Genomic DNA, 54,587 nt, shown 5'->3' with positions numbered 1-54,587 from the left:
CCTTATCGTCGGCAGCGTCAGATGTGTATAAGAGACAGCCCCCACCCCACGCCATGTGCAACTCACCCGCCTGATGGCGGTGGCCAGCTTGCTGGGCTTGATCGTGCTGGGGCTGGCCTGGGAGTTGTGGCTGGCCCCGGTTCGTCCGGGCGGCACCTTGCTGGCGCTCAAAGTATTGCCTCTGTGCATTCCGCTGACGGGCTTGTTGAAAAACCGCATGTACACCTACCGCTGGCTCAGCCTGTTGATCTGGTTGTACTTCACCGAGGGCGTGGTGCGCGCCTGGGGTGACCGCGCGCCCAGCAATTACTTGGCCATGCTGGAGGTGGTGTTGTGTGTGGTGCTGTTTGTGGCCTGTGCGCTGCATGTGCGCCTGCGCTTGCAACATGCCAAATTGGCAGCCCAGCTCGACCCACCGGCTGCAACCGTCCACCCTTGAGCCTCAAACACCCCCATGACCACCTTGTCCTTGCCCCAATTGCTGACCACCCTGCGCCAAGTGGTGGGGGAACCCCACGTGTTGACCGAGGGCGATTTGTCGGCCTTTGAACAAGACTGGCGCAAACGTTCTCGGGGCAAAGCACTGGCGGTGGTTCGCCCCGGCAGCACCGCCGAAGTGGCGGCTGTCGTGAAGGCCTGCGCCCAAGCGGGCGCTGGAATCGTGCCGCAAGGTGGCAACACGGGCTTGGTGGTGGGCTCGATCCCCGACGCCTCGGGCACCCAGGTCTTGCTCAGCCTGCAGCGCATGAACGCGGTCCGACACATCGACGCTGCCAATTTGGCCATCACCGTCGAGGCGGGCTGTGTGTTGCAAAACCTGCAACAAGCGGCTGAGCAAGCGGGTTTTCTGTTTCCTTTGAGCCTGGGGTCTGAGGGCAGTTGCACCATTGGCGGCAACTTGGGCACCAATGCGGGCGGCACGCAGGTGGTTCGATACGGCAACACGCGTGAGCTGTGTTTGGGCCTGGAAGTGGTCAATGCACAGGGTGAAATCTGGCATGGCTTGACGGGGCTACGCAAAGACAACACCGGTTACGACTTGCGCCACCTGATGATTGGCAGCGAAGGCACGCTCGGCATCATCACCGCCGCCACCATGAAGCTGTACCCCTTGCCCGCGGCCAAGCTGACAGCGTGGGCCGCTGTGCCTTCGGTGGCGCATGCCGTCGAACTCCTGGGCTTGGCGCACCTTCACTTGGGTGCAGGGTTGACTGGCTTTGAAATGATGGGCCAATTTGCGCTGAGCCTAGTAGACAAGCATTACCCGCAGTTGCGCGTGCCGTTGTGGCAAGACACGCCGTATTGCGTGTTGCTGGAGAACTCAGACACCGAGTCTGAAGCGCACGCACGTGAACGCTTTGAGCATGTGCTGGAAGTGGCGTTTGAACAGGGTTGTGTGAGCGACGCCGTGGTGGCCGAAAGCCTGTCGCAGGCGCGCAACTTGTGGCACATCCGCGAGAGCATCACGCTGGCGCAAGCCGAAGAGGGCCTGAACATCAAGCATGACATTTCACTGCCGGTGTCTGCCATTCCTGCATTTGTGGCTCAAACCGATGCCATGCTGGCCCGCGAGATTGAGGGCGTGCGTTTGGTGAACTTTGGGCATTTGGGTGATGGCAATTTGCACTACAACGTCCAAGCGCCTGCGGGCAGCGACAACGCCGAGTTTTTAAGAACCCAAGAAGACCGCGTGAACATCCTGGTGTACGACGCCGTGCGCGGCTTTGGCGGATCGATCTCAGCGGAACACGGGGTGGGCAGCTTGAAAGTGGACACCCTGCCCGACTACAAAGACCCCACGGCTTTGGCCATGATGCGACAGCTCAAGCAGGCCTTGGATCCCCAAGGCATCTTGAACCCTGGACGTGTGGTGCGACAGCCCTGAAAAAACGGGTGCTCGCATTGGCGTGCTGATCAGCGTGCGAGCGGAATTTCGACCAAGTTGACACGCAGAGGCTTGCCTGCAGGCAACGCCAAACGCCGCCCTTGGAAATAAATTTGCGCCTGAGACAGTTGAGGGCCAGCGATCTGCCAAGGCGACTTGCCTGAGACGCTGCGGCCCTCGGATGGCTTGAGCTCCAACAGGGTGGCTTGTTGGGCTCCATCGACCACGCACACGGTCATGGCAAGCTCGCTGACCACGTAGACGTAGTTGCCTGCTTTAGAGGCTTGCTCAACCGACACATCTGGCCAAGCCTCTGCGCTGAATGCACAGGCCGACATGTTGCTCTTGACGGGTGTGGCAGCGGCAAGCTGAGATGCGTTCGCAACGACCTGGCCATCGGGCACGGGAGGCACAGGAGCGACAACTTCAACCTGCGCAACCGCAAGTGACGGCGACGCCTCACCTGACTCGGGTGGCATGGCATCGGCAACCACAGGGGCTGGTGCGGGGCTGAACAAGGCGCTTGCACTCTGCCATGTCCAAGGCTCGGGCACAAACTCACTTGCCAGGTAAACGCCCCCCAACACCCCAGCGACCGATGCCATCCAAGCCAGTGCCTTTGGCCAAACCGAGAAATTGGCCAGCCAAGAGCGCGGGGCGCTCGACGCGGATTGCAAGGGTTCGGTGTGCTCGGCCAAGGCCACGATGCGGTTCACGGCGTCATGGCTGTCTTTGTCGAGGCCGTGTTGTGCGGCTTGAACGGCTTCTTCTGGACGGGCCATCGGTGGCTCGGCGCCCAAAATCATCAACAAGCGCTTGTAGGACTGGCGTTTGATACTCGGGGAATAAAACAACCCCTCGCCACCATCACCCTCTAAATGGCGCACCTGCGCCACCGACAAACAAGCGGTTCGCGCCAGAGAAGCAACCGCCAGACCAGCAGCTTCACGCAGTTGGCGCAAGTAGACGGGGTCACAGTCCTCGTAGACACGGTGCATGTCTGTCGGTGATTCAGGTGCAGTCATGGAATGGTGTGAGAAAAATCAGGAAAGGTAAAACTTAATAACCTAGTGTTCTAGTTTATCCATGTGACGTCAATAAGAAACATCCCGAGTCATACAGAAGTGCGTCATGCCTCCATCCAGTCAAACGGCTGCCTTTAAACTTGACGTTTTGTGACCCACACGAGTTGTCCCCGCCATGCGCCCCATACGCCGCCAATACGAAGACTTCATGCAACACGTCAACCAACATGGCGTGGCTAAAACCGACCGCACAGGCACAGGCACGAAGAGCGTGTTCGGCTACCAGATGCGCTTTGATTTGAACGAGGGTTTTCCGCTCGTCACCACCAAAAAAGTCCATTTGCGTTCGATCATTCAAGAGTTGTTGTGGTTCCTGACGGGCTCGAGCAACAACAACTGGCTCAAAGAACGTGGCGTGACGATTTGGGACGAATGGGCCCGAGAAGATGGTGACCTTGGACCGGTGTATGGCGTTCAGTGGCGCAGTTGGCCCACACCCGATGGCGGTCACATCGACCAGATCTCCGAGGTGATCCAGACCCTCAAACGCAACCCCGATTCGCGCCGCATCATCGTGAGCGCGTGGAACGTGGCCGAGCTCAACCAAATGGCCCTGATGCCCTGCCATGCGTTTTTTCAGTTTTATGTGGCCCCCCCCCAAGCACCGGGCGAGCGTGGGCGCTTGAGCTGCCAGTTGTACCAACGCAGCGCCGATATCTTTTTGGGCGTACCGTTCAACATTGCCAGCTATGCCTTGCTCACCCACATGGTGGCGCAGCAGTGTGATTTGGATGTGGGGGACTTCATCTGGACCGGCGGCGATTGCCACATTTACAGCAACCACCATGAACAGGTGGCCTTGCAACTCAGCAGGGAACCCTTTGCCTACCCCACCCTGAACATCGTGCGTCGCCCCGCATCGATCTTTGATTACCAGTTTGAAGACTTCCAAGTCCAAGACTACCAATGCCACGGTGCCATCAAAGCACCGGTGGCGGTGTGAAGCTTGGGTGTTGACATGGGCTTGAACCTGATTTTTGCGCGCGCCAGAAACGGCGTGATTGGCCGTGACAACATGCTGCCTTGGCACTTGCCCGAAGACTTGGCGCACTTCAAACAGACCACGCTGGGTCAGCCCGTGATCATGGGGCGCAAAACCTGGGAGTCGCTGCCGCAGAAGTTTCGTCCGCTGCCGGGGCGTACCAACATCGTGGTGACACGCCAGCGCGACTGGCAGGCCGATGGCGCATGGGTGGCCCACAGCCTGGCACAGGCGGTCGAACTTTGCCCACCCGGCACACCCGCCTGGGTGATCGGCGGCGCCGAGGTGTATGCGCAGGCGCTGCCCCTGGCCACCACTGCGGTGGTGACCGAAATTGAGGCCGACTTTGAAGGCGATGCCTTTGCCCCCCGCTTTGACAGCAGCTGGCAAGAAACCTCTCGCGTGTCCGGCCTCGCGGCCAACGGCTTGCACTACCACTTTGTCACGCTCAAGCGTGTCGTCTGACGCCTTACACCATGCAACTCGCCACCTGGAATGTGAACTCGCTGACCATTCGACTGCCCCAAGTTCTGGATTGGTTGGCCGCCAACCCGGTGGACGCCTTGGTGTTGCAAGAAACCAAAACCACGGACGACAAATTTCCTCGCGAAGCGATTGAGGCCACGGGTTACCACGTGGCTTATTTCGGGCAAAAAACCTACAACGGTGTGGCCTTGATCTCGCGTGCGCCTGCCGATGAGGTGGTGAAAAACATCCCCGACTTTGCAGACGACATGGCCCGTGTGATTGCCGGTACCGTCGACGGCGTGCGGGTGATTGGTGCTTATTTCCCCAACGGACAAGCCCCTGAGAGCGACAAGTTCGCCTACAAAATGCGTTGGCTTGACGCACTGCACGCGTGGGTCGGGCGCGAGCTCGAACAGCATCCCCGCTTGGTGTTGATGGGCGACTTCAACATCACCGTCGATGACCGGGACGTGTGGGACCCGGTGGGACTGAAAGACACCATCCATTGCACCGTGCAAGAACGTGACCATTTTCAGAACTTGATTCAACTGGGATTACACGACGCCTATCGCTTGTTTGACCAAGCCGAAAAAAGCTTCAGTTGGTGGGACTACCGAGAGTTTGCGTTTCGACGCAACCGGGGTTTGCGCATTGACCACATCTTGGTCAGCGATGCGCTCAAGCCATTGGCGCAGGGTTGCACCATTGACAAAGCGCCTCGTAAAAACGAACGCCCCAGCGACCACGCTCCGGTGGTGGTCACGTTGAACTGAACACCCCGCAACGCCTGCGAGGTGTTGGTGTTCAGTCTTCCAAACCGAGTTCTTGGATTTTTCGGGTGATGGTGTTGCGACCAATGCCCAGCTTGTGTGCGGCCTCAATGCGACGACCGCGGGTATTGGCCAAAGCCGTTTGAATCAAGCGTGCCTCAAACCGGTGGGTCAAGACGTCCCACACATCGGTTCGACCCGCCACCAACAAGTTCATGGCCTCTGCCTCTAGGCCTTGCTCCCAATCGGCACCCGGCATGTTCAGCACCACCGGGCTGCCGTGCGCGAGGTCCGCACCGTTCACGCTGATGTGCGTCACTGAGGCCGTGGGCATCTGGTCTGAGGGACGATCGGTGATGCGATCCGCCACCTCGTGCATGCCAACGCCCGCAGGTTCGTGCTGTGGGGCGCTCAATTGAACTTCAGGCGGCAAGTCTTTGGGCTCAATCACTTGCGCGGGTGCCATCACGGACAACCAATGGCAGATGTTTTCCAATTGGCGCACATTGCCTGGAAAAGCAAAGTGGTTCAACACGGCTTGCGCGGACTCTGCGATGCGTTTGGGCTCTACGCCCAATTGTTGTGCGCTCTGCTGCAAAAAGTGGCGCGTGAGCACTGGAATATCTTCACGCCGCTCACGCAATGCGGGCAGGCGCAGTCGAATGACATTCAAACGGTGAAACAAGTCTTCGCGGAACACACCGTCTTTGACCCTTTTTTCCAAATCTTGGTGGGTGGCCGCAATCACGCGAACGTTGGCCTTGATGGCGCTGTGGCCGCCGACCCGGTAGTAATTGCCGTCGCTCAGGACCCGCAACAAACGCGTCTGCAGATCAAACGGCATGTCGCCAATTTCATCCAAGAACAGGGTGCCGCCCTCGGCTTGTTCAAACCGCCCACGCCGCGTGGTCTGGGCGCCAGTGAAGGCGCCGCGCTCATGCCCAAACAGTTCGCTCTCGAGCAAGTCCTTGGGAATGGCGGCTGTGTTGATCGCCACAAAAGGCCCTTTGCTGCCCGCATCGCCTCGGGGCGAGTGTTTGTGCAGCGCTCGCGCCACCAACTCTTTGCCGCTGCCGCTTTCACCGGTGATCATGACGGTGACGTTGCTTTGGCTGAGTCGTCCAATCGCACGAAACACATCTTGCATGGCCGGCGCCTGACCCAGCATTTCGGGGGTGGCGTCTTGCAGCTCGCTTTGCGCTTGCTCGCGCTGGCTTTCGTTGACCGCGCGGCGGATCAACTCAACGGCTTTGGGCAAATCAAACGGTTTGGGCAAATACTCAAAGGCGCCGCCTTGAAACGCGGAGACCGCGCTGTCAAGGTCTGAAAACGCGGTCATGATGATCACAGGCAACGCTGGCAAACGCTCCTTGACTTTGGTCAACAAGTCCAGGCCTGAGCCGCCTGGCATGCGAATGTCGCTGACCAAGATTTGCGGACCCTCTTCTTCACTGGCCGCATCGAGCGCTTGCAAGACCTCGCGTGGGTTGGTGAAACTGCGTGTGGGCAGGTTTTCGCGCTGGAGCGCTTTTTCAAGCACGAAGCGAATTGACTGGTCGTCGTCAACAATCCAAATCGGTTTCATTTCGATACTTTCATGGCAACACTTTCATTTCAACAACAGAGGTAGGCAGAAGGTGTCATGGCAAGGGAATCAAGATTTTGAAATCTGTGCGCCCCGGCACACTGTCACATTCAATCAGGCCATGGTGTTGTTGTACAAAAGTTTGCGCCAAATTCAACCCCAAGCCCGAACCGCCATCCCGTCCAGAAACCAAAGGAAAAAACAATCTGTCTTTGATCTCTTCCGGAATACCAGGCCCGTTGTCAATGACATGCAATTCCAATGCCAACCGATAGCGTTGTTTGCCAAAGGTGACTTGTCGGTTGATGCGGGTGCGCAAAATGATTTCTGCATCCCCTGCTTGCGTGCGCTCCACCAAAGCTTGGGCCGCGTTGTGCACGATGTTGAGGACCGCTTGAATGAGCTGTTCGCGGTCGCCTCGGAATTCTGGAATAGAAGCGTCATAGTCTCGAACCACGCGCAAACCTTTGGAGAACTCGGCCAGCACCAAGCTGCGCACGCGCTCACAGACCTCATGGATGTTGACGTCCCCCACCATGTGCGGACGCCGATGCGGTGCCAGCAAGCGATCAACCAAGACCTGCAAACGGTCGGCCTCGTGGATGATGACCTGGGTGTACTCCACCAAGTCACGGCTTTCAACCTCCATTTGCAGCAGCTGCGCTGCCCCCCGGATACCTCCTAGAGGGTTTTTGATCTCGTGGGCCAAGTTGCGGATCAACTCTTTGTTGGCCTGCGCTTGGTCGATGAGGCGCTCTTCCCGGTCTTGCCGCGCTTGCTGCTCCAAGGGCAGCAGCTCGACCAAGACCTCGGTGGGGCGATCTGTGGGTGCCACGATCACATGGACGGGCAAAGCGTCTTGCTGCGGACGGCGCAGATGGGCGTCATACCGCAAGGCTGCAAAAGCATTGCTTTGAGCGCCTTGCAAGGCGCTTTCCAAGGACTGCGCCTGCGTGAAGTACTGCGACAAAGTGGAGCCTTGGATGTGGCGACGCGACACGCCCATCACATCTTCCAGAGCAGCGTTGGCGAACACGACCGTGCCATCGATGTGCACCACGGCCACCAACGTAGCCAACAAATCGAAAGCATGGAAACGGTCCGCGTGTGTGTCTGGACTTGCAGACAGGGGGGGCTTTTGAATCAAGGGTTGACTCCAGAGGACAGAGAAGGCTGACGAGAGAGTTCACGCTGCAGCCCCGCCATGTCAGCTTGGCTGCGCTCCAGGGCGGCGCGCAATTGCGCGATCCGTTCTTGGTATTTTCCGGGTTGGCGGTGTTCATCTGCACGTCGCTCGGGCTCGCCTTGGTTCCACTCTTGCAATAAGCGTTGGTGGCGCGCCTGGGCACGCTGCAACTCGGCTTGCAACACGAGGCGCGCTTGGGCGTCCCGTGCACGCTGCTCAGCGCCATCCACTTTGGCGTCACCAGAAGCTGCGCCTTGCGGCGTTGCCGGGTTGAGCGGTGGAGATGGAATGTGCGTGCCTTCGATCACGGTGACCGATGCATTGCGCAACAAGGTGCAATGGCGCTTGGGATCGGGTTGGTTGGTGTATTCGCTGCCACACCGGTACACCTGCTGTGCATCAGCACCCGCCACATGTGTGACAGCTAAGGCATGGAGCAGCCACAGTCCACAAAGCATCCACCCACGGTTCATGGCAAGTCCTCAAAATAAATGAACGGCACCAACAAAAAAGGACGGCTCACGCCGTCCTTTTTCTTGAAACGCCGCGATGAATTACAGCGAGTAGTACATGTCGTACTCAACAGGGTGCACAGCCTGACGGAAGCGTGTGACTTCGGTCATTTTGAGCTCAATGTATGCGTCGATCATGCTGTCGGTGAACACGCCACCTTTGGTCAAGAAGGCACGGTCTTTGTCCAAATACTCCAAGGCTTGGTCCAAGCTGTGGCACACGGTAGGAACCAATGCGTCCTCTTCGGGTGGCAAATGGTACAAGTCTTTGGTGGCAGCTTCGCCTGGGTGGATCTTGTTTTCGATACCGTCCAAACCCGCCATCAACAAGGCCGAGAAGCACAGGTAGGGGTTGGCCATTGGATCTGGGAAACGTGCCTCAATGCGACGGCCCTTGTCAGACGCCACGTGGGGGATACGGATCGATGCAGACCGGTTGCGGCTGGAGTAAGCCAACTTCACAGGGGCTTCAAAACCAGGCACCAAACGCTTGTAGCTGTTGGTCGACGGGTTGGTGATGGCGTTCAATGCACGGGCGTGCTTGATGATGCCACCGATGTAGAACAAAGCGGTGTCGCTCAAACCGGCGTAGCCGTTGCCAGCGAACAGGTTTTTGCCATCTTTCCAGATCGACTGGTGCACGTGCATGCCAGAACCGTTGTCGCCCACGATGGGCTTGGGCATGAAGGTGGCAGTCTTGCCATAGGCATTGGCCACGTTCCAGACCACATACTTCAGCTTCTGAGTCCAGTCAGCGCGTTCGACCAAGGTGGAGAACTTGGTGCCGAGTTCGTTTTGACCAGCGCCAGCCACTTCGTGGTGGAACACTTCAACGGGGATGCCCATTTCTTCCAAGATCATGGACATTTCGGCGCGCATGTCTTGGGTGCTGTCAACAGGAGGCACTGGGAAGTAGCCGCCTTTGACGGTGGGACGGTGGCCTTTGTTGCCGCCTTCGATGACTTTGCCGGTGTTCCAAGGTGCTTCGTAGTCGTCGACCTTGAAGAAAGAACCCGACATTTCATTGCCCCAACGCACGTCGTCGAACAAGAAGAATTCGGGTTCTGGTCCGAAGTAAGCGGTATCGCCCAAGCCAGAGGCCTTCAGGTAGGCTTCTGCGCGCTTGGCAATCGAACGTGGGTCACGGTCGTATGACTTGCCGTCACCTGGCTCCAACACGTCACAAGACAACACCAAAGTGGACTCTTGGAAGAAAGGGTCGATGAAAGCAGACATCGAATCGGGCATGAGCAACATGTCCGAGGCTTCAATGCCTTTCCAACCGGCGATTGAAGAACCGTCAAAGGCGTGGCCTTCGGTGAATTTGTCTTCGTTGAAGTGAGAAATTGGCACGCTCACGTGCTGCTCTTTGCCACGGGTATCGGTAAAACGGAAGTCAACGAACTTGACTTCGTTGTCTTTCACCATCTTCATCACGTCTGCGACGGTCTTGGCCATCAGGTTCTCCTGCAAGGGTAGGTTGGTTTATAAAAGTTTCGAGGTAAGAGGATGCAGATTCTGTGCCAAGCAATTGGCACCAAAAGTCGACATCTCAATGACCCTCTAGGTTCTTATTTTGCCTTGACTTCACACCACGCACCCCAGAACGAGGCATCTGGACATGAAAAAAGACAGAGAGATCAATTTTCCTATTTTGGTGCAATTCTAGAAAACGCACCAAAGTAGGGCCTCGTCAAGGCCGCACCAATTCGGGGCCAAATTGGGGGTTGAAGGTTTTCAAGCCCTCCAACAACGCCGCATAGGCTGGATCTACCTTGGCGGGATCGCCTTTCACCCCGAGTTCAATGTGACGACCCCATTGGGGGTGGTCCACGCTGGGAAGGCTGAACACCTTGATGCCCGGGTGGTCCTGCTCAATGGTTTCCATCAATGGGGTGAGAGACGCCTCCATGGCGCCAAACACAATGATGGACTTCTCGATCCAGGCATTCGTCAGAAAAAGATGGGGATAGTAGGTGTCCAGCACCCACGCGATCATGGGCCACGCCATGACAGGGAACCCTGGCACGAAATGCACCGCCCCCCCTTGTGAACCAAAACAGCTGAACCCAGGAATTTTGTTGTAGGGGTTGGGGATGATCGCTGCGCCCTGAGGAAACACCCCCATGTTCAAGCGATGTTTGTTGTCGTCGCGGTCGGGCTCGTAGGGAACGCCCTGCTCTTTGGCCACGTCTTGCATGCGTGAACGGATCAACACTTCGGCCTCGGGATGCAGAACTAAATCCACGCCCAAAGCACGGCCTGCGCATTGACGGGTGTGGTCATCGGGCGTGGCCCCAATGCCACCGCATGAAAACACAATGCTGTGGCTGTCAAAAGCGCGCTTCAAGGTGTGCGTGATTCGCTGAGGCGAATCGCCCACGTAGTCGGCCCAATCGAGGGACAGACCACGTTCGGCCAGCAGTTCTATGGTTTTCGGCATGTGCTTGTCCGCACGCTTGCCAGACAAGATTTCGTCACCGACGATGATCAGCCCAAACTCAGGGCGCGGGGGGTGGGAGGTGTTGCTCATCCCCAGATGCTAGCGCGGGTAGAGCCACCGAGGCGCCAACCACCACAGAGTCCGACTGCGCGCGCAGACTTTCGAGGGCGGCCAAGCTGTAGTGGGTGAACCACAAGGCCGTGAATGCAAACACCACGGCATAGATCCAGATGGCCAAGGGAACAAGCACCACAAAGGCCGCCGCAAATAAAGCGCCGGAGGCCCACACCACACTGGGCAATGCGCCCATGTAGCCCGTGATCACCCCCATCAAGAGTAACCAACCGCGGTGGCTACGCCCCAAGGCAATCCGCTCATCGCGACTGGCATGCACAGCCAATGCATCAAACACCATGACGCGGTAACTCAACCAACCCCAGATCAAGGGTGGAATCACAAACATCAGCGGGGGCACCAACCACAGGGGCAAGGTGATCAGCATGGCCAGCAGGGCGGCCAAGGTCGACCCCACCGTCCAGACCAAACTGCTGAGTGCCGAGCCACCATGCTTGAGTGCCAAGTGCTGAAAACGCCGTTGCACCACCAGGTCCACCAAGGCGGGCCCCATCATCAACGACACAGCCAACAAGGTCATCACCACCAACAAGGGCGTGACTGAAAAAATCACCACCAAGGGCACCATCACACTTTGCAAGTCTGAGGCGCCATGCGCTTGCATCCAATCCAACATGCCCTGCAACAACTGCCAACTGGCCAGTACCTCACGCACCCAGTCTTGCGTGGGTTGCCAAAAAAAATAGCCCCAACTCAATGCCACCACCAGCAACATCAGCAGGGGCAACAAGGACAGCAGCATGACGCGTGGCATCAAACAGTAGGCCACGGCGCGCCAAAAGGAATCGAACAACAAACGCATCGCCACAGGATAACCTAGGCGTATGGCTTTGGCGTGATGCTCAAGCTGGCGGGCGCCAGGCGCCCACCAGACGTTTGAAACCCAGCTTTTGCTGCGCCCAGAAACCCTCGCCGTAATCCCGACCGAGTTCAACTTGGTCACGGATGCCCGTGGGCTCAAAACGTTTGGAAAAATCAGCCGTGCCAAAGCAGATGTCCCACCATGGCAGCAGCACGCCAAAGTTATGGCCGCCCAACACGGTGGCCGCCACGGACGGCGTGCCAGGCACATCGGACGTCTGGGCTTGGTTTTTGACCGGGCTTTCATGTCCAATCCCCACACCGTGGTGCAAGCGGTGGAAACGCGGGCTGACCCACAAACGCTCGCCCCAATACCCCAAGCTCACACGCAAATTGGCGTGCTGGAAGTTTTCTGTCAATTGCGTGATGGCCACCACCGCCACAAATTGACTGGGCGCAATGCCAATCAGTTGGGCCACCAGCACCCAAATCACCGCCCCCATCAGGTCATCGAGCAAGTGGTTGCGGTTGTCGGTCCATTGCGTCATCTGCCGCTGAGAATGGTGCACCGCGTGCAAAGCCCACCACCAACCCCATTGGTGTTGGGCGCGGTGCAACCAGTAACCCACAAAGTCAAACACCACCAAGTAAATCAAAAAACTGGTCCAGGGACCATCGGTCACACCCGGCCAGAGTTCCTCCAGGTGAAAGGTTGCCAAGCCAGCCACACGCAGGTGCCCCATCAGGTCGTCCATCACAGGGTCGATGGTGAAAAACAGCGCAATTCGAAACAGCCCCAAACGATGGATCAAGGTGTAGATCACATCGGTCCGCACAGCGCTTGTATTTGCCACAGGCTCGACCGGGCGCCAGCGCTGCAAAGGTTCAATCACCAACAGCATCACGGCCATCTGAAGCAAGCCCACCAACAACCAGCCCGTACCGGTGTAGACCTCTTCCAGTCGGTTCCCCAATCCCAGGGCAAAAGCCCAAGGTTGCAACCAGTTTTCGTACAACGCAGCTTGCGCGTTGGCAAAGGCATCGATCAATGTGTCCATGCGCGGTATTGTGGGTGGTCTTTGAGGGTGACAAAGCAAAACCCTTGGGCCTTGAGGCCTTCTACCAGGGGCTCTAACACCGCAGGGGCCCACGCGTCTTGACGCGACCAAATGCCCAAGTGGGCCATCAAAATGTCACCCGAGCGGATGTTCTTCAAGGCCTTGTTGAGCAGCAACGCATTGGGGTATTTGTCGCTGGGCAGCTCGTCGCCCAAGAACCCCGCATCGGCCCAGCCGACATGGGCAAAGCCACATGCTTTGGCAGCCGCCAACAACGAGGGCGAGGTCTTGCCGCCCGGCGCGCGGAACAAGGACAAAGGCTTTTGCCCTGTGAGCTGCTGCAACCGGGTGTTGGCACGCTGCAACTCTTGACAGTATTGAGCAGCATCCCATATCTGGACTTGGCCCTTGTGAGGCCCGGCACTGGCACGCATCAGCCAACGACCCTGAGGTTGGTCCGCACGCCAATAGACATGGTCATAGGTGTGAGAAGCAAAAGCATGGCCTTCCGAACCCCGGGCGCGCCACCATGAGGCCCAGTGCTCACCCAAGGTGCCGTCTCCCTCTTGGGTCGGCTCATGGGCGGCAAAGAATGTGACCTTGACCTGCTGGCGGTTGAGCACGTCCGCCATCAAGGGCGCCACCCCCATGTGGCCGGTGTCCAGCGTCAGATACAGCGGTTTGCTGCAGGGAGCCGCCGCTTGGGCCATCGAGCCCAAGGTCGCCCAACACACCGCCGCCCACATCCAACGCCGCATAGTCAAAACCGCTTGGCGTGGTCCAAGGTCCAAATACCGTGGGGTGACTTGCCCACCTTGACCTGACGCACCAGCTGGCCGGTGGCGAGGTCAATCACGCTGACCTTTTTGATCCACCGAGAGGACACCATCAGCAACTTGCCATCGGCCGAGACCTCCATGCAGTCAGGGCCACCCGGTGCTTTGAATTGCGCCACCGACTCAAGGGTGGTGTAGTCGATTTTGTTGATGGTGTTGGCCACACGGTTGCCAACAAACACATGGCGACCATCGCCCAAGGCACGGAATGCGTGAGCGCCCTCGCCTGTGGGAATGGTTTTGAACAACTTGGCTTGAGGCCCTGTGACGTCATACACCTCCACCCGGTCACCCCCCGTCAAACCCACCAGCAGGTACTTGTCATCCGGCGTGCCAAACACGTCGGCAGGCAGCGAGCCGGTCTTGACACGCCATTTCAAAGTTTGTGTGGCCAAGTCAACCGCGACCAACTCGTCGCTGTCTTGCATGGAAGCATAGGCCGTGGTGCTTTTGGTGTCGATCCAAATGTGGCTGGGTGTTTTGCCCGACGGAATGCGTTTGGCCAAGGTGAGGTCTTTGCCATCCCAACGGTAAATGTCAATGTGGTTGAGTCGGTTGGCCACCGTCACAAACCATTTCATGTCGGGAGAGAAACGCAACTGGTAGGGGTCGAGCGTGCCACGCACCACACGTTGAACTTCGGCGGTGCGGGGGTCAAGGAAGGTCAAGGAGTCACCCCCGGCATTGGCCACGATGACCGATTTTTCATCCGGGGTCAAATACAAATGGTGGGGTTCTTTGCCCGTCGGAATGCGCCGCGTTTCTTTCCACGTCACCGGGTCAATCACGCTGACGTTGGCGTCTTGCGAATTGAGCACAAAGATGGGGTTGGCAGCCTGGACAGCAGGCACAGAACACAGCAGCAAGCCAGCGATGGCCAGCGTCATTCGTTGAAACAAGAACACGGTGGATGCACCTTCAATAAGTCAGCCCACAGTGTAACGAGCGGCTCTTCGACTTGAATCGCCATGGGCTTTAATATTCGGCCATGACCATGATCCAGCTCAAACAAACGCGCCTTGAGGTTGAACGGATCAACGTGTCCCCCTCCGCCCACGCGTCCAAGCGCTCCCCGATCGTGTTTTTGCACGAAGGCCTGGGATCGGTCGCCATGTGGCGCAGCCGGCAAGGCTTTTGGCCCGAACAGGTGTGCCACGCCACTGGCCGCCATGGCGTGGTGTATTCGCGTCGAGGCTACGGCCAATCAGACAGCGTGCCCGATGTGCGCGGACTCAACCGCTTACCACCCGACTACATGCACCGCGAAGCCTGGGACGTGTTGCCTGAGTTGTTGAAATTACTGGGCATCGAACAACCCGTCTTGCTCGGTCACTCGGACGGCGGCACCATTGCCCTGCTGCATGCCGCACGCCACCCCTTGAGCGCCTGCCTGGTGATGGCGCCGCATGTGATGGTGGAAGAGGTGTCTATCCATGCCATCGAAGCCGCACGCGAGGCGTATGTGAGCGGTGATTTGCGTGGGCGCTTGTCCAAGTTTCACCGAGATGTCGACGCTGCGTTTTGGCAATGGAACGACGTGTGGCTCTCAGAAGGGTTTCGCAGCTTTGACATTCGCAACGTGTGCCACGACATCCGCTCCCCTGTGTTGGCACTGCATGGCGTGGACGATGCTTACGGCACGCTGCGGCAAATTGAAGACATTGCCCCGCAGCATGGGCACATCACACGCCATGCCTTGGCCGATTGCGGGCATTCACCGCACAAAGACCAAGCGCAAACCACGCTGGCACTGGTGGCGAATTTTTTAGCTGACATGCCCTGAACCAGCCCCCCCGATGGCGTGCACACGGTGCCTCACTTGCCCGTCAAGAGTTGCATCTCGTCGCCGGTGATCCAACGCCATTGGCCCGGTTTCAACGCTTCGGGCAAGGGCATCTCACCGATTTGCGATCGGTGCAAACCCACCACTTTGTTGCCCACCGCAGCCAACATGCGTTTGACTTGGTGGTATTTGCCTTCGGTCAGCGTCAAGCGCAGGTGATGCTCGGCCACCGCCTCGCAAGCAGCGGCACGCACAGGCTTGGGCGAATCGTCCAGCACCACGCCATCCAGCAGTCGCTGCACCTGCTTGGCGTCCAGCGGGTCGTCGGTGGTCACCTCGTACACCTTGGGCACATGGTGGCGCGGCGAACTCATGCGGTGAATCAAGGGTCCGTCGTCGGTCAACACCAGCATGCCGGTGGTGTCTTGGTCCAGACGCCCAACAGCTTGCACACCTTGCACCGCACTTTTTTGAGGCCTCTGGCGCAGCGCGGCTGGCAGCAGTGTGTACAGACTGGGCCAGGCTGAAGGCTTGTGCGAACACTCATAGCCCGCCGGTTTGTGCAACAGCACATAGGCTTTGGCGTGGTAGGGCCACAGCACGCCTTGCACTGAATACATCCGGCCCTCATGCGTGTCCACCTCTTGCAGTGGGTCATCGCAGTCCACCAGGCCGTTGCCCAGATCGACTTGCACATAGCCTTGCTGAATCAAACCCGCACAAATACGGCGGGTGCCAAAGCCTTGGGAATACAAAATATCTTGCAGTTGCATGGGCACCATCGTAAACGCTGGCCCCTGTTGCGATCGTGGTGCAACCGAAGTGCAGGCCTAGGCAAAATAGAACGCCTGCACAGACACCCGTGTTCGCCACTCTGAAAGCCACCATGTCCCCCAGCTCCCACTACCTGCAATGCGGCCACTTCAACCTGCACTACACCGCTTGGGGACCCCAAGACGCGCCCGTGGTGATCGCCTGGCATGGCCTGGCGCGCACCGGGCGTGACTTTGACAGCCTGGCCCAACAGCTGGCACCGAACTACCGCGTCATTTGCCCGGACACCATTGGCCGTGGTTTGAGCCAGTGGAGCCATGACCCCGACAACGACTACTGCCTGGCTCGCTACGCACGTTTGGCTTTGAACCTGATGGAAGGCTTGCACATCGAGCGCGCCCACTGGGTTGGCACCTCCATGGGTGGCGCCATCGGCATGGTGTGCGCGGCAGGCTTGGATTTGCCTGAGTTCAAAGGGCGCATCCAAAGCCTGGTGCTCAATGACATGGCGCCGGAGTTGGCGCAAGCGGCGATTGAACGCATCAAAGCCTACGCTGGCACGCCACAGGCGTTTGACACCGTGCCCGAGTTGGAGGCTTTTTTTCGCCAAGCCTATGCGCCGTTTGGGTTTCAGACCGATGCGCAATGGCGGCATTTGACAGAAACATCCACCCGGCGATTGCCCGATGGCCGTGTGACACCCCATTACGACCCTGCCATCGTGCGGCAGTTTTTCCGCCCCGTCCCTGAGTACGACATGTGGGCCCAGTACGACGCACTGGCCATGCCCGTGATGGTGCTGCGCGGGGCCAACTCCGACTTGGTGCTGCCTCCTACCTTGCACACCATGCAAAGCCGTGGACCGGGCGCCCAAGGTCGCTTGCAAGTGCATGAGATTGAGGGCTGCGGTCACGCCCCTGCGTTGAATGTGCCTGCGCAGTGGGCTTTGGTCACCGACTTTTTGAAATCAGCGGCCTGACGTTGGCCGCGCCAGAGGCACAAACGCGGCACGCGCCTCTTCACCCAAACCATCGGTGAGTTGCTGCAACAAGGCGATGAATTGTTCGCGCTGTGTCGCATTCAAAGGGGCCATGAGCCTGTTGTAGGCCTCATGCACCGACACCTCAGACTTCTTCAGCAACCGCCCCCCCGCGGGTGTGAGACGCACGGCCATGTGTCGACGGCTGGTGGTTGAGACTTCGCGCGCGATCAAGCCACGCTCCTCCAAGCCCCGCACCACACGCAACACGGTGACTTTGTCAAACGCCAAGGCTTTGGCCAAACGGGTTTGGTCGATGCCCGGCTCCGAACTCACCACCGTCAATGCACCGTATTGCGCCTGGGTCAGGCTCAACTCAGCGCAGCTGCTTTCAAAAATAGCGGCCGATATTTGATGCGCGCGGCGCAGCAAAAAACCAGGGCGTTCGTACATCTCGATCAAAGGCATGTATTGGGGTTTCTATCTAGAGGCGGTCAATTCAGAACAAGACACAATAATCGTTTGCATGCTAACGAACAATCATTCTCATATGTATCGGGGTAAACGATGAAAGTAGCGATCTTAGGTGGGGGCATTGTCGGTTTGGGCTTTGCATTGGGCTTGCACGCGCGCGGCATCGACTGCGAAGTGTTCGAAGCTGTGGCGGACATCAAAGAGATCGGCGTTGGCATCACCCTGCTGCCGCACACCAACAAAGAACTCGCCGCGCTGGGCCTGTTGCCCCAACTAGAAGCTGTAGGCATTGAAAACCTCGAAAGCGTGTTCTACAACCGCTTTGGCCAATACATTTACAAAGAACTGCGTGGCCGCCACGCGGGTTATGCCACGCCCGAGTTGGGCATTCACCGCGGCAAGTTGCACCGCATCATGTTTGATGCGGCCATGGCGCGGCTGGGTGCAGACCGGATCCACACCGGCTACCGCTGCATCCGTGTGGACCAGACGGAGCAACACGCCATCGCCACCTTTCAGCTGGCCAACGGCGACACACGCCAAGTGCAAGCCGACGTGGCCGTGGCCTGCGACGGCGTCAATTCGGCGGTGCGCAAACAACTCTTCCCCGACGACAAGGTGTGCTTCGCTGGCATCAACACCTGGCGTGGTGTGACGGTGCACAAGCCCATTCTGTCGGGCAAAAGTTACTTGCGAATTGGCTCCATCGACACAGGCAAGATGGTGATCTACCCCATCGTCGACAACGTGGACGGCAAGGGCAACCAGCTGATCAACTGGACTTCTGAGATTCGCCTCGATGGCGCACGCATGAACGACTGGAACAAACCCGGCAACCCGGCCGACACCTTGGAATACTTCAAGGACTGGAAGTTCCCATGGCTGGATGTGCCCAACCTGATCATGTCGTCCGAGCGCGTGTTCGAGTACCCCATGGTCGACAAAGACGCCCTGCCCCAGTGGAGTTTTGGCCGTGTCACCCTGATGGGCGATGCCGCGCACCCCATGTACCCACGTGGCTCCAACGGTTCAGCCCAAGGGCTGATCGACGCCCGCACCTTGGCCGACCTGCTGGCCCAGAGCACCGACCCGGTGGCCACCCTGAAGGCCTACCAAGACCTGCGCCTGCCAGCCACCGCCAAAGTGGTGGAGACCAACCGTTCGCAACCGCCAGACTTCATCATCATGAAAGCCGATGAGCTCAGTGGCGACAAACCCTTCAACAACATTGACGACTTGATCAGCCAAGATGAGTTGCGCAAAATCTCGGACCACTACAAAGAGATCGCAGGCTTCGCGCTCAAGTCTTGAACTTTCAAACCCAGGAGATACGTATGGACCGCCGTCACTTCTTCCAGAACTCAGCCTTGGTCACCACCGGTGCCTTGGTCGGGTGTGCCACCCCTGGCATCGCGCAGCAACACCCCAAAACACCGTTTGCCGTGCCTGCGGTGTACATCCCCATCGTCGGTTCCGACGAGATGTTCCCGGTGCGTCGCATCTACTGCATTGGCCGCAACTACGCCGCCCATGCGCGTGAAATGGGCTCAGACCCTACGCGGGAGCCGCCCTTCTTCTTTCAAAAACCCACTGACGCCATTCAATACGTGGCCGCAGGCACAGTGGGCCAGCACCCCTACCCACCCCTGACCAAAAACTACCACTACGAAGCTGAACTGGTGGCGGTGCTGGACAAAGGTGGACGCAACATTCCAGTCAACAAGGCCTTGGAGTTGGTGTACGGCTACACCTTGGGTCTGGACATGACGCGGCGCGACTTGCAGCGCTTCATGGGCGACCAGAAAAAACCTTGGGAAATCGGCAAGAGCTTTGACAAATCGGCCCCCATCGGCGCCGTGCACAAAGTGGCGCAAACCGGGCACTTCACCCAAGGTGACATTTGGCTCAAGGTCAACGGTCAAACCAAACAAAAAGCCAACCTGAACCAAATGATTTGGTCGGTGGCGGAACAAATCGCCCAACTGTCGGAAGCCTTTGAGCTGTTCCCGGGCGACATCATTTACTCAGGCACCCCCGAAAACGTCGGACCGGTGGTGCGTGGCGATGTGATTGAAATGCACATCGACGGCTTACCCAACCTCAGCGTCAACATTGTTTAAACCATGACACAAAAAAACTTGCAAAAACCCGGCAAAGTGCCCTACCTGCGCATCGCCACTGAAGAGGCGTTTTGCCCTTCTGAGATGCTCGACATCTACCGCAACATCCTGAAGCAACCGCATGTCGACCCAGGCTTTCAAAGCCTGATGGGCTTTTACATGAGCAGCCCCAGCGAGCGAGCCCAGCACATCATGCGTTGCTTGGTGGACTTGGACCAAGTGCGTATCGGTCACATGGACGATGCGGGCATCGACATGCAAGTGATCGCCCTCACCTCCCCCGGCGTGCAAGCCATGGACCGCGACCTCGCCGTCTCGTTTGCCAAAGTGGCCAACGACGAGTTGGCTGAAGGTGTGCGCCGCCATCCAGACCGTTTGGTCGGCATGATTGCCGTGGCACCCCAAGACCCGGCTGAAGCCGCCAAGGAAATTCAACGTGGCGTGAACCAACTGGGCATGAACTCGGTGGTGATCAATTCACACACCCACGGCGAGTACCTGTCTGATCAAAAGTTTTGGGAAATCTTTGAAGCCGCCCAAGCCCACGACACCCCAATTTACCTGCACCCCAACACACCACCGGCCAACATGATTGGCCCCTTCCTAGACGCGGGTCTGGACGGCGCGGTCTATGGCTTTGGTGTCGAGACCGGACTGCACGCTTTGCGTTTGATCACCTCGGGTGTGTTTGACCGCTTTCCTCAGCTGCAAATCATCCTGGGCCACATGGGCGAAGCCCTGCCGTTTTGGGCCTACCGCCTGGACTATATGCATGCCGCCACCGTGCGCTCCAACCGCTACGCTGCCGTGCAACCCTTGAAGCGCAAGCCCAGCGACTACCTGCGTGACAACTTTCACATCACCAACAGTGGCGTGGCATGGCCCAAAGCGATTGAGTTCACGCAAAGCGTGGTGAGTGAAGACCGTGTGCTGTATGCCATGGACTACCCTTACCAGTACGCGATTGACGAAGTGAATGCCCTTGACGGCATGGACATGAACCCTTCTGCCAAGAAGAAGTTCTTCCAAACCAACGCACAAGCTTTGTTCAAAATTCCAACGCCAAAAACTGGCGCTTGACACTGAGGAAACTGCATGAAACGTTTTCTGCTTGCGTGCTTCGCCTGTGTGTTCGCCGTTCAAGTCTGGGCACAGGCCAGCAACACCTCCGTCAAAATCATCGTGCCGTTCACGCCGGGCACAGGCATGGACACCATCGCCCGCACGGTCCAACCCCGCCTGGCCGAAAAGTTGGGACTGCCCGTGGTGGTGCAAAACATGCCGGGGGCCAGCGGCAACATTGGCGCGGAGTTTGTGTCCAAGGCGGCAGCGGATGGCAATACCATTCTGATGGGGGCCAACACCATGCTGATGGCCTCTCAGTTGTACAAAACCACCAGTTACAACCCGGTGAAAGACTTTGCCCCCGTATCCATGGGGGCCTATGGCACCTTGATGCTGGTGGCTCATCCGAGCACAGGCATCAAAACAGTCAAAGATTTGGTGACCACCTCACGCGCCAAACCAGGCTTCATCACCTTTGGCTCCCCCGGTGTGGGCACGCCGCACCACATGGCGATGGAGTTGTTCAAACTCGAAACCAAATCGTTCATGCTGCATGTGCCGTACCGTGGCACAGCGGGCTACACCCAAGACTTGTTGGCGGGCGAACTGATGGTGGGCTTTTTGCCCATCCATGTGGCCCAGGGCTTTGTCAAGTCCGGCAAGCTCAACGCCTTGGCCGTGGGTAGCCCCAAACGTCACCCTGTGGCGGCTGATGTGCCTACCTTCTTGGAGTTGGGTTACAAAGAAATTGACGTCGACCTTTGGTACGCCTTCTTTGTGCCCGTCAAAACACCTGCTGCGACTGTCAAAGCGCTCAGCAGTGACTTCGCCAGCATCTTGCAGCAGCCCTCACTGAAAGAGATCTTCAGCCGCGCAGGGCTTGACGCCAGCCACTCCACACCTGAAGAGCTCGGCGCCATCGTGGCCAAAGACTACCCACGCTGGGGCCGTGTGATTCAACTCAAAGGCATCGTGGCCGAATAAACCCAGCCCGAGACCTGAGGGCTCAGGTCTCGGCGCCCTATCCAGCGGCTGGCTGCTTCAGCCCAGCACCATCTCGCCGCCTAAGGCCTCGATCAAATCCGGCAGCAGCTGACAGAGTTCGCCTGTCGCAATGGCCACATCGGCATCAAAGCCTTCGTCTTTCTCAGACGAGGTGGCTTCAAACACCACATCCAGAAAAGTCACCTTCTTGAGCTGCAAGGCTTCGGTCAAGACAAACGACACGCGGCTGTTCCAGGTCAAAGCCAAACGGGTGGGCAACTTGCCACCCTCCACATGTTGCTTGACTTCTTCTGTGTCGAGCGCATGACGCACATAGCGCACCACCGATTTGGATTCGTCCGCCGCCTTGAGCTCACACTCGCGATCGACCGAAAAGTCTGAGGGCGGCTCTTGTGTGATCAGCCATGCCGTCATGGCTGCTTGGGGTGACATCTGGGTGTTGAGCAGCATCACGCTCAAACCGGGCAAGGCGCTGACCAAGCGTGTGATCACCTCGTCGGCTTTGGCTTGGCTGCCTGCATCGATGATCAGCAAACTGGACGCAGTGTCAATCCACACCCACACCGAAGACTCTTTGCTGAAGGCCAAAGGCATCAGCGTCATGCGCACGTCGTCTTTGATGTCGCGCATTTCTTTTTTGCCGGGCTTGCGACCCGTGGTGGCCTCGATCTGGTCGCTGCGCTCTTTGGCTTTGCGCGCAACCACAGACCCTGGCACAGCTTTGGTTTCTATTTTGAGTTTCACAATGAGTTGACCCGCCACAGACTCGACCAAGGGCCCATGTGCTTCGCCCCGGGGTTCCACCCATCCCACCGACTTGTCTTGGCTGGCGCCACATGGCACAAACCGCTCGGCGTCTAAGCAGCCTTCGATCTGGGCCAAAGTGGCAGTCCAGCCCTCACCGATTCGATACACGATCACATTTTTGAACACGCGCAGCCTTTATTTTTGGAGCACTGACAGACATAAAAAAAGCCAACCGCAAGAGTTGGCTTTGGGATTGAAATTGATTTTACCGTGCCCCTCACATGCCATGCCTTGTCAAAGCAAGCCTATGTGGAAAATGGGAAAAATGGGTGAGACTGGCGTTAATCCAGCTCCACGATCGCCATGGGAATTTGATCGGTCAACCAAAACTTGTCTGTTTTCAGGACAACCCACAGTGGATGCATGGCGGCGGGCAATTGCAGTTGCGCTCGGCTGACTGGTGTTTTGGGTTGAACCATCGCAGTCACGACCATCGGGTCCGCATGCACCGCGGTCTTTGGGGGCAAATTGAGCAAGATCAGGCTGGTCTTGAAGGCGTCACGCAAGCTCTGCGCGTCGGGCAACTGCCACTGCTTGAGGAAGACCTTGGCGCCTGAAGGAAGTGTGAAAAAAGCCCGCTCGGACCAACTTGCACTCACCTTGGAAAGCTCACGCTCGAGCGCTGGGTCTGGCAACTCCACCTGCGCTTGCAGAAACGCCGCATAAGTCGATTTCGGCGCCAGCATGCGGTGCAGCAATTGGGGCAAATTGAGCGCAAAACTGAAGTTGACCGCGGCATTGGCACCCCGCGTGATCTCCACGCTGTTGGGATGCGCCGGGTCTTGCGCCCTGGCCGCATGGACACCCCAAAACAGGCAGGCCGCCGTCAGTAAAAAAGCCTTGTGAATCGTGCTCAAAAAATACCCGCCTTAGGGTGAACAACTTGAAGTGGGCGTGCCACCCATGTACTTGTTGTTGCTGAAATTGCTGCTGGTCATGAAACAAGGGATGAGGGACGTTTTGCCAATGTAAGCACCCTTCATCAACACATGCAGGGTGCTTTTCAAGCTGGCGGACTCCCCCTCTGGTTGATAGTCCACCACGGTGTGAGCGTGGTAGTGGTAGCCGATATCGTCGTGGTTGTGGCCGCCAAATGCATCCAAGGTGCCATACCCCTTCAAAGAGGTATCGGATGTTCTGTAACTCGCAAACAAGGCAATGCCATCGTAGCCAAAGCCAATCAATGGAGGATGGGTCACGCCCACATAGTCCGCGTCGTTGTACAAGCCCAGCCCCGCGCTCGCTTGGTAACCATCGGCATGGCAATGTGGTCCGCCGCCACCCTGCCCGACGTGGCAACCACTGGCAGACAACTCGCCCACCAAAGGCGCAGGTACCAAGGTGTTGTTGAAAATAGGAAACATCACAGACCCATCAATCAACAAACCATTGTCTGCCGTGCTGGCATAGGTGTACACATCTTTGGATTTTGTCGTACCTGACACATCACTCCAAAGTGTTTTGCTGAAGGTGTTCTCAGTCACGGCAGTGACCTGCCCGTAATCCTTCATGGGAATCATCGAGACATAGTTTTCCAAATTGGAGTAACGGGTGACTTTGCCGCTTCCGTAGGGCTGAGTCCCATCTCCGGGGGGGCGAGGAATGTCTTTCAATCCGTTGGGAGAGGCCTGGTTGCCGTAGTTCACCACCACCATGAACGGATGGTATTTGCCTGAAGTGTCTTGCTCATTGGTGAAGTACACATACGGCACCAAATTTTGGCCTGGCGTGCCATCTGAAATGGAGTCACTCACCAGTTTGGTGGCCAAAGCCGCATCCCGAAAAGCGGTGTACACAGCCGGTGCATAGCGGAGTTTTTCTCCAGTGCCTTCTAAAGCCGACTTGATCGTGACCAGCATGGCGTCAGCTGCAGTTTTCGTCGCGGCATCGGTTCCAACCGAAGCGATTTGGGATTGGTAAGCGGTTTTGACGTTGCTTTTGATTCTGGTCACCACCTCGGTCGAGGTGTAAGTGATCTTGGATTTGAAGGGGGCTGCGGTGTTGCTGACCATGTTGACAGCTTGCGGATTCATGAAACTTGGAATACCCAAATCCAATGGCGTGGGGTAGAGATACAGCGGTGTGCCAGTGGTCGCCAAAGCATAGGCCCCGCTGGACAGACTCACGTACTTGCCTGTGCCTGTACCCGTGAAGCTGCTGTCCAACGTGTAAGAAGCTACAAATGGAATGGCTGCTGAGGCAGAGGCGTAACTGTAGATGTAGCGATTTTTTGCCTGCAGCAAATGGGTGCTTGCATCGTAGGAAAAGGTCACATACCCGTTGGCTGTGGCCGATGTTTTGCCAAACACATTTCTGAACTTCAATGTGTTGGTGGTCGTGTCCACATCGATCGAATTGTTGGGATGCAAGTGCGAATCCAGTCGGTAATAGCCGTCGCTGGCCGCCACCAACTGAATGGTTTTGGTCAAGTAATCGTTGTAGGTCGACGATGACGAGAGCGTGCCCGTCGTGACCGTGTAACCCGCAGTGGTGCTGTCGCTGTAGGTCGTTCCAATTGCGAGGTAATTTGACGAGGTGCTTGCCGTCGCCGCATCCGACACCATGTAGCGCGCGCGGTTGGTCACGGTGCTCGTTGCCGTGAGCGAAGAACTCGGGGTATAGGCTTTGGCCACCAAGGTCTCAAAATTGGCTGGCGTTGTGTAACTCAACGCCACCGAGGAAGCCACAGGCGTGACGCTCACCGCCGACGAAGCTGCGCTGGTGCCCACACTGTTGGTGGCGGTGACCGTGCAACTGTAGGCAGAGGCATTGGTCAACCCCGTCACCGTGATGGGGCTGCTGCTGCCAGACGCTGTGACCGCCGATGACGAGCCGGTGATGCATGACACCGCATAGCTCGTGATGGCTGCGCCCCCTTTGGACGATGGCGCTGTGAACGCCACGCTGGCTTGGCCACTCCCAGCAGTGGCGGCACCCACCGTGGGGGCACCGGGCACGCTGGTGGTGGACGGACCGCCACCTCCACCGCCGCCACAAGCGACCAATCCAAACAAGACAGAAACCGACAAGACAAAGCGCAGTCCGTGTTTCATTGTGTGAATTCCTAAATTTGATATCAATAAAAACAATAAGAATACTTTAACACTCACAAATATGACTTTTATGACAATTACGAAACTATCCGATCTATCAACCAAAAAAACCCGATGGCCAAAGCGCCCATGCCAGCAGCGCGTTGCCACATGACGTCGCGAGAGCGGCCAAAGATGCGGCGCGCGCACCACACCCAAAGCCCCAAGACCAAGGCCACAGCACATTGGCCGGCCTCAATGCCCAGGTTGAAACCCAGAATGCTCCAGATGGGGTAAGGACTCAACGCAATCAGCTGGCTGCCCCCTTCTTCTTGCATGGCAGAGGCAAAGCCCAGACCATGCACCAGGCCCAATGCCAACACCAGCAAGAGCTCTGAGCGGAGCGCCACGTGAACACGCATCAGGTGGAGTGCCGCGACACAGACGATGGACGCTGCAATGGCGGGCTCCACAAGAGAAGCGGACACCGTGACCCATCCCATCGCAGCCAAGCCAAACGTCAAACCGTGGGCCAGCGTGAAGGCAGTGAGCAACGCTGCCCAGCGCCGCACACCGATGCCACTGGCCAGGAGCGCCACCAAAAACACAAGATGGTCTGCACCACCCATGATGTGGTCAAACCCGTGGTGCGCAAAGTTGGCGATGTGGCGTTGCACTGGCGCAAAAAACTCCAGCTGGGGTTGAAGGGGTGACAACAGCCCAACCTCCTCGGCGACGACTTGTCCGTCTTGGCTGCGCGTCACACTGACCTTGAGCGTTTCCAGGGGTGCCCCCGGCTTCATCAGCGCATTGCCGGGGGGTCTTTGCCACAAGTCATTCGCAAGAACCACCACCAAAGGGGGCGTGTCCCACACTGCGAGGCCGATCACCGCCACTTGGGGCGCATAAGACTCTGGTTTTGACGTGTCGCGGGTCGCAGGGCTCAACACCATGTGCCGCCACACCGCGGGGTGTTCGTCACCCCACAGGCGCAAACCGTTTTGCACCTTGGCCTGCAGCTGATTTAGATGGGCTTTGATTTCCGCCGCATCCAGCCCACCATCCCCGTTGTCGTCTGCGCTGGCAAAGATTGACGCGGGAATTGACATGGCCACATAGGCTTGATTTGCGATCAGGTTGACTTTGCCTTGACCCACTTCCACCACATGCGCGCTGACCATGAAAGGCGCCATCCACACGAGCCCGAGCAAACAGGTCACACAGAGTCGCTGAAATTCAGATGAGATCCAGTGTGGCATAAAGTATGGGGTGAATAAAATGGAACGGAAGTCAATCTAATTTTTCGAAAGAAATATGGCTACCAAAAACAAAGCAATCCTTTGGCTCGATGCAGTGGAAGAACACGATTACCCCGCGGCTGAATCTTATTTGCGTTTGATTTACGACGACAAACACGCAAAACAAGTGGTCAACAAACTCCGTAAAACGAAGATCGTTGAATTCAAAGCCAAAGATATTTTCAGGGCATCTTCGCTTTCCTTGTTAGGTGTCAGTAACTCTCACGTAGACAAGGACAGCAAAAAAATTGCCAAAGGCACTGCGCTGTCCCCATTGCTATTGGTGCGGGATTCAAAGTTAGGCAAAGTCGTCATTGCGGATGGTTACCACCGAATGTGCGCAATTTACTTGGTCAATGAGGATGCATTGATTCGCTGCAAGATTATTTGAATGGCAGCGTACACCAATCACGCGGCGCAATCACCCAATGTCAAAACGTCAGGGAAATATCAAACCCGCTATGGCTCCGTTCATACACGAAGCCAAAATGGCCGCTATGAATGATGGCCAAGCCAATGAATTCAGTTCATCTCGCCGCTCAGGAACCATGGCCGATAGCCCACTGATCTGGATGCCTATGCTGCCTAAATTGGCAAACCCGCAAAGCGCGTAAATCATGATCAAGCGCGAGTGTGCGTCAAGGGTTGAATCCGGAAGTTTGATCAAATCAAGATAAGCCAAAAATTCGTTGAGCACTGTTTTGACGCCCAAAAGTTGCCCCCCCGTCATGGATTGATCCGAGGGCACGCCCATGAGCCATGCGACGGGCGCAAAAAACCATCCCACGCAGCCTTGAATACTTAATGGGTAGCCAATCTCCAACCCCACGCGCGCTAACCCATCGTTGCCTAGGGCAACCAAAGCACTCAAAACGATCAGTATGGCCACGACATTTAAATAAATGGACAAGCCTTCAGATGTTCCACGGGTAATCGCATCCATGACACTTTTATAGGGATGATGCATCTGGGTTTTGGTGCCTTCAACGGGCCCAGTGTGAACACTCAAATTTCGCGACTCGGGCAATAAAAGGTGAGCGAACAAAATAGAAGCAGGCACTGACATGATGGATTTGGTAATGAGGTGCCCCAAAACGCCCCCCATGCCTGGACCTAACTGTGGTCCTAGCATGGCAGAGTAGATCACCATCATCGAGCCAGCAATCATGGCCATTCCAGCCGTCATGACCAAAAGTAAATCATGTTTTGACATGCGCGCCAAGTAAGGCTTGACCATAAGGGCCGACTCTACTTGCCCAAGGAAAATATTGATCACAGCCACCAAACCAGCAGGTCCTTGCGTGTTTAAAGTGCGCTCAAAAAAACCACTGATCATCTTTACCAAGAGCGGCAAAACTTGCCAGTACCACAACAGAGCAGACAGCGCAGAGATGAAAATGATCAAGGGCAGGATTTGAAAAGCCAATGAGAACATGAAGTTGGGATCTTTGACTTCAAAGGGCGCAGGACCTCCTCCAATAAATCCAAATACAAATGAGGTCCCTTTGGTACTTGCGTGACTGAGCGCTTGCACACCCCCATTCAAGGCTTCAAGCGCGCTTTGAAGAAAACTCAAGTGGGTAAACGCCACACAGATCACAAATTGCATGACGATGGCGCTCAGTACTAGGCGCCAATTGATGAGCCGTCGATCCTGGCTAAGAGCCACGGCAAGGGCAACAAATATGGCGATCCCAATCACGCCTTGTAGAGACCTTGCGTCAATCATGTCCAATGCCCAATTTGAAATTGAAAGTATGCCCCGCTCTTTTGATCATAGCTCTGGCATACCTCCCTGGCCTAGGTGAAACATGAAACAAAGCAGTGAACAAATGACAGGGTCAAGTCCAACAATCAGCTCAATTGCTAGGCGCCGATGTGAATGGAGAAACCTATCAGCAAAAAAGAGAAAAGGGCCTAGAAAGGCCCATTCATCTTGACAATTTGGCGGAAGCGGTGAGATTCGAACTCACGGAGGGCTCACACCCTCGCCGGTTTTCAAGACCGGTGCATTCAACCGCTCTGCCACGCTTCCTGTTGAATTTCAGCCACTATTGTAATTGCCCTTTCAGGGCTTTTTGGATGAGGCTCTCATGGGTTGGCGTCCTCCGGCAAAAACAAAGCTTGCAAATCACTCAAAAAGTCAAAGCCCCGCTCGGTGGGCACCACCCGTTGAAAGTCACGCGTCACCAAGCCTTTGGCTTCGGCCTCAGCCAGAGCGGCTTGAATCGCGGTCACGGGCAAGCCCGTGCGCTCTGTGAAGTCTGCCAACGAGAACCCATGGCGCAAACGCAGCGCATTGAGCATGAATTCAAACGGCAATTCGCTGCGGGCCACCTCGGTGCTTTGTGCCACCGCACGCTCCGGTCGAGTGGCATCCAACGCATGGTCCATGTACAAGCGCGGGTCGCGGTTGCGCACTTGACGCAACACACGGTGCGCAAAGCTGAGTTTGCTGTGGGCCCCCGCGCCCACGCCCAAGTAGTCGCCAAATTGCCAATAGTTCAGGTTGTGCCAGCACCGGTGGTTGGGCTGGGCATAAGCCGATACCTCGTAGCGCTGCAGGCCTGCTGCTGCGGTGCGCTCGGTGATGCGGTCGAGCATGGCGTAGGCGTCATCGTCCTCAGGCACTTGGGGCGGGAACTTGGCAAACACCGTGTTGGGCTCGATGGTGAGGTGGTAGACCGACAGATGCGGCGGCGCGAGCGACAGCGCCGTGTCCAGGTCTTGGTCCAGCTGTGCCAAGGTTTGCCCCGGCAAGGCGTACATCAGGTCGAGGTTGAAGGTGTCAAAGGCACTGGCGGCTTCTTCTAACGCAGCAATGGCCTGGGCGCGGTTGTGCACCCGGCCCAAGGCTTGCAAATGCGTGTCGTTGAAGCTTTGAACCCCCACCGACAGGCGGGTCACACCGGCAGCGCGAAAGGCCCGGAAACGGTCTTTCTCGAAGGTGCCGGGGTTGGCCTCTAGGGTGATTTCGCAATCGGCTTCCAAACGCAAGCGCGCACGCAAGTCGCTGATCAAGCGCTCAATGGCCGCTGGCGAAAACAAGCTGGGTGTGCCACCCCCAATGAAGATGCTGTGCACGCTGCGACCCCATACCAGCGGCAAAGCGCTCTCCACATCGGCGCACAAGGCATCCAAATAACGCTGCTCGGGCAAGCCTGCGCCAGTGCTGGGCAGCTCATGTGAATTGAAGTCGCAGTAAGGGCACTTCTTCAAACACCAGGGCAGGTGCACGTACAGCGAGAGCGGTGGCAAGCTGCTCAAAGACAGCGTGCCAGGACGCATGAGGTGCTGAATATCTGCCGTCATGCGGGTTTAAAACCAACGCTCACGCATCAAAACCAGCATCTGCTGGGCCGCTTGTCCACGGTGGCTGTTGGCGTTTTTCACCTCAACGGGCAGTTCAGCGAAGGTCTTGCCGAATCGCGCAATGAACATGATGGGGTCAAACCCAAATCCGTTGGCCCCCACCGGCGAGCGTGTGATCTCCCCCACTGCACGGCCCACAGCAATCAAAGGCTCAGGGTCGTCTGGGTGGCGCACCGCCACCAAGGTACTGACCAAGGCCGCGCGGCGGTTGTCGACCTGCGCCATTTGCTCCAGCAAAGCGCGCACATTGTTGTCGTCGCCCTTGTCGTAACCAAACTGGGTGGCGTAGTAAGCAGTTTGCACACCGGGCAAGCCCCCAAAAGCGTCGACACACAAGCCCGCATCATCTGCCAGCGCGGGCAAGCCACTTTCGCAAGACGCATGGCGTGCTTTAGCCAGTGCGTTCTCCACAAAGGTGTGGAAGGGCTCTTCGGCTTCGCCCACACCCAGATCGGCTTGGCGCACCAGCTCAACACCCAAAGGAGCGAACATGGCTTGCAATTCGGCCAGCTTGCCAGGGTTGTGAGAGGCCAGAACAATTTGCTTCATCTGAACCGCCATGTCATCAGCCGTTGAGCGCTTCTTGTTGCAGGGCAATCAGCTCGCCAATGCCTTTTTCGGCCAAGGCCAGCAAGGCATTCATTTGGTCACGGGTAAAGGGCAAACCTTCGGCCGTGCCCTGTACTTCCACGTAATGCCCGGCGCTGGTCATCACCACATTCATGTCGGTGTCGCAACTGGCGTCTTCGGTGTATTCCAAATCAAGCAGGGGCAAGTCGCCGAGCATGCCCACCGAAATAGCCGCCACACCCTGGGTGATCGGGCTTTCTTTCAGCTTTCCCGAGGCGATGAGGGTGTTGACCGCATCTTGCGCCGCGACAAATGCACCGGTGATGCTGGCCGTGCGTGTGCCGCCGTCGGCTTGCAACACGTCGCAATCGAGGTGGATGGTGCGCTCGCCCAACTTCTTGAGGTCAAACACTGCACGCATAGAGCGGCCGATGAGGCGCTGAATTTCTTGGGTGCGGCCCGATTGCTTGCCACGAGCGGCTTCGCGGTCGCTGCGGGTGTGGGTGGCACGCGGCAACATGCCATATTCGGCGGTGACCCAACCCTCACCGCTGCCTTTTTTATGACCCGGCACTTTTTCTTCCACCGATGCGGTGCACAACACCTTGGTATGGCCAAACTCAATCAGCACCGAGCCCTCGGCATGCATGGTGTAGTGGCGTGTGATGCGCACGGGGCGCAGTTGGTCGGCAGCACGGGTGTGGCGGGATGCAGGGAGCTTGGAGGTCATGGTCAAAAACAATCGGTTGGAGATCACAAATAAGAGCCAATTGTCAGGCAATCTGTAAGTTGCTGGGCGGGGGCTGCGGTGCTGAGATAATTGCTATTTGTTTCCACTCCTCACACCATGCCCATTTACAGCATGACGGGTTACGCCAGCGCGCAAGCCGAGCTGCACCCCGACGCCGCCGACCCATCAGCCCACCCAGCCTTGCGTTTGGGCTTGGAGATTCGTTCGGTCAACAGCCGCTTCCTCGACCTCAGCTTCAAGGTGCCCGAAGAGCTGCGCTCCCACGAAGCCGCGCTGCGTGAGTTGCTGATGAAACACCTCAAACGCGGCAAGGTGGAGGTGCGTGCCCACATCGAGTCCAGCAGCGACAACACCTTGGGGGCGCCCACCCCCCAGTTGCTGCAACGTTTGTCGGCATTGCAAGACACTGTGCAGGCGTGGTTACCCAAAGCCAATTCCTTGTCAGTGGCCGATGTGTTGCGCTTGAGCACCTCACAAAATGCAGCGCCCGCCGACATTGGCCCGACCTTGCTCAAGCTGGCCAAGGCAACCCTCAAACAGCTCAGCGATGCCCGTGAACGGGAGGGCGCGCGTCTGGGCCAAACCCTGCGGGAGCGTTTGGGACAGTTGCGTGTGTTGGCCCAACAAGCTGCCCCCTTGGTGCCTCAATTGGTAGAACAACAACGCCTGCGGTTTTTAGAGCGCTGGCGCGAAGCCATGGCCCTGGCCGATGGCGCTGCCCTGCCAGAAGCAGCCCAAGACCGCGCACTGACCGAAGCCACCTCCTTTGCCATTCGCATCGACGTGGCGGAAGAGTTGACGCGGTTGGTGTCGCACTTTGACGAAATGGATGACTTGCTGGCCCAAGGCGGCAAGGCCGAAGGTGTGGGCAAGCGACTTGATTTTTTGATCCAAGAACTGCACCGTGAGGCCAACACCCTGGGCTCCAAATCGGCCACCATGGAGATGACCCGCATCTCGGTCGACATGAAGGTGTTGATCGAACAACTCCGCGAACAAGTACAGAACCTCGAATGATGGACAACTTCCCTGGCAACCTTTTTGTGGTCGCAGCGCCCAGTGGCGCTGGCAAATCGAGTTTGGTCAAAGCCTTGATGGAACTCGATGCGCAAGTGCGCCCTTCGGTCTCACACACCACCCGCGCTCCCCGTGGGCAGGAAAAACATGGCCGTGAATATTTCTTTGTGTCTGCCCCCGAGTTTGACCACATGGTCGCCTCCAACTCATTTCTAGAGTGGGCGCATGTGCACGGACAACGCTATGGCACCTCACGCAAAGCGATTGAAGACCGCATTGCCCAAGGGGCGGACGTGGTGCTCGAAATTGACTTCCAAGGCGCCATTCAAATCAAGCAAATTTTCACCAACGCGGTGCTGATCTTCATCCTGCCGCCGAGCTGGGAAGAGCTCAAATCGCGGCTGCACAACCGAGGGGAAGATGCGCCCGAGGTGATCGCCTTGCGCTTGCAAAACGCCGCCGATGAAATGGCGCAAGTGGAAGAATTTGACTACGTTATAATCAATGAATTGTTTGAGCGTGCCTTGTTCGACCTGAAAGCGATCGTGCATGCACAGCGTCTCAAATACCCGGCTCAGCGCCGGGCACGGGCTGATATCTTTCAAGCCTTGAATCTCATCTGACCGATTTCTGGAGCATCCACATGGCACGCATCACCGTTGAAGACTGTCTTGAGCAGATTCCTAACCGCTTTCAATTGGTGCTGTGCGCCACCTACCGTGCTCGCATGCTCAGCCAAGGCCACACCGCCAAAGTTGAAAGCAAAAACAAACCTGGCGTGACCGCCTTGCGTGAAATTGCTGCGGGCCAAATTGGCCTGGAAATGTTGAAAAAAGTTCCCGGTTGATCCGAGTTTTTCTCTGCCTACAAAGCACCGCTGAGTCGGTGCTTTTTTCATTGCGGGTAAAGTGTTGTTTATGAGTGCAGCCAACCCTTTTTCGCCCGTGGTCACCAGCCCTGCAGGCAACCACAAAGCAGCCGCCAATGCCGCGGCAGCCAGCTTTGCGGCGCTGACAGAAAAACTGGGCTACCTCAGCACCGAGGGGCTGGACCAAGTTCGTCGCGCTTACCGCTACGCCGACGAGGCTCATCTGGGACAAATGCGCAACAGCGGAGAGCCCTACATCACCCATCCGATTGCGGTTGCGGCGCAATGTGCCGAATGGAAGCTGGATGCACAAGCACTGTCCGCCGCCTTGCTCCACGACGCCATGGAAGACTGTGGCATCACCAAAACCGATTTGGTCGAGCGCTTTGGCATCCAGGTGGCCGATTTGGTGGATGGTCTGACCAAATTGGAAAAGCTCGAGTTCAACACGCGAGAAGAAAACCAAGCGGAGTCGTTTCGAAAAATGCTCTTGGCCATGGCCCGCGATGTGCGCGTGATCCTGGTCAAACTGGCAGACCGCAGCCACAACATGCGCACCATGGGCGATATGCCGCGCAGCAAGTGGTCGCGCATTTCCAGCGAAACCCTCGAAATTTACGCGCCCATTGCGCACCGCTTGGGCCTGAATCAGACCTACCGTGAATTGCAAGAGCTGGCGTTCAAACACCTGTTGCCTTGGCGCCATCAAGTCCTGAGCAAAGCGGTTCAAAAAGCACGCCAACGCCGTCGCGATTTGATGAAGCGGGTGCAACAAGAAGTTGAAACGGCCTTCACCAAGGCGGGCTTGAAGGTGCGCATTTCGGGACGCGAAAAAACGCTCTACTCGATCTACCAAAAAATGGCTGGCAAGCAACTGAGCTTTGCGCAAGTCACCGACATCTATGGTTTTCGCCTCATCTTGCCGGATGTGACGGACTGCTACACCGCCTTGGGCGTGTTGCACCAGTTGTACAAACCCGTTCCAGGCAAATTCAAAGACCACATTGCCATCGCCAAACTCAATGGCTACCAATCGCTGCACACCACGCTGGTGGGGCCATCGGGTTTGAATGTGGAGTTTCAAATGCGCACCGAAGCCATGCACCTGGTGGCCGAGTCTGGGGTGGCCGCACACTGGCTCTACAAAGCCAATGGATCGGGTCAAGACAACAGCAGCAATTTGGGCAACAAATGGTTGCAGTCGTTGTTGGACATCCAAGACGAGACGCGCGATGCGACCGAGTTTTGGGACCATGTCAAAGTCGATCTGTTCCCCGATGCGGTGTATGTGTTCACCCCCAAAAGCAAGATCATGGCCATGCCCAGAGGCGCCACCGTGGTTGACTTTGCCTACGCCGTGCACAGCGATGTGGGCGACCGCACGATGGCCGCCAAAGTCAATGGCAACCAAGTGCCACTGCGCACCGAATTGCGCAATGGCGATGTGGTGGAAGTGATCACCTCGACCGTGGCAGCCCCTAACCCCGCTTGGTTGGGCTTTGTTCGTACGGGGCGGGCACGCTCCAAAATTCGCCATCACCTCAAGACCATGGCGCAAGCCGAGTCGCAGGAATTGGGACACAAATTACTGGCCCAAGCCCTGCGGGCCGAAGGCATTGAGCAACTACCTGCGGTCGATGCACAACACCAAGCACTTTGGGACAAATTGCAGCGATTCACCGGCAGCAAAACGCAAGATGAATTGCTGGTGGACATTGGGCTGGGCAAACGTGTGGCCAGCATTGTGGCCAAGCGCTTGGCCACATTGCTGGCTGAGGCGGGTCAAAAGCCGGATGCACTGCTCATGAGCCGCGAGCGCTTCACAGCGCACGAAAACGTTTCTCAAGGGGGGGTGGTGGTGGATGGCAGCGAAAACGCTTCAGTGCAATACGCGCCCTGCTGTCGCCCCATTCCAGGCGACGCGATCTTGGGCTACTTAGGCCGAGGCGAAGGTTTGGTGGTGCATACCCACGATTGCGGGGTTGCGCAACGACTCAAGCACAAAGACAGCGAACGATTCATCGCCGTCGAGTGGACGGATGAGCCCACCCGTCACTTTGAAGTGGCGCTGGTCGTCACCGTCAACAATGGCAAAGGAGTTTTGGCTCGCGTCGCGGCAGCCATCGCCAATGCAGAAGCCGACATCACCTTGGTGAACATGGCCGATGAGGTCAGCGGCCAAGAAGCCACCGAGTTGCGTTTTGTGATTTCTGTGCGCGACAAAGAGCACTTAGATTTGGTGCTGGGCAGCCTGCGCCGTGTGCCCTCGGTACTCCAAGCGCAACGCGTGATCTCTGGCATTGACCGTGAGGCGTGATCAAGCCCGCGCTTGCGGTGCGGGGTAGTTGACCGTCACAACTTCAACCTCTTGCACGCCCACGGGTGTGACCAATTTGACGGCATCTCCCACCCGCGCCTTGAGCAAGGCCCGTGCAATGGGTGAAATCCAACTGACTTCGCCCTTGAGGCTGTCGGCCTCGTCGATGCCCCGAATGGTGACGGTCCGCTTGACATCTGCCTCGTCTACATAAGTGACGGTGGCACCAAAAAAAACCTGTTCTAAGCCATGGTGCACGCTGGGGTCGGTGACCTCGGCAATTTCAAGGCGTTTGGTCAAAAAGCGAATGCGGCGATCAATTTCACGCAGGCGTTTTTTGCCGTAGTGGTAGTCGCCGTTTTCAGAGCGGTCGCCGTTGCTAGCCGCCCAGTGCACGATCTCGACCATGCGGGGCCGCTCGTTGTCCATCAAATCAAACAGTTCCGCCAGCAAGACCGCGTAACCCTGGGGCGTGATGTAGTTTTTGCCCCCCGCTGGCAGCGGGGGCAATCCGACCTCGTCGTCATCGTCCGAGTCGGTTTCGCGGGTGAACGCTTTGCTCATGCCACAGTCTCGTTTGAGCGCGTCACGTCAATGCGCCAACTCAAACCCCAAAGCCATGCGCAAAGCGCGCGTGCGGTCACTGCACAGTAGGTCTGCCAATTGCTGCGCCAATCCGGCTTGCTTGGCGTTCGTGGCAACACCCAAGGCGTAGACCGTGGCCAGCTCAAACTCTTGGGGAAACAAGCCAATCAAATCCACGCCCTGGGTGTAGTTGATTTCGGTCACCTGCGTGCCGCCCATCACATGGCCGCTGGCCTTGGCCATTTCACGCATGGCCGTGGCGCCGTTGGGATAGGTGCGAAAGCGGTCTGCCAGTTCCTCCTGCAAACCTAATGCGGTGAGCACTTTCAAAAAGTGAATGCCAGCTGTGGCCAATTGGGGATCTGGAAAATAAATACCCTCTGCCGCACGGAATGCTGCTTGCAAATCGGCACGCGTTTGAATGGCTGGATGCGGCGTGCCCGTCTTGACGGCAAGCCCTGTTTTGACCACGCCCAGATAGCGCAAGCTGTCAGCGCGCACGTGGCCCGAAGCCATCAAGCCTTCCACCAAGGCCTGGGTCAAGATGACGAGGTCACACGGAGCACCCGCCAACAATTTTTCTTTCATGGCCCCTACCGCACTGAAGGTACCCAGCAGGCGACACGCGTGTGCAGCTTCAAACTCTGCTTGTAAGGGCTCCACCAGTCCCGCTGCAGCGCCGCCACTCAATATATGCAATTCCATCAAAGCTCCTCAATCGTGAATCTGTCGGATCAAGCAGCATCTGCCTGATTCATGGCGGTGAGAATTTGTTCAGGGGTGATCGGCATGTCGCGCACCCGCACCCCTAAAGCGTGGAACACCGCATTTGCAATGGCCGCTGCGCAAGGACCGATGGTGGCTTCACCTGCGCCCACGGAGGGGTGCGTGGAATCAACCACCAAGTCCACCGAGACCTCAGGCACATCTTCAAAACGAAAAATGGGATAGTTCTCCCAATCCACGCTGAGGATCTGCTGGCGATCAAACCGAGCCGCCTCCATCAAGGTCCAACTGGCGGCTTGGATCGCACCGCCTTCGAGTTGGTTGATGGCACCGTCAGCATCCACCACATGACCCACATCGGCCACGACATAGAGGCGCTTGACGCGCACCTGTTCGGCCACTTCGACTTCGGCCACCATCGCACAGTAAGCCCCGGTGTTTTTGTAACGGGCATAGGCCAGTCCTTGGCCCCACGCCGTGTCAGCGCCTAGTGCTGCGTGGGCCTGCTGGCGAGCCTGACGTTGTGTCCAACGGGCTTGCTCAACCACCTTCTCCAGCACTGCGCGCCCACGCGGGTCAGGCAGATGGTTCAAGCGCAAGGACAAGGGGTCTTGACCAGTGGCATGGGCCACTTCGTCCATGAACGACTCGGCGGCAAACACATTGGCATGCGCCCCCAAGCCCCGCAAGGCAGACACGCGCATGGGCATCTGCATCACGCGGTGGTTGAAGATGTGTGAAGATTCGAACGCATAAGGCGGCACCGCATTGCGGTCCGAGCCACCGCCCACAGCCAAGGCGGCGTTCTCGGCCAACAGCACTGGAAATTTGCCATGCTGCAACCAACACCCCAGCAAGGCCGGTGTCGGATTGCGCCCTGGCCGGGTGCCATGCCCTTGGCTCCAGACATCGTGCTGCCAGAACACCAAACGGTCTTGGGCATCCAAACCCGCTTGCAAACGAATGCTCATGGCGGGCCCCAAAGGTGACCAGGCCATTTCGTCGTGACGCGACCACAGCACCCGCACTGGAGAACCGGCGGCAAAGCGCGCCAGCCATGCCGCGTCAAAGGCCACGTCGTCGGCGCCGTTGTGCCCATAGCAACCTGCGCCTTGAACATGCGCAATGGTGACTTGCTCTGGAGCGCAGCCCAAGGCCAAGGCCATGTCGCGTCGCAAGTTGAAAATACCTTGCGAGTGGCTCCACACCTGAACCTCATCCCCCAACCACTGCGCCAGCGCGCAAGAAGGTGCCATCGACGCATGGTGCAAATACGCGCGTGCATAGTTTGCTTGCAAGCTTCGCACTGCCGGGCTTTGGGTCAGATCTGGCGCAGGGCCTGTGGTGGCCACCGTGGTGGTTTGCAAAGGACTTTGACGCAGCCAGTTGGTCAACTCGGCGGCATCGGGAAACTCTGCGGGCACATGCCAAGCCCGCAACTCCGTCAATTGCAGCGCCAAGGCTTCTACAGCCTGGATGGCTTGGGCTTCGGTACCGGCGATGACCCCTATTTGGCAGCCTTCGCGGTAAACCCCTTGCACGCCATTCAGAGCCTGCACATGGCGCTGGGCTTGCAACCAAGCCTCTTCGTTCAAGCGAGACTGCAAATTGGGTGGACGCAACATGCGCGCGTGCAACATGCCCGGTAACGCCAGGTCTTGCAGATACTCAGGCGCTGCGAAAAATTTACGGACCAAATCAGGACGAATGGGTGAGGCCACCCGGGCCATCGGTCCAGCTGGCAATTGACTGGCAGGCAGAACCTCTACCGCCAAGTCAACCCGATGGCACAGGTCAGCGTAACTGCCGAGCACCCGTCCAGCGTGGAGGAACTGTCCGTTCGCTACGTCGATGTCTTGCACATGCACGCCTAAGTGCTCGGCCGCTGCACGGCTGAACAAGAGCCGTGCATGACGGGATGCCAAGCGCACCGCAATGCCTGAGTCTTGAATCGACAGACTGCCAGAGGTGACCGCTTCGTTGGGGCTGAATGCGGTGCTTGCGGCCACTGCCTCAATGCATCCCACGTCCAGCGCCAACTCTTGCGCGGCAATTTGCGCCAGCGCATGCAAGATGCCTTGACCGATTTCCACTTTGCCGGACATCAAGCGCACGCGCCCGTCGGGCAAAAACTGTAACCACTGAGACAGCTGACGGTTGGTGTTGAGACCACCGGGCAGCACAACGGGTTTTTCGATCGAGGCACTCATACGCGCTCCATCGACTGGGCGGCTTGACACACAGCACGCACGATGCGGTTGTGGGCGCCACAACGGCATAAATTGCCTTGCAAGGCTTGACGCACTTGATCGGGCGTGGGGTTCGGGTTGTGCTTAAGCAAAGCCGCTGCTGTCATCAACATGCCGCTGCTGCAATAACCGCACTGAGCAGCTTGCTGCTGACAAAAAGCGGTTTGCAAAGGATGGGGGCTGTCGGCCTGCCCCAAACCTTCCAGGGTGACCACCTGCTTGCCTGCCACCGACCACATGGGCGTGCTGCATGCGGGAACCGCGTGGTCATCGAGCATCACATGACAAGCCCCACATTGAGACAAGCCGCACCCCAAGCGTGCCGACTTTTGGCCGCAGCTGTTGCGCAACACATCGAGCAAGTTGTCGTTGTCTTGGGCTTCCACGCTGTGGGATTGGCCATTCAATTCAAACTGAATCAAGGACATGGCGGTACTCGCTGTGGAGGGTTCAGTCGGCTTTGGCGCCTGAGACTTTGACGATGGTGGCCCACTTGGCCACATCTTCAGCCAAATATTTGGTGAATGCTGGCACCGTCATCGACATCGGCACGGCGCCTTGCTTGGCCCAAGCCGTTTTGACCTCGGATGAGTTGATGATCTTATTGACCTCGCTGTTCAAGCGATTGACAACCGCATCGGGCGTTCCCACAGGCGCCATCAAGCCCAGCCAAATCACCGCTTCATATTTGCCCACACCTTGCTCGCTCACGGTGGGGACATCAGGCACCACCGACGATCTTGCACGCCCCGTGGTGGCCAAGCCACGCACTTTGCCAGCTTTGATGTTTTCTGTCATGGTGGTCACGGCATCGAACATCATGTCCACCTGCCCCGACAGCACGTCGGTACGCGCTGCTGCACTGCCTTTGTAGGGGATGTGCGTCATTTGAATGTCGGCCATGTGCTTGAACAATTCACCGGCCATGTGATAAGGCGTGCCGTTGCCGGAAGACGCATAGTTCAACTTGCCAGGATTGGCCTTGGCCAATTTGATCAGGTCTTGTAAAGAATTGGCAGCCACTGCGGGGTTGACCACCAGCACCAAGTCAGAGTAATTGATGGGTGCAATCGGTGCGAAGTCTTTGAGCAAATTGAAGGGTTTGTTCGGAATCAAAGACTCGTTGACCGTTTGGGTGTTGGACATCATCAGCAAGGTGTAACCGTCTGCCGGTGATTTGGCCGCAGCATCCGTTCCAATGATGGAGCCAGCGCCTGGTTTGTTGTCCACCACAAAGGGCTGCCCCAGCGCATCTTGCAGGCGTTGCGCCATGAAGCGTGCATAGTTGTCGGCGGGGCCACTGGCTGCGAAAGGCACAATGATTTTGACGGGCCGATTGGGGTAGCCCTGTTGGGCTTGAGCGCTCGATAACGCGCCTAAGGTTGTTGCGGCGACGCAAGCCACAAAAAGCCAAGATTTGTCATGCATGGTGTGATCTCCGAAAAGGGTGAAGACAAAGTGCCAAAACTTCAAACGACATTAGAGAAGAAAAAGCCATTCTTGACGGTCACCTAAAGCAATTGACGGCGCTATGTGAAGGGCCAAAGAAAAAGGGTTTGCGTCTTTCGATGCAAACCCTTGTTCAATTTGGTGCGGCTGGCAGGAATCGAACCCACGACCCCTTGGTTCGTAGCCAAGTACTCTATCCAGCTGAGCTACAGCCGCTCTGGAAAAACGAGACTATAACACAAGAAAGCAGGCATTCTTTACGCCTGAGTTGGGTCATCGGCATAGCCCTTTTCGCTTGGCAAGCGTTTTGAACCAGCACTCAGTCTTCAAAACTCACAGACAGCGAAAAACTGGGCATGCTGAAACTGGCACGCCAGGTCTGCCCTGACTCGATGGGGTAAGCGTCAGTCCAAGTGCCGGTGGTCACGACATCACCCGCTTGAATATCGGTTGAACCAGGGCAGCCTCTGAGTTCCTTGAGGAAATGTTCCAGCGCATGCAGGGGGCTGTCCAATACATTTGCCCCAACCCCCACTTCAACCTGCGTTTCTGCTCGATGCAAAGCAACCGATGCCTTGGCAAGCAAAGCATGAAGGTCTTGTGCTGAAGAAGCAACCGCGGACACCTCGGTTTTTTCACCCACGATCAATTTTCCGTGGAGACCGCCGTCTGCAATGGTGTCAGCAGCCTCAAACTTCCATTGCGGCAAATGCGATTGAACCACCTCAAATCCAGGCGCGATCCAGTCCAGAGCGTAAAAGATGTCGTCTAAGGTGGCGTCAGACTTGGGTGTTTGCTTGAATCCGAAAACAATCTCTGGCTCGATCCTGGGTTGACACATGCCAACCAAAGACAGCCTCTGAGCACGCGAACTGGACGTGAGCGTTGTGTCCCACACCGTGCCCCAGATGGGCCCAAAGACGTTGTAACGAGGCCAGATCGTGCGGTTGGTGAATCCGATCTTATAACCACGCGGTTTTTCTCCTCTGGCTATCCGTAGCGTACGAACAGCGAGTGCATCTTGGTATGCCAAATCGATGTCATAGCCTTGCTTGGCACTGAGCGCTTGTGACCAGCATTTCCCGTTGTCGCCATGGGCCAGAAGTTCTTGAGGGTTCATCATCCAAGCTTACCAAGTCAAAGACAACACACGTCAGAATTCGACCGCTTCGAAATCAGCCTTCGCCACACCACAGTCAGGGCATGCCCAATCTTCGGGCACATCTGCCCATGGGGTACCCGGTGCGATACCGTCTTCGGGGCGGCCAGCGGCCTCGTCATACACAAAGCCGCAAACGATACAAATGTAGGTTTTGAAATCAGCGTGAGTCATGGTGTTTCCTTTGTCAGTTGAAGAATGGTTGTTTGAATCAAGCAGTGGCCTTCAGCTTGTCGAGCTGAGCTTGGTAATGGTTGGCGTGACGCTCTTCCACTTTGGCTAAAGCTGCGAAGCGCTTTTGCGCCTTCACCAAAGTGGCAGTGAATTCGGCTGCATGGACTTTGGACTCTTCAATTTGTTCATCCATCTCAGCCACTGCGGCAGCATTGCCTTCAGCTTCAGCCGTTTTTCGGAAGGAGGGGTACATCTCGGTGTACTCGTAGGTTTCACCGTCGATGGCAATCTGCAAGGCCCTGGCAGGCGTCATGGTGGCTTTGGGGTAAAGCAAGTCCAAGTGCCCAAAGGCGTGCATCACTTCTTGATCTGCGGTTGCTTCAAAAGTACGTGCAGTTTCCTCGTCGCCCATGTCACGGGCCAACTTGGCGAAGTAGCGGTACTTGATATGGGCCATCGATTCGCCAGCAAAGGCAGCTTCGAGATTGGCCATGGTTTTGATGTCTGGGCGGGCTTGTGTGGTCATGAGGAACTCCTTGGTTAACGAAATTAATCGATACAGAACCAATGATAGTTAAGGCTAATTCAATTGCCCAATTGAAATTCACTAAACAGCCGATAGGCTTTTGGAAATCCAACTTCGCGACCAGATCACGCCCCTCCCCAGTCAGCGATTTTTGACGGAAAGAAAAGGTCGCACCACATCCACGATGCGTTGGGCATCCGTGCCGGGTGGCAAGAACCCAAGGTAACGGCCATCGCTGCCCATGACATAGATGAAGGCGGAGTGGTCAATCGTGTATCGCAACCAACCACTGACAGGCACTTTTTGGTGGAACACCCGATACATATTGGCCACCTTGCTTATGTCAGCTTCGCTGCCTGTCAACCCTATCAGTTGGGGGTGAAAAGATGGGACATAGGCCGAAAGCAGTTTGACCGTATCTCGCTTGGGGTCTAGGGTGATGAAAATCGGCACCACCTCATGCGCTGAGTCCCCTAACAAACCCATCGCTTGGCTGATTTGAAACAAATCCGTTGGGCAGACATCCGGACACGTGGTGTAGCCGAAATACATCAGCATCACCTTGCCGCGAAAGTCTGTATCGCGGCGCATCCGCCCTTGGTGGTCTGTCAAACGAAACGGGCCTCCGACCGGTTCTCGGTTCCACATGACCGCATCCATCAACTCTGCGGCCGTGCGTTTGTTTGGCTGGGGCTCGTTGGCAAAAGCCAGCGTCACCATCAGGCCCAGTGCCAGCCACCTCACGAGGTGGTTCAGGGCCGTCATGGCCGTGCCTGCTTGCATGGCAGACCGACCTGGCATCTCACGCGCCAAAAGTAATGCGACTGCCCGTGGTGGTCACCAACACGTTATCAGGCATCTGGTTGCGTGCTTCTTGAATGAAATTGAGCCCGCTGCAATGCATAGGAATCAGCACATCGGGCTTGAGCTTTTTGATCTCGGCCACCACGTCGCTGAGGTAGTCTTTGGGTGCAGGCCCCAGGTGGAAACCACCCACAATCGCGTGCACCTTTTCAATACCGGAGACCTCTTGCGCTTGGCGGACCGAGTTGACAATGCCCACGTGCCCACATGAACTGATGACAACGAGACCTTTGCCCTTGATATTGAAACAGGTGGCATGCTCATGAAGGTGTTCATCAGGCACCGTCTTGCCCGCCATGTCAGCAGACAAATATTGACTCACATCACAACCTGCGCCGTTTTTCATACCGAATTCCACGTGCGTATTGGGCAACACCCGTTCAATGCTGCGACGCTTGATTTGCCCCGTGGTGAATGCATGGTTGACCAATACCGTCGGCTTATCCGCAAGGACGGCAGAGATGTTGCGGGCAGCCAACTCGCGGCGATCCAGCGTGCCGAAATCACTGAACTGTCCAGGCGCTCCATTGAGGCGATGGCAAAAATTATCTTCTCCACCGGCATAAAGCTTGATACCGGGTTGCAACATGGCGCGGTATTTGTCGAGAAAACCAAGCAGACCACCAAAGTGGTCATAGTGGCCATGGCTCACCACCAGGGCATCGAGCTTGCGGGGGTCAACACCCAGCAACTCCATGTTGTTGAACAACACGTTTTGGCTGTACCCATAGTCGAGCATGATGGTGCGCTCTTCTGCAGCACGCTGCGACTCCAGCCAAAGGGAGAGTCCCCACTCGTTGTGCAGAGAGCGTCTGAAATCTGCCGCACGGGGGGGTGGCTGAATGACGACACCGTTCACTTTGTTTGAACGAAAAAACAAGTCGTAGCTGCTGTCAACCAGCACGCGAATGCTCAACTTGTCTACGTCTGGCGTCTCAAGCACCGCAGCGCCAGCCGACCCAGAGGGCAAAGCGCCAGCGGCCAAGGCCGCTGCACTGGCTGAACTCAGCAAAAAATGACGTCGATCCATGTGCTTGTTCATGAGACTGCCTCCATCTGTGGGTGTGAAAACTGACCCAAGATTAAAGCACAGGGCCAAGCGAAGCCACATGCATGTGTCAGACACGATATATTCTCATCAGAGTCACGATGCAAAGACGCTGCATCGCGCTGATGTCCTCTCAACAACTGACTGTGGATTACAAATATGAGTGTTGACTCTGTTTTGTTGGCTGAGCCTCGTGGCTTTTGTGCTGGTGTCGACCGCGCCATAGAGATTGTCGAACGGGCACTTACCAAATTCGGACCACCCATCTATGTTCGGCACGAAATCGTTCATAACAACTTTGTGGTCGATGCTTTGAAAAAAAAAGGCGCTGTATTTGTTGAAGACCTGAATCTAGTCCCCCCCGGCGCAACCTTGGTATTCAGCGCCCACGGTGTCAGCCGATCCGTCCAGCAAGAGGCGCAGGCAAGAGGGTTTTCTATTTTTGACGCAACTTGCCCACTGGTGACCAAGGTTCATGTGGAAGTCGCAAAGCTCCACAAAGAAGGTTACGAATTCATCATGATCGGTCACAAAGGCCATCCGGAAGTCGAAGGGACTTTGGGACAGATCGACAGTGGCATCCATTTGGTCGAAACTGTTGCCGATGTCGCCCGTGTGAACCCCCGCCAGACCGAGCACTTGGCCGTGGTGACGCAAACCACATTGAGCACGGACGATACGGCTGAGATCTTGGCCCATGTGAGAAAGAAATTCCCATCCATTCGGCAACCCAAACAACAAGACATTTGCTATGCCACGCAAAATCGTCAAGATGCGGTGAAATTACTGAGCACACAGGTGGATGTCGTGATCGTCGTTGGAAGCCCGGCGAGCTCCAACAGCAACCGCCTTCGCGAATTGGCCCATCGCATGGGCGCTGACAGCTACATGGTCGACAGTGCGGTCGAGTTGCAGGCGCATTGGTTTGAAAAAAAACCCAGAGTTGGATTGACCGCAGGCGCTTCGGCCCCTGAGGTTTTGGTGCAAGAGGTCGTTTCGCGACTGCGCGACATGGGCGCAGTGAGCATACGCAAAATGGACGGTTTACAAGAGCGCATCAAGTACCCCCTGCCCAAAGGTTTGCGCATGCCTGTGTGAACACCCAACACGCCCAGAGTCGATGCTGAATCATCAAGGAGCGCCACGATTGCCTAGCAACTGGGCGCTCAAAAAAGCCTCCACCCGTGCCAGCCCAACCTCAGGTTGCTCCTCCTGAATCACATGTCCTAACTTGGGCAACACCACCGTAGACGACTGCCGCAACACCGAGGCGTAACTGGCGGCATTGTTGCTGGGAATCATGTGGTCGTCCCCCCCCCAGATCAGCAAGGTGGGCGCTGTGATTTTCTTCAATCGCGGGATGGGATTGGAATACATCGTTTGATCGGCTCTGTCCAAAATGGCAGCCCTCACGCCTGGCGCTCTCAGCATGTCGTGGTAGCGGCTGAGCATCTGCTCAGTCAACCCTTGTGGATCTGAAAATGCGGCCTCAACGAAGCGACGCACGAAGTACTCAGGCAAACAATATTTCATCAGCCCCATGATGGCGGGCACCTCGTAGGGTTTGGTTCCCCATTGCGCCTCAGGTGCAAAACCATCGGGTGCCATCAACACCAATGCCTTCACGCGCTCTGGTTGCGCTGCGGCCAAGCCCCACGCCATTTTTCCGCCCAAGGAATGACCCACAATGGAAAAGCTGGACACGTTGAGTTTGTTCACAAAACCGATCAGCGTCGCCAAGTCTTGATCTTCCGAATAATTCTTGGAAGGACTCTCGCCTGTCAATCCAAACCCTGGCAAGTCGAGTCGAATCACACGAAAATTCAACGCGAATTGGGGCGCCCAAGTGTCCCAAGTTTGTTGGCTAGAACCAAATCCGTGGAGCAGTAAAAGTGCGGGTGCGTCTCTTGGGCCTGCATCTTGATAGTTGACACGAAGACCATCGACCTCTAGCACGCGCTGCGAGGCAGCCCCATAGCGATGCAGCAGTTCTGCTCGATCCAAGTCTGGCGTCCACAACCCATACAGGCCCGCGGCAAGCACAAAAGCACTGATCAGCAACGCATGTCTCCCATGTCCCGGTGTCATGTTGGAAATTGGCTCACACGCGGGCCAACCCATGTGCGGATCTGATGCCGTGCAACGTGCATTGACAGAGTCGCATCGTTCAATCGTTTAGAAAAATATGTCGAACCGCCTCAAGGGCTTTTTCTCTTTGCACGCCATCCGGGTGATTGAGTTCTCGCAAGGGACCGTTGAGCACCTTCTTCATCAACGCCATGGACAGAGACTCTAGAACGCTGTCCACCGACTGCCCCTTTTCTATGCGTTTGCGGGCACGGGCCAATTCTGTTTGACGCCAAGCGTCTGCTTGGAGATTGAGTTCTCGGATCAAAGGGACATGGCTTCTGCGATCTAACCAAGCCATGAACTTTTCAACACCTTCATCGATGATGATTTCAGCCTCAGCCACCGCTTCTTGCCGCTGACTTTGTCCACTGTTGATCACTTGTGTCAGGTCATCGATGGTGTAGAGGTAAATGCCTGACAAGTCTTTGACTTCAGGTTCGATATCGCGTGGAACCGCCAAATCCACCATGAAAATGGGCCGGTTTTTTCGAGCACGAAGTGCCCGTTGAACCGCCCCTAGGCCAATCAAGGGCAAGGTACTGGCGGTGCAACTGATGACCACATCAAAGTCCTGCAAGCGCATCGGCAGATCTGCCAACGACATACTTTGTCCACCGTGCTGCGTAGCCAACATCTCCGCCCTTTCGGCAGAACGATTGGCAATCGTGATGGACCGGGGAGATTTGGCGGCAAAGTGCGCAACGCACAACTCGATCATTTCTCCGGCACCGACAAACAACACGTTTGTGTCTTTGATATTTTCAAAGATTCGGCTGGCCAATCGAACACTCGCTGCGGCCATGCTGATGGAGTGCACACCGATGTCCGTGGATGTTCGAACCTCTTTGGCCACAGCAAATGACCGTTGAAACAATTGATTCAAGGTGGTTCCAAGTGCGCCCGAATCAGCAGCCAATCGCACCGCATTTTTGAATTGGCCCAGTATTTGAGATTCGCCCAGGACCATCGAGTCCAGGCCACTCGCCACCCGAAAAGCGTGCCGTGCCGAGGCATCACCTTCGAGTCGGTAAATGTGCGATTGCAAAACATCCACATGTGCCTTGCCAGTGTCGGCCAACCACTTGAGGGTCTGCCGCCAATGCACCTCATCGCCTGCACAATAAACTTCTGTTCGGTTGCAGGTGGACAAAATCGCCACTTCTTTGTGCGTCTCAAAACTACGGCGTAGCCCTTGCAATGACAGCACCAATTGATCTGACGCGAAGGCAAACCGCTCACGCAAATCAATAGGCGCTGTTCGGTGGTTCAGCCCTAAAGTCCAGACCGCCATTTAGACCACCCGCCTGAGCATGGGGGTGGCGTACAGATCCGGCCAAGCCTGGGACACACGCTGAAGAATGCCTGTCGCTGTCAAACCATAGTGCTGCATCAAGCCTTGGGGGTCTCCATGCTCGGTGAACTCATCCTCAAACCCCATCACAAGAACGGGCTTGAAGATGCCCATGTCTTGCAGGGCCTCCAAAACCGCTGCGCCTGCTCCGCCCATGCGGGCACCATCTTCGATGGTGATGAAGCGCTCGTGTGTGAGTGCTGCATGGCGCAGAGTCTCCAAATCAAGGGGTTTGGCCCATCGCATGTTGATGACGGTGGCGTTCAACGACTCGGCAGCTTTCAGTGCTTCATACAGCAAGGGACCAAAAGCCAAAATGGCCATGCCTTCGCCCTCGCGGCGAATGTCTGCCTTTCCAAACGGCAGCGCGCTCAAATCTGCTTGCACTTGGACGCCCACACCCGAACCTCGCGGGTAGCGCACCGTGACAGCACGGTCATGTGCGTAGGCTGTGCTGAGCAATTGACGACATTCGTTTTCGTCGGCTGGACACGCCACGCTCATGTTGGGAATGCAACGGGTGTAAGCAATGTCAAACATCCCCGCATGGGTCGGTCCATCGGGACCCACAATGCCAGCCCGATCCAAGGCAAACACGACGGGTAATTTTTGCAGCGCGACATCGTGGATCAATTGGTCATAGGCTCTTTGCAAAAAGGTCGAGTAGATCGCCACCACAGGCTTGAGACCCTCACAGGCCAAACCTGCGGCAAACGTCACGGCATGCTGCTCTGCAATCCCCACATCGTGATAGCGCCCTGGAAAGCGTTGACTGAACTCGACCATGCCCGAGCCTTCTCGCATGGCCGGGGTAATACCCACCAAGCGCGGGTCCTTGTTGGCCATGTCGCACAGCCATTGCCCAAACACTTGGGTGAATGTCACTTTGGTCTGAGCAGCCGGTATCAACCCGACCGTTGGGTCAAATTTACCTGGCCCGTGATAGCTGATGGGGTCCGCTTCTGCTTTGGCGTAGCCCTGACCTTTGCGGGTCACAACATGCAAAAACTGCGGGCCTTTTTCTTTTGAGATTTTTTCTAAGGCTTGGACCAAGCCGAGGACATCGTGCCCGTCGATCGGGCCGGTATAGGTGAACCCGAGCTTTTCAAAAATGGTGGCGGGCTGAATCAGCTGCTGGGTTTGCTGTTCCAGATGACGCGCCAGCGCAAACAAGGGCGGCGCATTGCGCAGCAGTTGCTGGCTGAGTTTTTTGGCTTGCGCATAAAAACGACCCGACATCAATTCAGACAGGTATTGGTTCAAGGCCCCCACGGGCGGACTGATGGACATGTCGTTGTCATTGAGCACCACCAACAGATCGCATTCACTGGTGCCTGCGTTGTTCATGGCTTCATACGCCATCCCAGCGGTCAGTGCCCCGTCCCCAATGATGGCCACTGCTTTTCTGTGGCTGCCAGTGAGCTTGGCGGCCATGGCCATGCCCAAGGCAGCCGAAATACTGGTGGAAGAATGTGCGGTGCCAAAAGCGTCGTACACACTTTCTTCACGATGGGGAAAACCGCTCAAGCCACCCCGCTGACGCAAAGTTCCCATCCTCTCCATTCGCCCCGTCAACATTTTGTGGGCGTAGGTTTGATGGCCCACATCCCAAATCAAGCGATCTTCCGGGGTGTTAAATGCGTAATGCAGGGCAATGGTCAGCTCAACCGTGCCCAAGTTAGAGCTGAAATGCCCACCTGTCTGTGACACTGAACGAATCAGCCGCTCGCGCAGTTCTTCGGCCAATGCCGGTAATTGCGCCAAAGGAAGATTTCTCAGTTGAGAAGGCGATTGAATCCACTCTTGCAAGGCGTCCATGATTGGCCTTTGATGTTGCTTGTCTGACCTTGAATTTACAGACATTTGACAAGATGTCAAGTTAAATTGACACTTGTTGTACTATTTCATTGACACCCCAGCATCTCCCATTGCCTTCAAGCGAGTTCATACCCATGCACACCAGCTTACAAAACGACCAATTTTTACGCGCATGCTTGCGCCAGTCCACGGAGCACACCCCCATTTGGTTGATGCGCCAAGCGGGTCGCTACCTGCCTGAATACTGTGCCACCCGCGCCAAAGCAGGCAGCTTCATGGGTTTGGCCACCAACACCGACTTCGCTACCGAGGTCACCCTGCAACCCTTGGACAGATACCCTTTGGACGCGGCCATCTTGTTCAGCGATATCTTGACGGTACCCGATGCCATGGGGCTGGGCTTGCGCTTCACCCAGGGCGAGGGCCCCAAATTTGAAAAAGTGGTGCGTGATGCGTCGGCTGTGGCTGCCCTCCAAGTTCCCGACATGAACCGATTGCGCTATGTGTTCGATGCCGTGTCGTCCATCCGCAAGGCGTTGAACGGTCGGGTGCCCTTGATTGGCTTTTCAGGCAGCCCCTGGACCCTGGCCTGCTACATGGTCGAAGGCGGAGGGTCGGACGACTACCGTTTGGTCAAGAGCTTGATGTACAGCCGCCCCGATCTGATGCATCGCATCTTGGAGGTCAACGCCCTGTCCGTGGCGGCCTATTTGAATGAACAAATCAAAGCCGGCGCGCAAGCCGTGATGGTCTTTGACAGCTGGGGCGGCGTCTTGGCCGACGGTGCCTTTCAGGAGTTCAGCTTGGCCTACACCGCCAAGGTGTTAGCCCATGTGAACACCCACCACGAAGGACAACAAATTCCACGCATTGTGTTCACCAAGGGGGGCGGACTGTGGCTGGAGGACATGAACGCATTGGACTGTGAGGTGCTGGGCCTGGACTGGACCGCCAACCTAGGCCATGCACGCGCTTTGGTGGGTGGCAAAGTGGGTGGCCCGGGCAAAGCCCTGCAAGGCAATATCGATCCCAATGTGCTGTTTGCGCCTCCTGAGCAAATCGCCACCGAGGCGCGCCGTGTGCTCGACAGTTTTGGCCAACCCCATACCGACCCACACACCACAGGTCCATCCCACATTTTCAACTTGGGGCACGGCATCAGCCAATACACGCCGCCAGAGCATGTGGCTGCCTTGGTGGAGGCGGTACACAGCCACTCGCGCCAAATGCGCGCGCCTTGATCGCATGACGCCGTCATCCCTTGCGCGCGACGCAGCCCCTGTCCGCAAACTGTGCACAGATTGCGGACTGTCTCGCACCGACGACCCCAAGCGCTGTGGCCAAGCCTGCCAATTCATCCAGCCCGACTACCCAGGCTTGGAAACACAGGTCCACGGTCGCCAGCGCCAACAAGCCACCGGCGAACACACCGCACAGCCTGACGAGCTGTTTTTCGGACCCTACCAACAGATCCTGAGCGCGCGCATGGCGTCGCCCGCAGAGGGCGCCCAGTGGACCGGCATCACCACCCGACTGGCCGAAGTGCTGCTGGAGCAGGGCTTGGTCGATGCAGTGATTGCGATGGCCGCCGATCCCAACGACCGCTGGCGTCCACGCCCCGTGCTGGTCACGCAAGCCCAAGACATGAAGCAATGCCGGGGTATGCGCATGGGCTATGCCCCCTTGCTCAGCTTGGTCGAGCCCGCCTTGGCTCAGGGCTACAAGCGCTTGGCAGTGATTGGCATCCCATGCCAAATTTATGCCCTGCGCGCCATCCAGGCGCAACTGGAGCGCGAGCAAGGTTTGAAAGAGTTGTTCGTGATTGGCACACCCTGCTCAGACAACACCACCACAGAAAATTTTCACCAGTTTTTAGGCTTGATCTCAGACCGTCCGCAAGACATCAGCTACGTGGAGTTCCGCGCCGATTACAAGGTGGAGGTCCGCACCGACCAGGGCGACAAGCGCCTGATCCCGTTTTTGAACCTGCCCTTGTCCACCCTGCCGCCCGACTTCTTTCCCCTCACCTGCCGCACCTGTGTGGACTACACCAATGTCTTGTCGGACATCACCGTGGGCTACATGGGCGGTCACGGCCAACAATGGTTGCTGGTGCGCAACGCACGCGGCCAAGCCCTGCTTGACATGCTGAGCCCACAACTCATCACCAGCGCACCCATCAGCAAGGGCCGACGTGAGGGCCCAGTGCGCGGTTTCAAGGCGAACACCGAACGTGCGGCTGGCGGCCTGCCCCTGCGTCGCATGCCCGCCTGGATCAAGCCGCTGGTGAACTGGCTCATGCCTCGGGTAGGCCCGCGTGGTCTGGAGTTCGCGCGCGCGCGGGTAGAGATGAAAGCCATCGAATCCATCTTGCACCTGCGCCGTGAGGCCCCGTCGCGCCTCAAGAACATGCTGCCCCACCATGTGTGGCAACTGGCCGCAACTTATGGGCTTAACCCTGAGGTCGACACGTCCAAAAAGCGTCACGCAACGGACACACCGCAGGAAAAACTGTAAATTTAACTTGACACTTGCTTGCGACTTTTGGATGATGACTTGAGAATTCTTTTCTGGAAAGCCCCATGGCACTGACCTTCCCTTTTGCGGCCATCGTTGGTCAAGACGAAATGACACTCGCCATCCAAGTGGTGGCGGTTGACCCCTCCATTGGGGGTGTGCTTGTTCTGGGCGACCGTGGCACGGGCAAATCCACCGCAGTGCGGGCCTTGGCAGACTTGCTGCCGCCCATCCAGGTGGTCAAAGGTTGTCCCTACCGCTGCGACCCGGCCCAAACCGCCAATGCCTGCCCGGTGTGCCAGGCCAAAGACCCCAAAGCCAAAACCGTGGTGGAACGTCAAGCAGTGGCCGTGGTGGACCTGCCTTTGGGTGCCACCGAAGACCGCGTAGTCGGCGCGCTGGACCTTGAAAAAGCCCTGTCCCAGGGCATCAAGCAGTTCTCGCCGGGCTTGCTGGCGCAAGCGCACCGGGGCTTTTTGTACATTGACGAAGTCAACCTGCTGGATGACCACTTGGTCGACCTGCTGATCGATGTGGCGGCCTCAGGTGAAAACCTGGTCGAGCGCGAGGGCCTGAGCGTGCGCCACCCCGCGCGCTTTGTGTTGGTGGGCAGCGGCAACCCTGAAGAAGGTGAGTTGAGGCCCCAGCTGCTTGACCGCTTTGGCCTGTCGGTGCAGGTGCGAACGCCCCAAGACTTGGCGCTGCGCGTGCAGATCATCAAGCGCCGCGATGAATTTGAGAGAGACCCCAGCGCGTTCAAAGCGCATTGGCACAAAGACAACCAAAAGCTGCAAAAACGCATTGTGAAAGCGCGCGAACGGCTGGCGCAAGTGACGGTGAGCGACGACATGTTGATGCTGTGCGCTCGGCTGTGCCAACAACTGGGCACCGATGGCCTGCGCGCCGAGCTCACCTTGCTGCGCGCCACCCGGGCATTTGCGGCCCTGCAAGGACAGCTCAGCGTTGAAGCCCAGCACCTGCAAAGCATGGCGCCGCTGGCCTTGCGTCACCGCCTGCGCCGCAATCCGCTGGACGACACCGACTCTGGCGCCCGCGTGCAACGCAGTCTGCAAGAAGTGCTGGCTGCCTGAGTCTGCGGGCTGGCCATGAAGCAGGACCTCACCACCCCCGCCGAGCGCCTGAGCGCCTGGCACGATGCCTTGCTCAGTTTGCAAATTTTGCAACTCGACCCGCAGGGCTTTGGTGGTGTGTGTCTGCGCGCGCCACATGGCCCGGTGCGCGACCGCTGGCTCAGCGCGCTGGCAAATCTGGGACTGCCACTGGTCAAAGTGCCGGGATCCGCCGATGCCGAACGGCTGCTGGGTGGCATTGATTTGGCCCACACCTTGCAAACCGGACAGCTGCGCATGCAAGCCGGCTTGCTCCAACAAGCCGACCAAGGCCTGGTCTGCCTGCCCATGGCCGAACGGCTGGCCCCGGCACTCCTGGCGCCTTTGGTGCAGGCACTCGACACCGGCCAAGTGCCCGCCACACACCACCACACCCAAGCCAACAGCACCCGCTTTGGCGTGGTGGCCCTGGACGAATCAATGCCCGATGAACCCGGCCTTGGGGCTGCGCTGCAAGAACGTTTGGCCATCTGGTTGGACATGCAAGTGCTGTCTCTGTCGGACATCGAGGCTGATTGGTCACATGCCGTCAACCCTGACCCCGCTGCCGGTGAGGATGAGCTTCACATCCGGCTCAGCCCTCAGGCTTTGACCTATGCCCGTGAGCGACTGCAACAGATCCAAGCCAGCGATGCACAACTGCAAGCCCTGTGCGCTTCCGCCATGGCGCTAGGGATAGGCTCCCTGCGTGCACCCAGCTTGGCTTTGCGCGTGGCCTGCGGCCACGCCGCCTTGAATGGGCACAGCCGACTCGACGACGAAGACCTCGCATTCGCTGCCCGATGTGTGTTGGCGCCGCGTGCCACCCAGTGGCCTGTTGAGCCATCCGACGATGCGCCAACTGATCCAACCCCGCCCACGGACAACACCGAGGCAGACCCAC

General features: G+C 57.2%; 53 protein-coding genes, 2 tRNA genes and 1 pseudogene. 21 read left to right on the top strand and 35 right to left on the bottom strand.

Features of this window, described 5'->3' with window-relative positions:
- Positions 1 to 73 precede the first annotated feature (73 nt).
- Both ACKWJN_RS03000 and ACKWJN_RS02995 read left to right on the top strand, forming a co-directional pair.
- Positions 74 to 439: a DUF2069 domain-containing protein gene (locus ACKWJN_RS03000; protein ID WP_408594376.1), complete on the top strand. Its 366-nt coding sequence runs from the start codon at positions 74 to 76 to the stop codon at positions 437 to 439.
- A gap of 15 nt (positions 440 to 454) precedes the next feature.
- Entirely contained in the window at positions 455 to 1,885 is a 1,431-nt protein-coding gene (locus ACKWJN_RS02995; protein ID WP_408594368.1) for an FAD-binding oxidoreductase, read from the top strand.
- Positions 1,886 to 1,914: 29 nt separating this feature from the next.
- Here ACKWJN_RS02995 and ACKWJN_RS02990 read toward each other — a convergent pair whose 3' ends face one another.
- The gene (locus tag ACKWJN_RS02990) at positions 1,915 to 2,910 is read right to left on the bottom strand and encodes a helix-turn-helix domain-containing protein (protein WP_408594366.1); all 996 of its coding nucleotides are present in this window, start codon (positions 2,908 to 2,910) and stop codon (positions 1,915 to 1,917) included.
- A 175-nt stretch (positions 2,911 to 3,085) separates the two neighbouring features.
- Between ACKWJN_RS02990 and ACKWJN_RS02985 the strand changes: the two genes are divergently transcribed.
- The 3 genes from ACKWJN_RS02985 to xth are packed head-to-tail and all read left to right on the top strand — an operon-like array spanning position 3,086 to position 5,193.
- Positions 3,086 to 3,913, top strand: coding sequence for a thymidylate synthase (locus tag ACKWJN_RS02985; RefSeq protein ID WP_408594364.1), 828 nt, complete (start codon positions 3,086 to 3,088; stop codon positions 3,911 to 3,913).
- A 15-nt stretch (positions 3,914 to 3,928) separates the two neighbouring features.
- Positions 3,929 to 4,417, top strand: coding sequence for a dihydrofolate reductase (locus tag ACKWJN_RS02980; protein ID WP_408594362.1), 489 nt, complete (start codon positions 3,929 to 3,931; stop codon positions 4,415 to 4,417).
- Positions 4,418 to 4,428: 11 nt separating this feature from the next.
- Positions 4,429 to 5,193, top strand: a complete 765-nt coding sequence (gene xth, locus ACKWJN_RS02975; RefSeq protein ID WP_408594360.1) for an exodeoxyribonuclease III — start codon at positions 4,429 to 4,431, stop codon at positions 5,191 to 5,193.
- Between the two features lie 31 nt (positions 5,194 to 5,224).
- On the opposite strand, the gene ntrC is transcribed toward xth, so the two are convergent.
- The 9 genes from ntrC to ACKWJN_RS02930 all read right to left on the bottom strand — a co-directional run bounded on the left by ntrC (position 5,225) and on the right by ACKWJN_RS02930 (position 14,633).
- Positions 5,225 to 6,775 carry a nitrogen regulation protein NR(I) gene (gene ntrC, locus ACKWJN_RS02970; RefSeq protein ID WP_408594359.1) on the bottom strand — a complete coding sequence of 517 codons (1,551 nt, stop codon included), beginning with the start codon at positions 6,773 to 6,775 and terminating at the stop codon, positions 5,225 to 5,227.
- A 55-nt stretch (positions 6,776 to 6,830) separates the two neighbouring features.
- On the bottom strand, positions 6,831 to 7,922 hold the full coding sequence (gene glnL, locus ACKWJN_RS02965; RefSeq protein ID WP_408594357.1) for a nitrogen regulation protein NR(II): 1,092 nt from the start codon (positions 7,920 to 7,922) through the stop codon (positions 6,831 to 6,833).
- Entirely contained in the window at positions 7,919 to 8,434 is a 516-nt protein-coding gene (locus ACKWJN_RS02960) for a hypothetical protein (protein WP_408594356.1), read from the bottom strand. The genes glnL and ACKWJN_RS02960 overlap by 4 nt, the downstream gene beginning before the upstream one ends.
- A gap of 81 nt (positions 8,435 to 8,515) precedes the next feature.
- On the bottom strand, positions 8,516 to 9,931 hold the full coding sequence (gene glnA, locus ACKWJN_RS02955) for a type I glutamate--ammonia ligase (RefSeq protein ID WP_408594354.1): 1,416 nt from the start codon (positions 9,929 to 9,931) through the stop codon (positions 8,516 to 8,518).
- Positions 9,932 to 10,166: 235 nt separating this feature from the next.
- The gene (locus ACKWJN_RS02950; protein ID WP_408594352.1) at positions 10,167 to 11,006 is read right to left on the bottom strand and encodes a competence/damage-inducible protein A; all 840 of its coding nucleotides are present in this window, start codon (positions 11,004 to 11,006) and stop codon (positions 10,167 to 10,169) included.
- Positions 10,975 to 11,853: an EI24 domain-containing protein gene (locus ACKWJN_RS02945; protein ID WP_408594374.1), complete on the bottom strand. Its 879-nt coding sequence runs from the start codon at positions 11,851 to 11,853 to the stop codon at positions 10,975 to 10,977. The genes ACKWJN_RS02950 and ACKWJN_RS02945 overlap by 32 nt, the downstream gene beginning before the upstream one ends.
- Before the next feature lie 40 nt (positions 11,854 to 11,893).
- Entirely contained in the window at positions 11,894 to 12,910 is a 1,017-nt protein-coding gene (locus ACKWJN_RS02940) for a sterol desaturase family protein (RefSeq protein ID WP_408594351.1), read from the bottom strand.
- Positions 12,898 to 13,668, bottom strand: a complete 771-nt coding sequence (locus ACKWJN_RS02935; protein WP_408594349.1) for a polysaccharide deacetylase family protein — start codon at positions 13,666 to 13,668, stop codon at positions 12,898 to 12,900. Before ACKWJN_RS02935 ends, ACKWJN_RS02940 begins: the two co-directional genes overlap by 13 nt.
- 2 nt (positions 13,669 to 13,670) lie before the next feature.
- Complete coding sequence (locus tag ACKWJN_RS02930; RefSeq protein WP_408594372.1) at positions 13,671 to 14,633, bottom strand: YncE family protein; 963 nt, start codon at positions 14,631 to 14,633, stop codon at positions 13,671 to 13,673.
- A gap of 101 nt (positions 14,634 to 14,734) precedes the next feature.
- On the opposite strand from ACKWJN_RS02930, the gene ACKWJN_RS02925 reads away from it, so the two are divergent.
- Positions 14,735 to 15,529, top strand: coding sequence for an alpha/beta fold hydrolase (locus ACKWJN_RS02925; RefSeq protein ID WP_408594347.1), 795 nt, complete (start codon positions 14,735 to 14,737; stop codon positions 15,527 to 15,529).
- A 32-nt stretch (positions 15,530 to 15,561) separates the two neighbouring features.
- Here the strand turns inward: ACKWJN_RS02925 and ACKWJN_RS02920 are convergent, their stop codons facing one another.
- Positions 15,562 to 16,302 carry a pseudouridine synthase gene (locus ACKWJN_RS02920; protein WP_408594345.1) on the bottom strand — a complete coding sequence of 247 codons (741 nt, stop codon included), beginning with the start codon at positions 16,300 to 16,302 and terminating at the stop codon, positions 15,562 to 15,564.
- Positions 16,303 to 16,415: 113 nt separating this feature from the next.
- Here ACKWJN_RS02920 and ACKWJN_RS02915 point away from each other — a divergent pair, with 113 nt between their 5' ends.
- Positions 16,416 to 17,282, top strand: coding sequence for an alpha/beta fold hydrolase (locus ACKWJN_RS02915; protein ID WP_408594343.1), 867 nt, complete (start codon positions 16,416 to 16,418; stop codon positions 17,280 to 17,282).
- Here ACKWJN_RS02915 and ACKWJN_RS02910 read toward each other — a convergent pair.
- Positions 17,271 to 17,750, bottom strand: coding sequence for a MarR family winged helix-turn-helix transcriptional regulator (locus ACKWJN_RS02910; protein WP_408594342.1), 480 nt, complete (start codon positions 17,748 to 17,750; stop codon positions 17,271 to 17,273). The genes ACKWJN_RS02915 and ACKWJN_RS02910 overlap by 12 nt on opposite strands.
- A 99-nt stretch (positions 17,751 to 17,849) precedes the next feature.
- Here ACKWJN_RS02910 and ACKWJN_RS02905 point away from each other — a divergent pair, with 99 nt between their 5' ends.
- The 4 genes from ACKWJN_RS02905 to ACKWJN_RS02890 are packed head-to-tail and all read left to right on the top strand — an operon-like array spanning position 17,850 to position 21,925.
- Positions 17,850 to 19,067 carry a flavin-dependent oxidoreductase gene (locus ACKWJN_RS02905; RefSeq protein ID WP_408594340.1) on the top strand — a complete coding sequence of 406 codons (1,218 nt, stop codon included), beginning with the start codon at positions 17,850 to 17,852 and terminating at the stop codon, positions 19,065 to 19,067.
- Positions 19,068 to 19,090: 23 nt separating this feature from the next.
- The gene (locus tag ACKWJN_RS02900; protein WP_408594338.1) at positions 19,091 to 19,876 is read left to right on the top strand and encodes a fumarylacetoacetate hydrolase family protein; all 786 of its coding nucleotides are present in this window, start codon (positions 19,091 to 19,093) and stop codon (positions 19,874 to 19,876) included.
- Positions 19,877 to 19,879: 3 nt separating this feature from the next.
- Positions 19,880 to 20,956 carry an amidohydrolase family protein gene (locus ACKWJN_RS02895; protein ID WP_408594336.1) on the top strand — a complete coding sequence of 359 codons (1,077 nt, stop codon included), beginning with the start codon at positions 19,880 to 19,882 and terminating at the stop codon, positions 20,954 to 20,956.
- A 15-nt stretch (positions 20,957 to 20,971) separates the two neighbouring features.
- Complete coding sequence (locus ACKWJN_RS02890) at positions 20,972 to 21,925, top strand: Bug family tripartite tricarboxylate transporter substrate binding protein (protein WP_408594334.1); 954 nt, start codon at positions 20,972 to 20,974, stop codon at positions 21,923 to 21,925.
- A 57-nt stretch (positions 21,926 to 21,982) separates the two neighbouring features.
- Here the strand turns inward: ACKWJN_RS02890 and ACKWJN_RS02885 are convergent, their stop codons facing one another.
- From ACKWJN_RS02885 to ACKWJN_RS02870, 4 genes are all read right to left on the bottom strand, one after another.
- Positions 21,983 to 22,879, bottom strand: coding sequence for a recombination-associated protein RdgC (locus tag ACKWJN_RS02885; RefSeq protein ID WP_408594333.1), 897 nt, complete (start codon positions 22,877 to 22,879; stop codon positions 21,983 to 21,985).
- A 155-nt stretch (positions 22,880 to 23,034) separates the two neighbouring features.
- Entirely contained in the window at positions 23,035 to 23,610 is a 576-nt protein-coding gene (locus ACKWJN_RS02880; RefSeq protein WP_408594331.1) for a hypothetical protein, read from the bottom strand.
- A gap of 12 nt (positions 23,611 to 23,622) precedes the next feature.
- Positions 23,623 to 25,806, bottom strand: a complete 2,184-nt coding sequence (locus ACKWJN_RS02875) for a fibronectin type III domain-containing protein (RefSeq protein WP_408594330.1) — start codon at positions 25,804 to 25,806, stop codon at positions 23,623 to 23,625.
- Between the two features lie 77 nt (positions 25,807 to 25,883).
- On the bottom strand, positions 25,884 to 26,966 hold the full coding sequence (locus tag ACKWJN_RS02870) for a HupE/UreJ family protein (RefSeq protein WP_408594328.1): 1,083 nt from the start codon (positions 26,964 to 26,966) through the stop codon (positions 25,884 to 25,886).
- Between the two features lie 133 nt (positions 26,967 to 27,099).
- On the opposite strand from ACKWJN_RS02870, the gene ACKWJN_RS02865 reads away from it, so the two are divergent.
- Complete coding sequence (locus ACKWJN_RS02865) at positions 27,100 to 27,474, top strand: hypothetical protein (protein ID WP_408594326.1); 375 nt, start codon at positions 27,100 to 27,102, stop codon at positions 27,472 to 27,474.
- 48 nt (positions 27,475 to 27,522) lie between these two features.
- Here the strand turns inward: ACKWJN_RS02865 and ACKWJN_RS02860 are convergent, their stop codons facing one another.
- The 5 genes from ACKWJN_RS02860 to rph form a co-directional block, all read right to left on the bottom strand.
- Complete coding sequence (locus ACKWJN_RS02860) at positions 27,523 to 28,812, bottom strand: NupC/NupG family nucleoside CNT transporter (protein ID WP_408594370.1); 1,290 nt, start codon at positions 28,810 to 28,812, stop codon at positions 27,523 to 27,525.
- Between the two features lie 216 nt (positions 28,813 to 29,028).
- Positions 29,029 to 29,118: transfer RNA gene (locus ACKWJN_RS02855), tRNA-Ser, on the bottom strand.
- A 56-nt stretch (positions 29,119 to 29,174) separates the two neighbouring features.
- The gene (gene hemW, locus ACKWJN_RS02850) at positions 29,175 to 30,395 is read right to left on the bottom strand and encodes a radical SAM family heme chaperone HemW (RefSeq protein WP_408594324.1); all 1,221 of its coding nucleotides are present in this window, start codon (positions 30,393 to 30,395) and stop codon (positions 29,175 to 29,177) included.
- A 6-nt stretch (positions 30,396 to 30,401) separates the two neighbouring features.
- Positions 30,402 to 31,004, bottom strand: a complete 603-nt coding sequence (gene rdgB, locus ACKWJN_RS02845) for an RdgB/HAM1 family non-canonical purine NTP pyrophosphatase (protein ID WP_408594322.1) — start codon at positions 31,002 to 31,004, stop codon at positions 30,402 to 30,404.
- A 16-nt stretch (positions 31,005 to 31,020) separates the two neighbouring features.
- On the bottom strand, positions 31,021 to 31,755 hold the full coding sequence (gene rph, locus ACKWJN_RS02840; protein WP_408594320.1) for a ribonuclease PH: 735 nt from the start codon (positions 31,753 to 31,755) through the stop codon (positions 31,021 to 31,023).
- 117 nt (positions 31,756 to 31,872) lie between these two features.
- Between rph and ACKWJN_RS02835 the strand changes: the two genes are divergently transcribed.
- The 4 genes from ACKWJN_RS02835 to ACKWJN_RS02820 all read left to right on the top strand — a co-directional run bounded on the left by ACKWJN_RS02835 (position 31,873) and on the right by ACKWJN_RS02820 (position 35,978).
- A complete protein-coding gene (locus ACKWJN_RS02835; RefSeq protein ID WP_408594318.1) occupies positions 31,873 to 32,793 on the top strand; it encodes a YicC/YloC family endoribonuclease in 921 nt (306 codons plus the stop codon).
- Positions 32,793 to 33,416, top strand: a complete 624-nt coding sequence (gene gmk / locus ACKWJN_RS02830; protein ID WP_408594316.1) for a guanylate kinase — start codon at positions 32,793 to 32,795, stop codon at positions 33,414 to 33,416. The genes ACKWJN_RS02835 and gmk overlap by 1 nt, the downstream gene beginning before the upstream one ends.
- A 20-nt stretch (positions 33,417 to 33,436) precedes the next feature.
- A complete protein-coding gene (gene rpoZ / locus ACKWJN_RS02825) occupies positions 33,437 to 33,640 on the top strand; it encodes a DNA-directed RNA polymerase subunit omega (protein WP_100145025.1) in 204 nt (67 codons plus the stop codon).
- A gap of 70 nt (positions 33,641 to 33,710) precedes the next feature.
- The gene (locus ACKWJN_RS02820; RefSeq protein WP_408594314.1) at positions 33,711 to 35,978 is read left to right on the top strand and encodes a RelA/SpoT family protein; all 2,268 of its coding nucleotides are present in this window, start codon (positions 33,711 to 33,713) and stop codon (positions 35,976 to 35,978) included.
- On the opposite strand, the gene greB is transcribed toward ACKWJN_RS02820, so the two are convergent.
- The 11 genes from greB to ACKWJN_RS02765 form a co-directional block, all read right to left on the bottom strand.
- Positions 35,979 to 36,542 (bottom strand): transcription elongation factor GreB, encoded by a 564-nt coding sequence (greB, locus tag ACKWJN_RS02815; RefSeq protein ID WP_408594312.1) that lies wholly within the window; start codon positions 36,540 to 36,542, stop codon positions 35,979 to 35,981.
- A 27-nt stretch (positions 36,543 to 36,569) separates the two neighbouring features.
- Positions 36,570 to 37,268, bottom strand: coding sequence for a molybdate ABC transporter substrate-binding protein (locus ACKWJN_RS02810; protein ID WP_408594310.1), 699 nt, complete (start codon positions 37,266 to 37,268; stop codon positions 36,570 to 36,572).
- 29 nt (positions 37,269 to 37,297) lie between these two features.
- Entirely contained in the window at positions 37,298 to 39,499 is a 2,202-nt protein-coding gene (locus tag ACKWJN_RS02805; RefSeq protein WP_408594309.1) for a molybdopterin cofactor-binding domain-containing protein, read from the bottom strand.
- Positions 39,496 to 39,966 carry a (2Fe-2S)-binding protein gene (locus ACKWJN_RS02800; RefSeq protein WP_408594307.1) on the bottom strand — a complete coding sequence of 157 codons (471 nt, stop codon included), beginning with the start codon at positions 39,964 to 39,966 and terminating at the stop codon, positions 39,496 to 39,498. Before ACKWJN_RS02800 ends, ACKWJN_RS02805 begins: the two co-directional genes overlap by 4 nt.
- Positions 39,967 to 39,988: 22 nt before the next feature.
- Complete coding sequence (locus tag ACKWJN_RS02795; protein WP_408594305.1) at positions 39,989 to 40,966, bottom strand: Bug family tripartite tricarboxylate transporter substrate binding protein; 978 nt, start codon at positions 40,964 to 40,966, stop codon at positions 39,989 to 39,991.
- 160 nt (positions 40,967 to 41,126) lie between these two features.
- Positions 41,127 to 41,203, bottom strand: a tRNA-Arg gene (locus ACKWJN_RS02790).
- A gap of 103 nt (positions 41,204 to 41,306) precedes the next feature.
- Complete coding sequence (locus tag ACKWJN_RS02785) at positions 41,307 to 42,107, bottom strand: 2-keto-4-pentenoate hydratase (RefSeq protein ID WP_408594303.1); 801 nt, start codon at positions 42,105 to 42,107, stop codon at positions 41,307 to 41,309.
- Positions 42,108 to 42,140: 33 nt separating this feature from the next.
- Positions 42,141 to 42,320 (bottom strand): rubredoxin, encoded by a 180-nt coding sequence (locus ACKWJN_RS02780; protein WP_408594301.1) that lies wholly within the window; start codon positions 42,318 to 42,320, stop codon positions 42,141 to 42,143.
- Between the two features lie 37 nt (positions 42,321 to 42,357).
- Complete coding sequence (locus tag ACKWJN_RS02775; protein WP_408594299.1) at positions 42,358 to 42,846, bottom strand: rubrerythrin family protein; 489 nt, start codon at positions 42,844 to 42,846, stop codon at positions 42,358 to 42,360.
- Positions 42,847 to 42,987: 141 nt separating this feature from the next.
- Complete coding sequence (locus ACKWJN_RS02770) at positions 42,988 to 43,647, bottom strand: SCO family protein (RefSeq protein ID WP_408594298.1); 660 nt, start codon at positions 43,645 to 43,647, stop codon at positions 42,988 to 42,990.
- 1 nt (position 43,648) lies between these two features.
- On the bottom strand, positions 43,649 to 44,752 hold the full coding sequence (locus tag ACKWJN_RS02765) for an MBL fold metallo-hydrolase (protein ID WP_408594296.1): 1,104 nt from the start codon (positions 44,750 to 44,752) through the stop codon (positions 43,649 to 43,651).
- Positions 44,753 to 44,917: 165 nt separating this feature from the next.
- On the opposite strand from ACKWJN_RS02765, the gene ispH reads away from it, so the two are divergent.
- Positions 44,918 to 45,856 (top strand): 4-hydroxy-3-methylbut-2-enyl diphosphate reductase, encoded by a 939-nt coding sequence (gene ispH, locus ACKWJN_RS02760; RefSeq protein WP_408594294.1) that lies wholly within the window; start codon positions 44,918 to 44,920, stop codon positions 45,854 to 45,856.
- A 33-nt stretch (positions 45,857 to 45,889) separates the two neighbouring features.
- Here the strand turns inward: ispH and ACKWJN_RS02755 are convergent, their stop codons facing one another.
- From ACKWJN_RS02755 to dxs, 3 genes are all read right to left on the bottom strand, one after another.
- A complete protein-coding gene (locus tag ACKWJN_RS02755) occupies positions 45,890 to 46,846 on the bottom strand; it encodes an alpha/beta fold hydrolase (RefSeq protein WP_408594292.1) in 957 nt (318 codons plus the stop codon).
- 79 nt (positions 46,847 to 46,925) lie between these two features.
- Complete coding sequence (gene hemA, locus ACKWJN_RS02750; protein WP_408594290.1) at positions 46,926 to 48,179, bottom strand: glutamyl-tRNA reductase; 1,254 nt, start codon at positions 48,177 to 48,179, stop codon at positions 46,926 to 46,928.
- Positions 48,180 to 50,057, bottom strand: coding sequence for a 1-deoxy-D-xylulose-5-phosphate synthase (gene dxs, locus ACKWJN_RS02745; RefSeq protein WP_408594288.1), 1,878 nt, complete (start codon positions 50,055 to 50,057; stop codon positions 48,180 to 48,182). It lies immediately after the preceding gene.
- A gap of 134 nt (positions 50,058 to 50,191) precedes the next feature.
- Between dxs and hemE the strand changes: the two genes are divergently transcribed.
- From hemE to ACKWJN_RS02725, 4 genes and pseudogenes are all read left to right on the top strand, one after another.
- The gene (gene hemE / locus ACKWJN_RS02740; protein WP_408594286.1) at positions 50,192 to 51,298 is read left to right on the top strand and encodes a uroporphyrinogen decarboxylase; all 1,107 of its coding nucleotides are present in this window, start codon (positions 50,192 to 50,194) and stop codon (positions 51,296 to 51,298) included.
- 4 nt (positions 51,299 to 51,302) lie between these two features.
- Complete coding sequence (locus ACKWJN_RS02735; protein WP_408594284.1) at positions 51,303 to 52,574, top strand: Coenzyme F420 hydrogenase/dehydrogenase, beta subunit C-terminal domain; 1,272 nt, start codon at positions 51,303 to 51,305, stop codon at positions 52,572 to 52,574.
- 65 nt (positions 52,575 to 52,639) lie between these two features.
- Positions 52,640 to 53,665: a magnesium chelatase ATPase subunit I gene (bchI, locus tag ACKWJN_RS02730; protein WP_408594283.1), complete on the top strand. Its 1,026-nt coding sequence runs from the start codon at positions 52,640 to 52,642 to the stop codon at positions 53,663 to 53,665.
- 15 nt (positions 53,666 to 53,680) lie between these two features.
- Positions 53,681 to 54,587, top strand: a pseudogene (locus ACKWJN_RS02725) (hypothetical protein); the annotation flags it as partial.

This window comes from Limnohabitans sp., from assembly GCF_046052825.1.
Classification (GTDB): domain Bacteria; phylum Pseudomonadota; class Gammaproteobacteria; order Burkholderiales; family Burkholderiaceae_C; genus Limnohabitans.
This window is presented reverse-complemented; position numbering and strand designations above follow the sequence as displayed.

What these genes read in the sequence shown, in the direction of transcription:
- ACKWJN_RS02890 (WP_408594334.1), top strand. Translation starts at nt 20,972, where the DNA reads ATGAAACGTTTTCTGCTTGCGTGCTTCGCCTGTGTGTTCGCCGTTCAA.
- ACKWJN_RS02940 (WP_408594351.1), bottom strand. Translation starts at nt 12,910, where the DNA reads ATGGACACATTGATCGATGCCTTTGCCAACGCGCAAGCTGCGTTGTAC.
- ACKWJN_RS02910 (WP_408594342.1), bottom strand. Translation starts at nt 17,750, where the DNA reads ATGCCTTTGATCGAGATGTACGAACGCCCTGGTTTTTTGCTGCGCCGC.
- bchI (WP_408594283.1), top strand. Translation starts at nt 52,640, where the DNA reads ATGGCACTGACCTTCCCTTTTGCGGCCATCGTTGGTCAAGACGAAATG.
- ACKWJN_RS02920 (WP_408594345.1), bottom strand. Translation starts at nt 16,302, where the DNA reads ATGCAACTGCAAGATATTTTGTATTCCCAAGGCTTTGGCACCCGCCGT.
- hemW (WP_408594324.1), bottom strand. Translation starts at nt 30,395, where the DNA reads ATGACGGCAGATATTCAGCACCTCATGCGTCCTGGCACGCTGTCTTTG.
- ACKWJN_RS02795 (WP_408594305.1), bottom strand. Translation starts at nt 40,966, where the DNA reads ATGCATGACAAATCTTGGCTTTTTGTGGCTTGCGTCGCCGCAACAACC.
- ACKWJN_RS02820 (WP_408594314.1), top strand. Translation starts at nt 33,711, where the DNA reads ATGAGTGCAGCCAACCCTTTTTCGCCCGTGGTCACCAGCCCTGCAGGC.
- ntrC (WP_408594359.1), bottom strand. Translation starts at nt 6,775, where the DNA reads ATGAAACCGATTTGGATTGTTGACGACGACCAGTCAATTCGCTTCGTG.
- ACKWJN_RS02905 (WP_408594340.1), top strand. Translation starts at nt 17,850, where the DNA reads ATGAAAGTAGCGATCTTAGGTGGGGGCATTGTCGGTTTGGGCTTTGCA.
- ACKWJN_RS02735 (WP_408594284.1), top strand. Translation starts at nt 51,303, where the DNA reads ATGACGCCGTCATCCCTTGCGCGCGACGCAGCCCCTGTCCGCAAACTG.
- hemE (WP_408594286.1), top strand. Translation starts at nt 50,192, where the DNA reads ATGCACACCAGCTTACAAAACGACCAATTTTTACGCGCATGCTTGCGC.
- ACKWJN_RS02780 (WP_408594301.1), bottom strand. Translation starts at nt 42,320, where the DNA reads ATGACTCACGCTGATTTCAAAACCTACATTTGTATCGTTTGCGGCTTT.
- ACKWJN_RS02870 (WP_408594328.1), bottom strand. Translation starts at nt 26,966, where the DNA reads ATGGTCAGCGCGCATGTGGTGGAAGTGGGTCAAGGCAAAGTCAACCTG.
- ACKWJN_RS02775 (WP_408594299.1), bottom strand. Translation starts at nt 42,846, where the DNA reads ATGACCACACAAGCCCGCCCAGACATCAAAACCATGGCCAATCTCGAA.
- ispH (WP_408594294.1), top strand. Translation starts at nt 44,918, where the DNA reads ATGAGTGTTGACTCTGTTTTGTTGGCTGAGCCTCGTGGCTTTTGTGCT.
- ACKWJN_RS02980 (WP_408594362.1), top strand. Translation starts at nt 3,929, where the DNA reads ATGGGCTTGAACCTGATTTTTGCGCGCGCCAGAAACGGCGTGATTGGC.
- glnA (WP_408594354.1), bottom strand. Translation starts at nt 9,931, where the DNA reads ATGGCCAAGACCGTCGCAGACGTGATGAAGATGGTGAAAGACAACGAA.
- xth (WP_408594360.1), top strand. Translation starts at nt 4,429, where the DNA reads ATGCAACTCGCCACCTGGAATGTGAACTCGCTGACCATTCGACTGCCC.
- ACKWJN_RS02915 (WP_408594343.1), top strand. Translation starts at nt 16,416, where the DNA reads ATGTCCCCCAGCTCCCACTACCTGCAATGCGGCCACTTCAACCTGCAC.
- greB (WP_408594312.1), bottom strand. Translation starts at nt 36,542, where the DNA reads ATGAGCAAAGCGTTCACCCGCGAAACCGACTCGGACGATGACGACGAG.
- ACKWJN_RS02835 (WP_408594318.1), top strand. Translation starts at nt 31,873, where the DNA reads ATGCCCATTTACAGCATGACGGGTTACGCCAGCGCGCAAGCCGAGCTG.
- rpoZ (WP_100145025.1), top strand. Translation starts at nt 33,437, where the DNA reads ATGGCACGCATCACCGTTGAAGACTGTCTTGAGCAGATTCCTAACCGC.
- ACKWJN_RS02860 (WP_408594370.1), bottom strand. Translation starts at nt 28,812, where the DNA reads ATGATTGACGCAAGGTCTCTACAAGGCGTGATTGGGATCGCCATATTT.
- ACKWJN_RS02935 (WP_408594349.1), bottom strand. Translation starts at nt 13,668, where the DNA reads ATGCGGCGTTGGATGTGGGCGGCGGTGTGTTGGGCGACCTTGGGCTCG.
- ACKWJN_RS02895 (WP_408594336.1), top strand. Translation starts at nt 19,880, where the DNA reads ATGACACAAAAAAACTTGCAAAAACCCGGCAAAGTGCCCTACCTGCGC.
- dxs (WP_408594288.1), bottom strand. Translation starts at nt 50,057, where the DNA reads ATGGACGCCTTGCAAGAGTGGATTCAATCGCCTTCTCAACTGAGAAAT.
- gmk (WP_408594316.1), top strand. Translation starts at nt 32,793, where the DNA reads ATGGACAACTTCCCTGGCAACCTTTTTGTGGTCGCAGCGCCCAGTGGC.
- ACKWJN_RS03000 (WP_408594376.1), top strand. Translation starts at nt 74, where the DNA reads ATGGCGGTGGCCAGCTTGCTGGGCTTGATCGTGCTGGGGCTGGCCTGG.
- rph (WP_408594320.1), bottom strand. Translation starts at nt 31,755, where the DNA reads ATGACCTCCAAGCTCCCTGCATCCCGCCACACCCGTGCTGCCGACCAA.
- ACKWJN_RS02950 (WP_408594352.1), bottom strand. Translation starts at nt 11,006, where the DNA reads ATGAGCAACACCTCCCACCCCCCGCGCCCTGAGTTTGGGCTGATCATC.
- rdgB (WP_408594322.1), bottom strand. Translation starts at nt 31,004, where the DNA reads ATGAAGCAAATTGTTCTGGCCTCTCACAACCCTGGCAAGCTGGCCGAA.
- ACKWJN_RS02770 (WP_408594298.1), bottom strand. Translation starts at nt 43,647, where the DNA reads ATGCCAGGTCGGTCTGCCATGCAAGCAGGCACGGCCATGACGGCCCTG.
- ACKWJN_RS02810 (WP_408594310.1), bottom strand. Translation starts at nt 37,268, where the DNA reads ATGGAATTGCATATATTGAGTGGCGGCGCTGCAGCGGGACTGGTGGAG.
- ACKWJN_RS02925 (WP_408594347.1), top strand. Translation starts at nt 14,735, where the DNA reads ATGACCATGATCCAGCTCAAACAAACGCGCCTTGAGGTTGAACGGATC.
- ACKWJN_RS02930 (WP_408594372.1), bottom strand. Translation starts at nt 14,633, where the DNA reads ATGACGCTGGCCATCGCTGGCTTGCTGCTGTGTTCTGTGCCTGCTGTC.
- ACKWJN_RS02865 (WP_408594326.1), top strand. Translation starts at nt 27,100, where the DNA reads ATGGCTACCAAAAACAAAGCAATCCTTTGGCTCGATGCAGTGGAAGAA.
- ACKWJN_RS02985 (WP_408594364.1), top strand. Translation starts at nt 3,086, where the DNA reads ATGCGCCCCATACGCCGCCAATACGAAGACTTCATGCAACACGTCAAC.
- ACKWJN_RS02755 (WP_408594292.1), bottom strand. Translation starts at nt 46,846, where the DNA reads ATGACACCGGGACATGGGAGACATGCGTTGCTGATCAGTGCTTTTGTG.
- ACKWJN_RS02900 (WP_408594338.1), top strand. Translation starts at nt 19,091, where the DNA reads ATGGACCGCCGTCACTTCTTCCAGAACTCAGCCTTGGTCACCACCGGT.
- ACKWJN_RS02875 (WP_408594330.1), bottom strand. Translation starts at nt 25,806, where the DNA reads ATGAAACACGGACTGCGCTTTGTCTTGTCGGTTTCTGTCTTGTTTGGA.
- ACKWJN_RS02990 (WP_408594366.1), bottom strand. Translation starts at nt 2,910, where the DNA reads ATGACTGCACCTGAATCACCGACAGACATGCACCGTGTCTACGAGGAC.
- ACKWJN_RS02960 (WP_408594356.1), bottom strand. Translation starts at nt 8,434, where the DNA reads ATGAACCGTGGGTGGATGCTTTGTGGACTGTGGCTGCTCCATGCCTTA.
- ACKWJN_RS02995 (WP_408594368.1), top strand. Translation starts at nt 455, where the DNA reads ATGACCACCTTGTCCTTGCCCCAATTGCTGACCACCCTGCGCCAAGTG.
- ACKWJN_RS02800 (WP_408594307.1), bottom strand. Translation starts at nt 39,966, where the DNA reads ATGTCCTTGATTCAGTTTGAATTGAATGGCCAATCCCACAGCGTGGAA.
- ACKWJN_RS02765 (WP_408594296.1), bottom strand. Translation starts at nt 44,752, where the DNA reads ATGAACAAGCACATGGATCGACGTCATTTTTTGCTGAGTTCAGCCAGT.
- ACKWJN_RS02785 (WP_408594303.1), bottom strand. Translation starts at nt 42,107, where the DNA reads ATGAACCCTCAAGAACTTCTGGCCCATGGCGACAACGGGAAATGCTGG.
- hemA (WP_408594290.1), bottom strand. Translation starts at nt 48,179, where the DNA reads ATGGCGGTCTGGACTTTAGGGCTGAACCACCGAACAGCGCCTATTGAT.
- ACKWJN_RS02805 (WP_408594309.1), bottom strand. Translation starts at nt 39,499, where the DNA reads ATGAGTGCCTCGATCGAAAAACCCGTTGTGCTGCCCGGTGGTCTCAAC.
- ACKWJN_RS02945 (WP_408594374.1), bottom strand. Translation starts at nt 11,853, where the DNA reads ATGCGTTTGTTGTTCGATTCCTTTTGGCGCGCCGTGGCCTACTGTTTG.